We start from the raw sequence: 56638 nt of genomic DNA, 5'->3' as shown, positions 1-56638 counted from the left end.
ACGCCCGCCGCGTTCGCGCGGCTCGGCGGCGACCTGGTGTCCGGGTGCTTCACCGCCGCCGTCCGCCCCCTTCCGGAGAACTCGGGGGACCGTCCCGTCGTGGGGGAGCAGTGCGCTCTCTCCGGAGCCTCGAAGGGGGCGGCGTCATGGTGACGGCGTTCCAGAACACGCAGGTGCTGCTGCTGGCTTCGGTGCTGCTCGCCGCGTGCCTGGCGAAACTGGCGGTGCGGGAGCCGGTGGCGAACACGTCCCACCGTGTCCACGGTGTGCCGGTGCCGGCGGGGCTCGCCCGGCTGACGGCGCTTCGCGGCAGCCGCCGGATGGCGGTCGGGCTCGGGCTCGGCGAGGGGGTCCTCGGGCTGGCGCTGCTGATGACGTCGCATCTGTCAGTGCGGCTGGCGACGACGGTGGCGTTCGCCGCCGCCACCTGGCTGGTCGGTGAGCTGCGGGTTCACCGTCCCGACGCCGGCTGCGGCTGCTTCGGCGGCCTGTCCGCCAGGAGGGTCGAGCGGCGGAGCGTCCTGCGGGCGATGCTGTTCACCGCGGCGGCGGTCGCCGCGCTCGGCGCGCCGCTGGCGGGGTTGGACGTGCTGCGGGACGTGCAGGCGCAGGTGTGGCTGGTGTTCGCGGTGGAGTTGGCACTGTTCGCGGCGCTGTCCCCCGAACTGCCCGCGCTGCTGGAAAGGAGTTCGCTGCCGCGCTGCCCGGGGCGCGCGTCGACGCCGTGCGAGCGGCGGCGCAGCCCGATCGAGGAGACGTACGCGACGCTGCGCGGCAGCGCCGCGTGGGCGGAGCACGAGAACGTGATCGTGAGCGCGGTTCCGCTGGACGTGTGGCGGGAGGGCTGCTGGCGTTTCGTGGTGTTCCCGGCCCGTAGGGACGGGCGGGACATGGAGGTCGTGTTCGCCGTGTCGACCGCCGAACGCGACCGGACCGTCCGGGCGGCCCTCACGGCGGACACGAAGGACCTCTCTGCCGTTCTCTAACCCTTTCTTGGACACGTCCAAGAAAGGGTTAGAGAACGATGAGATGCCGTCACCGGCCGCGTTCGGTGTCGTCCTCCGGCAGGTCGCTCTCGGGGCCTGCGAACTCGTCTTCCGGGCGGCCGCCCCCGCCCATGTCGGACGGGTAGTCGTACTGGCCGTAATACTCCTGTTCCGGTGCGCCCGGGTCCTGCTGGATGTCGGCTTCGTCGTAGCCGCCCATGGAGGTGGACAGGTCGTCTTGGGAGTGGTCGCGGTCCGGATCCTGGTGACGGAACCGATCGTCGTTCATGTCTTCCGTTCCCCCGATTTCGGTTTCGCGCCCTGCGGACGGGCGCGCTCCTACGGGGGGTGCCATACCCAGGCGACTCCGTGCCTCTCCTGCCTCACCCCTTCACCTGTCTACATCCCTCTAGAGAAAATCGTAGAGAAGCATAGAAAGAACCAGAGGGAAGGCGAGAAGAATCTACGGCTTTCTACGACTGAAGCTAGAGAGCCGAAGATTTAGCGGACGACACGAATCCATGCGGCGCTCTACCGATCTCTAGCCTTCGTGCTAGAGATCGCTATGAAGCCGAAGGGTTCAGGCGGGCTGGGAGCGGAGGAACTTGCCGAAGTGCGGGACGGTGAACGCGACCATGCCGCGTTCGGCGCTGTAGATGAGTCCCTTCTTGATGAGGCCGTCGCGGGCGGGCGACAGGCTGGACGGTTTGCGGCCGAGCTCGTCCGCGACGGACGCGGTCGGCACCGGATCGTCGCCGAGCATGGCCATGGCGCGCATGTAGTCGCGCTCGGCGGGGGTGGCGCGTTCGTAGCGGCTGCCGAAGAAGCCGACCGCGAGTTCGCTCTCCGCCTCCGGCGCGGCGACCTTGATGTCGTCGGCGGTGATCGGGGTGTCGGGCGCGACGTCCCAGACGACCTTGGCATAGGCCTGGACGAAGTACGGATAGCCGTCGGCCGCGCCGTACAGCGCGTCGAGGGCGTCCTTGGTGAACGTGACCTCCTCCCGCTCGGCGGGGGCCAGCAGGGCGTGGTCGGCGGACTCGCGGTCGAGGCGGTCGATGCGGGCGTAGCGGAACAGCCGCTCGGAGTAGGACTTGCTCGCCGACAGTACGGCCGGCAGATGCGGAAGCCCGGCACCGACCACGATCAGCGGCCCGCCGACCTGCGACAGCTCATGGCAGGCGGCGCACAGCGCGGACACGTCGTCGGCGGGGATGTCCTGCATCTCGTCGACGAACAGGGCGATCCCGACGCCGACGTCGGTGGCCACGGACGCGGCGTCCACGAACAGCTCGGTGAGGTCGATCTCCAGATCTCCGGAGTCGGCACGTCCCCGGGAGGCGGGCACGTCGATGCCGGGCTGCCACCGGTGCGCCCGCGCCTTCTCCTTGCCGGACGGTTCCGGACCCGACTGCGCGAAGGCCTTGAGCACGCCCAGGAAGTCTTCGATGCGGTCGGGCGCCCGGTGCCGGGGCGCGAGCTCCCGGACGGCCCGGTGCAGCGCCGAGGCGACCGGCCGCCGGATCGACTGGTCGGGACGGGCCTCGATCTTCCCGGTGCCCCACAGCCTTTGGATGGCCATCGACCGGAACGCGTTGAGCAGCACGGTCTTGCCCACCCCACGCAGCCCGGTGACGATCATGCTGCGCTCGGGGCGCCCCCGGGCCACCCGTTCGAGGACCACCTCGAACTGCTTGAGCTCACGGTCGCGACCGGCCAGCTCCGGAGGGCGCTGCCCGGCGCCCGGGGCATAGGGATTGCGCACGGGGTCCACGCTGTCGGACTCTATGAGGCGATATAGCTGAGGCCGTAGATTTGCGTAGAAACCGCTGCGGCGTGTCGCGTGCTCGCGCCGCCGTCCGCAGCGCGCCGGGCCGTCCGGCCCCCGCGTGGCCACCGTCGCCACCATGCCGCCTCCCCGGCGAGCGCGCCCACCAACGAACCCGTCGAACCTTTGTTCGACTATTCGAACACACTAGCGCACGCGGCCCCCGCCCGTCACCCGGACCCGAGAACTTCCGGGCCAAGGTCTTGCTAACGTGAAGGTAAGGCGTATTAGTTGAATCTTCAATCATGACGTATACTGGACATCATGAGTGAACCTCGCTGGCTCGATGCCGCCCAGCAGCGCGATTGGCGAGCGTACGTCGACGGCAGCGTCCGGCTCACCGAGATCATGGATCGTGATCTGAAGACGCGGCACGGGCTGTCGGTCTCGGAGTACGAAATCCTCGTCCGGCTGTCGGAGGCTCCCGATCGGCGGCTGCGCATGGCGGAACTCGCCGAGAACGCCAGCCAGTCCCGCAGCCGACTGTCGCACACCTGCTCCCGCCTGGAGTCGAAGGGCCTCGTCAAACGGGACAACTGCCCGAACGACAAACGCGGCGTGTACGCCCACCTGACCGACGAGGGCTTCGCCGCGCTCGACCGGGCCGCCCGCGACCACGTCGAGACCGTCCGGAACTACTTCATCGACATCATCGACCCGCACGACCTCGAAGCCATCGGCCGCGCCTTCTCCCTCGTCCTCAAGAACCTGTCGTCCTGACCCCTACAGGGGGACGGTGATGCCGGTGAGGAAACCGACGGACATCAACGTCAGGAACACCCAGGCCAGCATCATCCCGAACCCGAACGTCCGCCACCGCCCCCCGACCTTCCACACCAGCAGCCCCCCGAGCCCGAACGCCAGGACCAGCAACGTCACGAACTGTGGCAGCAGACTCGGCCTGCGGCTCGTCATCAGCGGCGCGTACATCATCACGGCGTCAACGAGAACAAAGATGCCGAAGCCGGCCCCCAACGCCTTGACGTCGCGTCCGAGGAAGGCCCACGCACGCTCCACGAACACCTGGGCCCGGTCCGTCCGCAGCCGTGGACTGACCGTCTCCTCGACCTCCACGCTGTGCGCCACGGCGAAGATCTCGTCTTCGAGGCTGGGGAAGTCCCGCTCCCGAGAATCCGCCATCCCGGCTCCCCCCTGGGCCGCACACCGCCGGCGACCTGCCCGGCGGACGAATGAGTTCACGACCCGTCCGTTCCGGCCCCTTTCCCACGTACGCGCCGTCAAACGCACCGTAGCGAATCCCCGGTGGCACGTGCAGGCCACCGGACATGCCATGCTGGAAGAATGCCAGGTAGAGGGCACCTTCGCAGCGCGGCTCTCCTCGCCGCGGTGATCATGACGGCGCTGGCCGGTTGCGGCGGCGGCTCCGACGACACGGGCGAGACCGCCCCACCCGCGACCCCGCCAACCGCGCCCGGCACCACCACGACCCCACCCGCCACGCCCGCGTCCTTCCAATCACAGATCAAGAAGGTCACCGCCGCCGACCTGAAGCACTCATGGCGCAGAGGCTGCCCGGTGCCGCCGTCCGGCCTACGGATGATCGAGATGACCTACTGGGGCATGGACGACCGCCCGCACACCGGTGGACGACTCGTCGTCAACGCCGGGGAGGCCAAGGACCTGGTCGGCGTCTTCAAGAAGCTGTACGACATGCGCTACCCCATCGACCGCATGGAACCGGTCGACAAGTACAAGGGAAGCGACTTCCAGTCGATCGAGGCCAACAACACCTCGGCCTTCAACTGCCGCACCGCGACCGGATCGAGCTCCTTCTCCCAGCACGCCTACGGCCTGGCGATCGACATCAACCCCTGCCAGAACCCGTACGTCTACGCGAACGGCCGCATCGCCCACAAGGACTGCACGAAGTACAGGAACCGCAAGAACGACGACCCGGGCGTCATCCACGTCGGCGACAAGGTCGTCCAGGCCTTCGACTCGATCGGCTGGGGCTGGGGCGGCGAGTGGAGCGGCGCCAAGGACTACCAACACTTCTCCAAGTCAGGCCGCTGACCCCACCCAAACCCCCAGCCGCAGCGCCCACACCACAGCCCATGTAGGAGGCCGGGTCCGGCGACCCGCACGGGCCTCCTCTGACCGACGGCCTTAGCCCGCACGGGAACCCCGTAGCGACCTCAGGGTTTGCGATCGCGTCCGAAGGCAGGTGCGAGCGAAGCGAGAACCTGATCGCGCAGCGAGCCGCCAGGCGAGCCGAAGCGATGCAGCGATCGCATCGCGGTTCACGGTGTTGGAGGCGCGCCGGGTCCGACCGCCCAAAGGACCCTCTTCTGACCGACGGCCTCAGCCCGCACGGGAACCCCGCAGTGACCTCAGGGGTTGCGATCGCGTCTGAAGGCAGGTGCGAGCGAAGCGAGAACCTGATCGCGCAGCGAGCCGCCAGGCGAGCCGAAGCGATGCAGCGATCGCACCGCAGTTCACGACGATGGAGGCCCGCCAGGGCCGAAGGAGGAGTGAACTGCAATTAAACACAGCGGAGAGTGTGGGATTCGAACCCACGAGGACTGTCCCCAGCCCTGGGCGCTTTCAAGGCGCCTGCACTAGTCCACTATGCGAACTCTCCAGGTGGCCAACGTCAACGATAGCGGCCAGGGGGCACTGTCTTCGACCGCATATCGCCAGTCACATCAACGCGATGTCGGCGCGCGAGTAGTTGCAGCCGCAGGGTTCTCCCTGGTGGACGTACGTCATGGTCGCCTCTCCTTGCCGTTGTTCTTTCCTCGTTGAGGCCGTGACGCGTACTGGTAGGTCAGCGACCTTCCGCGCGTCCTTCTGGGCGAGCGTGAGGTGCAGCATGCGTGTACTGCCCGTCTCGTCCAGGGAACAGGCCACCGACCCACAGGACACCGTTTCGTCGCGGCGCGTGAGGCGGAAGCTCGTGCAGGGCATCTCGCCGACGCAAAGGTGCATCCGTACACCTTCGGCGGTCACCTGGTCGAGCCCTGAGACGGTGACCGTCACGGGCATCGGGCAGGGCCCGCAGATCGCCTGGCCGTTGGACGACGATGAGGAGCAGCCCACGCACAGGGCCAGCAGCGCGGCGGCCAACACCGGTCGTGCTCCACCGATCATGGCGCTGGGACGCGGCCCGCGCCCTCACGGTTCCCCGGCTACTGCGGACGCTGGTACGCGAAGCCGTCACCGACCACGGCCGCGAGCATCAGGTATGCCTCGCGTGTGCCGGGAGCGAGTTGGTCCAGCTCCACCTCGGCGCCCTCCTCCAGGTGGTCGTCGTACGGGATGCGGACGACGGCGCGGCAGCGGCTCTCGAAGTGGGCTTGGAGCTTGTCCAGGTCGACCTGGCTGCGGGTGCGGGTGCGGACCATCGACAGCACGACCACACCGTTGCGCACCAGATGGCCGTGGTTGTGGGCCTCCAGCCAGTCCAGCGTCGCGCTCGCGGAGCGGGCACCGTCCACCGACGGGGAGCTCACGAGGACGAGTTGGTCGGCCAGGCTCAGCACGCCCGCCATCGCCGAGTGCAGCAGCCCGGTCCCGCAGTCGGTGATACAGATCGAGTAGAACTGTTCCAGGACGACGGCCACGGCGGCGTAGTCCTCGGCGCTGAACGCCTCGCTCACCGCCGGGTCGCGGTCGGACGCCAGGACTTCGAGCCGCGCGTTGTTCTGCGACGTGAACGCCCGGACGTCGGCGTACCGATGGATCTTGTCGCGGTTGTTCAGCAGGTCCCGGACGGTCGCGGCCGTCTCCAGCTTGACCTTGTCCGACAGCGTCCCGCGGTCGGGGTTGGCGTCCACCGCGATGACGGTGTCGCCGCGCAGTTGGCCCAGCATCGAGCCGAGCCCGGTCGTAGTGGTCGTCTTGCCGACGCCGCCCTTCAGCGACATGACGGCGACCCGGTGATGCCCGCCCGCCACCGGGGTCCGCGCCCGCGCGATCAGGTCCTTGCGGCGCAGGTCGCCCTGCGACTCCCCCGGGTGGATGCTGCCCGCGGTCGCCTTGTAGACGGCGCGCCGCCAGCCGGAGGACGGCGCGATACGACGCTCGCCGAGCAGGTTCTCGGAACTGAGACTGTCGGCGTTCTGTGGCTGGTGGTGCTGGGGGTACTGCGCGGGATGGCCTGGAGGCGGTTGCACCGGCTGGCCCGGCCCCTGCGGATATCCGGACGGGTCGTGCGGCGATCCGCCGGGGTATCCGTATCCCGCCACGGGTTGTCCGGTGTTCGGATCGACCGGGTACTGCTGCCCCGCGACGTTCGGGTCGGCTGGGGGGTACGGCTGTGCGGCGGCGTTGGGGTCCTGCGCGTAGGGCTGCCCTGTGTTCGGGTCCACTGGGGGGTACGGCTGCCCCGCGGTCGGGTCTACCGGCGTATACGGCTGTCCTGAAGCGTTCGGATCCTGTGCATATGGCTGACCCGTGGTCGGGTCCACCGGTGGGTACGGCTGTGCGCCGGCGTTCGGGTTCTGCGTGTAGGGCTGGCCCGTGTTGGGATCGACCGGCGGGTACTGCTGCGCGGCGGCGTTCGCGTCCTGCGCGTACGGCTGGCCCGTGGTCGGATCCACCTGGGGGTACGGCTGAGCCGCGGCGTTCGGGTCCTGGGCGTAGGGCTGGACTCCGTTGACATCCCTTGGCGGGTACTGCTGGCCCGTGGCATTCGGACTTTGCGCGTAGGGCTGGCCTGTGTTGGGGTCGACCGGCGGGTACGGCTGTACGGCGGCGTTCGGGTCCTGTGTGTAGGGCTGGGCTGTGTTCGGGTCCGGCGGGGGGTATTGCTGGACGGACGCGTTGGGGTCCTGGGCCGGGAGTTGGTCGGACGGGTAAGGCGGCAGTTCTTCGAAGGGTGGCGCGGAGTTGCCGTTGGCCTCGTACGGCGACGGCTGCGACGGATGGGGAGCCTTGGACGGGTCGTTGTCGGGGGTCGCGTACGGGGGCGGGAGCATGCCGCCGTCGAACGGCTGTGGCATGGGGCCGCCGTCGTAGGGCGGCGGCTGCGGCGGTCCGGAGGGCTCCGGCGGGTACTGCTCGAAGGGCTGCTGGAACGTGGGGGGCGGCGGTGGCGGGGGCGCGGCGAGCCAGGGGTTGGCGTTGGGGTCGAACTGGTCGTTCTCGGGCTGGGCGGTCGTCTCCGGTGGAGCGTTCTCCTGCTCCGCGGGAGGCTGCTGGTTGGAGTCCCCGCTCAACGCGTCAAGAGAGGCCAGCCGCTCCTCCAGGGAACGCCCGTCGTGCTCGTTCCTCGCCACCGTTCTTCCCCCTCGTGCACGCCTCTGATGATCAACACGGTGCAGGTGGGCAAACTGGCCCCCACGCAGGATACCCGTGCGTCAATGGCGTGTACGCCCCGTGGAGATCGAGGTTGGCGCGGTGTCGACCTGGTCCGGGTGAGACGCGTCCGTGCCCGGTAGCGTGGCCGGTATGCATGCGATCGTGATCCGCGAACCGGGGGACGCGGACGTCCTGGAATGGGAGCCGGTGCCGGATCCGGCGCCGAAGCCGGGCGAGGTCCTGATCGACGTGGTGGCGAGCGCGGTCAACCGCGCGGACGTCATGCAGCGCAGGGGCCTTTACCCGCCGCCGGACGGCGCCCCGCCGTACCCGGGCCTGGAGGTGTCGGGCCGGGTCGCCGAGCTCGGCCCCGAGGTGACCGGCCTCCGGGTCGGGGACGAGGTGTGCGCGCTGCTGAACGGCGGCGGGTACGCCGAACGGGTCGCGGTGCCCGCGTCGCAGGTGCTTCCGGTGCCGCGCGGTGTGGACGTCGTCGACGCGGCCGGGCTGCCCGAGGTGGCGTGCACGGTGTGGTCGAACGTCTTCATGCTCGGTGGGCTCCGCGCCGGGGAGACCCTGCTGGTCCACGGGGGCGGCAGCGGCATCGGGACGTTCGCGATCCAGCTCGCCAAGGCGCGTGGCGCGCGGGTGGTGACGACGGTGGGCAGCGCGGAGAAGGCGGCCCGCTGCCGGGAACTCGGCGCGGACGTGACCGTCAACTATCGTGAGGACGATTTCGTCCGGCATGGGCCGTACGACGTGATCCTGGACCTGATCGGCGCCAAGTACCTGGCGAGGAACGTGGACGCCCTCGCCGTCGGTGGACGGTTGATGGTGATCGGGTTGCAGGGTGGCGCGCGGGCGGAGCTGGACATCGGAAAGTTGCTCGGCAAGCGGGCGCTGGTGCACGGGACGACGCTGCGGGCCCGTCCGTTGGAGGAGAAGGCGGAGATCGTGGCGGACGTCCTGGAGAATGTGTGGCCGCTGCTGGAGTCGGGCGCCGTCCGGACGGTCGTGGACCGCCGGATCCCGATGCGGGACGCGTCGACGGCGCACCGGCTGCTCGAAGACAGCGGTCATGTCGGAAAGATCCTGCTGACCGTGTGAGGATGAATGGATTATGAGCGAGCCTTCGAACAAGCATTCTGAACAGGATCCGCAGGTGCTCGTGGTCGGCCCGAACGGCATCGCCGTCGAGGGCGGCGGTGGCGGTGACTCCGAGGGCAAGTCGGTCACCGACATGGTCGAGCAGCCCGCGAAGGTGATGCGGATCGGCGGGATGATCCGGCAACTGCTGGAGGAGGTCAAGTCCGCGCCGCTGGACGAGGCGAGCCGGGCGCGGCTCCGGGAGATCCACAAGTCGTCCATCAAGGAGCTGGAGGACGGTCTCGCGCCGGAGCTGGTGGAGGAGTTGGAGCGGCTGTCGCTGCCGTTCACGGACGGCACGGTGCCGAGCGAGTCGGAGCTGCGGATCGCGCAGGCGCAGCTCGTCGGCTGGCTGGAGGGCCTGTTCCACGGCATCCAGACGACGCTGTTCGCCCAGCAGATGGCGGCGCGCGCCCAGCTGGAGCAGATGCGGCGCGCCCTGCCCGCGGGCATGATGCCGCCCGGCGCCGAAGAGGACCACACCCCCGGTTCCCGCTCGTCCGGCCCCTACCTGTAAGCCCCCTGGCGGACACGGCCGCGCCCCCCACGCGGGCGCGGCCGTCGCTATGGGAAGAGGCGTTCGAGGACCTCCGCGACACCGTCGTCGTCGTTGCGGGACGTGGTGTGCGTGGTGGCCGCCAGCACGAGCGGATGCGCGTTGGCGACGGCGTAGGAGGTTCCCGCCCAGGTGAGCATCGCCAGGTCGTTGGGCATGTCACCGAACGCGGTGACGTCGGCGGAGGTGACGCCGTGCTCGACGCACAGCGCGGCGAGGGCGGTGGCCTTGGTGACGCCGAGCGCGCTCATCTCCAGCAGCCCCCGCCCGGACGAGTGGGTGACGGTGACGAGGTCGCCGACGGCCTGTTCCGCCTTCTCCGCGAGCGTGTCGGGGTCTGCGTCGGGCTGGAACGCGAGCAGTTTCGTACCGCTGCGGTTGACGAGGTCGTCGCCCTCCACGGGACGTCCACCGAAGGCTTCGAGGTCCCAGCGTTCCAGGCCGTACGAGGCCTCGAACACGAACCCGGTCGTGTGCTCCACGGCGAACCGCAGTTCGGGGGAGACACCGCGGAGCCGACCGACCGCCTCGGCGATCACGTCCGGGGGCATCTCCCGGGTCTGGAGGACGGTCTCGGTGTGCAGGTCGTACACGACGGCGCCGTTGGCGCAGATCGCGACCCCGTGGTGGCCGACGGCCTCGGCGACCTCCGTCATCCAGCGCGGCGGCCGCCCGGTCACCATGACGAGCATCGCCCCGGCCCGTTCCACGCGGGCCAGGGCGGCGACCGTCCGGTCTGAGATCGTTCCATCGGAGCGCACGACCGTTCCGTCGAGGTCCGTGGCGATCACACGCGGCGAGGATGTGCTCATGTCACCTTCCAGGGCAGATTAGACAAACCCTAAGTGACGCGTACGACGGACCTCGCGGCGGGCTTCAGCGCTTGATCGGCTCCAGGACGTCCTGGCCCAGGTACTTCCGGAGGGCCTCCGGGACGTGGACCGTCCCGTCCGCCCGCTGGTGGTTCTCCAGGATCGCGACCATCCACCGCGTCGTCGCGAGGGTCCCGTTCAGGGTCGCGACCGGGCGGCTCTTACCGTCGCCGTCCTTGAACCGCACCGCGAGGCGCCGCGCCTGGAACTCGGTGCAGTTCGACGTGGACGTGACCTCCCGGTACGTGTTCTGCGTCGGCACCCACGCCTCGCAGTCGTACTTGCGCGCCGCGCTGGACCCGAGGTCGCCCGCCGCCACGTCGATCACCCGGTACGGGATCTCGACCTTGGCGAGCATCTCCTTCTCCCACTCCAGCAGCCGCAGATGCTCGGCGTGCGCGTCGGCGGGATCGCAGTAGGAGAACATCTCCACCTTGTCGAACTGGTGGACGCGGATGATGCCGCGCGTGTCCTTCCCGTACGACCCGGCCTCGCGGCGGAAGCACGAGGACCACGCCGCGTACCGCCGCGGCAGCCCGTCGATGATCTCGTTCATGTGGTAGGCGGCGAGCGGGACTTCCGACGTCCCCACCAGGTACAGCTCGTCCTGCGGAAGGTGGTACACCTCCGCGGCGTGCGCGCCGAGGAACCCGGTGCCCTCCATCGCCTCCGGCTTCACCAGCACCGGCGGGTACATCGGGACGAACCCGGCCGCGACGGCCTGTTCCATGGCGAGGTTGAGCAGCGCGTACTGGAGCCGCGCGCCGACGCCCGTCAGGTAGTAGAACCGGGCTCCCGACACCTTCGCGCCGCGTTCCATGTCGATGGCGCCGAGGCTCTCCCCCAGCTCCAGATGATCTTTCGGCTCGAAGTCGAACTTCGGCGGCTCGCCGACGTGTTCCAGGACGACGAAGTCCTGCTCGCCGCCGGGCGGGGCGCCGTCCTCGATCAGGTTCGGGACGCCCCGCAGCACCGCGTCGAGTTCCTCGCCGAGCCGGTCGGCGTCGGCCTCGGCCTCCTTGACCTGCTGCGCCAGTTCCTTGGCGCGGCTCAGCAGCCGCTGCCGCTCCTCGCCCTGCGCCTTGGATACCGACTTGCCGAAACTCTTCTGTTCCGCCCGCAGCCGCTCGAACGACGTCAGCGCCGCGCGGCGCCTCTCGTCCAGGTCGAGCAGCCGGTCGACGACGCCGTCATCCTCCCCGCGGGCGCGCTGGGAGGCGCGCAGCCGGTCGGGGTCCTCTCGAAGAGCTCGCAGGTCGATCACAGACCCGAGGCTACCGGCCGAACCCCCCGGACCGCGCGCAAGTATCGCCGGTTCAGCGGACGCCGCTCGCGAGGAGCGCGTGCGCCGGAAGCTCGATCGCGCCGTCCGCCGTCGCGTACCCGGAGACGATCTCGTCGTAGGCGTCCTTGATCCGCGCGACGGTCGGGGCGTCCTGCCGTCCGACGATGACGCCGTTGCTGCCGACCTCGGACAGCGCGCCGAGCCGCCACCACTCCTCGGGGTCGACGGCGTGCCTCCAGGTCACCTCCTGGACGGCCACGTCACGGAGCCCGGCCTCCGCCACCAGCCGCCGGAACGCCCCCGCCTCGCCGTACCGCGCGAACGGCGACTCGGGGATGTCCTCGGGCCACGGCACCCCCACCCGCTCGATCGCCTCCCGGACGACGCCGAGTGCCCCGCTACCGGGCATCACCCAACAACTCAACGCAAGCCGCCCGCCGGGCCTCAACACCCGCCGCAATGCGGCGATGGCCACGTCCGGGGCGCCCACATGGTTGATGACGAAGTTCCCGGCGACGGCGTCGAACGTCCCGTCCGCGAACGGCACCTCGGGCAGGACGGCGACCCGCACGTCCAACCCGGCAACGTTCCGCCGCGCGGCCTCCACCATCCCCGGTTCAGCGTCCAGCGCCGACACCACGGCCCCCCGCCGCACCGCCTCCGCCGACACGAACCCGGGCCCCGCCCCCACATCAAGAAACCGCGTGCCGTCCCCAACGCCCACGGCATCCAACAGCGGCCCGACCATATACCGCGTAAGCCGCGCAAACCCCCGCTCATAAGCAGGCGCCCGCCCCGCCCACAACTCCCGCTCAAAAAGATCAAAGTCCTCGACCACGCCCGCACCCTACGCTGTGTTCATTGCAGTGCACTTCTCCTTCGGCCCTAGAGGGCCTCCATCGTCGTGAACTGCGTGCGATCGCTGGCATCGCTGCGGCTCGCTGCGCGATCAGGTTCTCGCTTCGCTTGAACCTGGATTCGAACGTGATCGCAACGGTTGGGGTTGCTGTGCGGGGTGGTGCGGTCGTTAACGCAGTCCGGTTCGGATTGAGTGGAGCCAGGCGGCGGCTTCGGTGAAGTCGTTGTCGTGGGTGCCGCGGCGGATTTCGGGGCGGACGCGGTCGGCGCGGGGGTAGGAGCCGACGAAGCGGACGTCGGCGCAGATGCGGCGCAGGGCCATCAGGGCCTCGGCGACGCGGGCGTCGGCGACGTGGCCCTCGAAGTCCATCCAGAAGAGGTAGGAGCCGAGTCCGGCGCCGGTGGGGCGGGACTGGATGAGGGTGAGGTTGATGCCGCGGACGGAGAACTCGGTGAGGATCTCCAGGAGGGCGCCCGGGTGGTCTTCGCCGATGAAGGCGACGATGGTCGTCCGGTCCATGCCGGTGGGGGTGGGCGGCGGGCAGGGGCGGTGCAGGACGACGAAGCGGGTGACGGCGTCGGCGACGTCGTGGATGTCGTCGGCGAGGACGGTCAGGCCGTAGCGGGCCGCGGCGAACGAGCCCGCGAGGGCGGCGTCGTAGTGGCCGTCGGCGACGTGCTGGGCGGCCTCGGCGTTGGACGTGGCGGCGCGCCATTCGGCGTCGGGGACGTTGCCGAGGAGCCAGTGGCGGCACTGGGGCTGCGCGATGGGGTGGGACGCGACGGTCTTGATGTCGGCGAGCGTGGTGCCGGGACGGACGAGCAGCGCGAACGAGACCGGCAGGTGGATCTCGCCGACGATGTGGAGGGGTTCGCCGGTGGCGAGTTCGTCGAGGGTGGTGGGGACGGAGCCTTCGACGGAGTTCTCCAGGGCGACGACGGCGGTGTCGGCCTCGCCGAGGCGGAGCGCCTCCAGGACGGCGGGGACGGTCGCGAGCGGGAGGTGTTCGGCCTCCGCGGCGCCCGGCAGGGTCAGCAGCGCGGCCTCGGTGAACGTGCCCCGCGGACCCAGGTAGGCATAGCGATGCGGCCTGTCGTCTGCGGTCACGGGGTCTCCCGGGGCATGGGTCACTGGTGTGACTTCGAGTCTACTGTCCCGGGAGGGGCCTCAGCTGCGGGCGGAGGTGCGGTGGCCGTTGCCGAAGTCGGGCAGGGGGTCGTCCATGGAGACGACGGGGCCCTTGCCGAGGCGGGCGGCGCGCAGGGCCTGGTCCTCCTCGGGGGAGAGCACCTCGACGGACTGTCCGGCCCGGATGGCCTTGGCGTAGGTCCGGGTCTCGGTGCGCCCGTTGATGGAGCTGATGACGATCCCGTCCCCGACCGCGTTGATCAGTGCGAGGGAGAAGGACCGGTGCCCGGACATCTCCTTCAGGGCGTCGTAGTGGACGATGGCGAGGTCGCGCATGGCGCGCTCGTCCGCCGAGCCACTGGCGACCTGGAGTTGGCGCCTGAGCATTTCCCCGCACTCGTCGACGACCTGGTTCACCCGGTTGTGCGCGACCACGGCGATGGACAGCCCCGCAACCCCGGCGACCAGGCCCGCGACGGCCACCGCGACAAGCATCACGGGGTGAGCGTACCCATCCTGACCTCGCGTTGCGAAGGATCTTCGGCGGCGATCCGTGATTCGAGGCGTTTGACCAGCCACGTTCCCAGTAGGACGATCGCCGCGAGCGCGGCGATACCGAACAGATCGCGGACGACGTGTCCTGCGAAGACGGAGACGGCGGAGTGGTCCGGGCCGATCAGCGCCCGCCCCCACCAGGGGATCGGGAAGAGGAACAGCAGCCACAGGCCGAAGGCGGCCAGGCACCGTCGAACGTCGCGGCCGTCGCCCACGAGGGCGCCGAACACGGCGATCATCCAGACCAGGTGGTGGATCCAGCCGACCGGTGAGAGCACGACCGACAGGAGCCCCACGATCGCGACGGACGCGAGTAGGAGGCTGGAGGAGTCGGTTCCGGTCTGGTGTTCGGCGGCGTCGGAGGCGCGTCGCGCCCAGGAGAAGCCGTAGTACGCGACGATCGCGGCCAGGCCGAGCCACACCAGCGTTCGGGCGGGCCCCTCGTCCAGGATGCGGGCCACGATCCCCTGGACGGCCTGGTTGGTGGTGCCGTCGACCGCGCCCGTCCGGTCGCCGCCCTGCAACAGCGCCCCGAACCAGTAGTCGGACGAGTCGGACGGCAGCAACGCGAACGCCCCGAGGGTGGCGGCACCGGCGGTGAACAGCGCGTTCGCCAGGGCGTCCCGGCGTCCGGTGATCAGGAAGTAGATCAGGAAGACGCCCGGCACCAGCTTGATCGCGATGGCGAGGCCGACGAGGGCGCCGCGCGGCCACCGGGCGGTGCGGGTGCAGCAGTCGGCGAGGCACAGGGCGAGGAGGAACAGCCCGACCTGGCCGAAGCGGAACTGGTCGCGGACGGGGTCGAGCCACGCCATCGCCGCGACGAGGATCCCGGCGGCGAGCGGCGCCCAGCGTCCGGCGCGGTGGAGGAGGTCGCGGAAGGCGTACAGGACGCAGACGACGAGCGCGACGCAGATGAGGCCCGTCCACACCAGTTGCGCGGCCCGCCACGGGATGACGGTGAACGGCACGGCGAGGACGGCGGCGAACGGCGGGTACGTGAACGGCAGCAGCTGCGGCGGCTGGGTGAGGACCTCGTACAGCGGCGCCCCGCGCAGGATGGCGGCGCCGCCGTCGCGGTAGACCTCCAGGTCGACGAGCCGCTGGTCGGGTTCGTTGCCGAGCCAGCGGGTGACGATGGGGGAGACCGCGACCACGGCGACGGTGACGCCCGCGAGGACGATCAGCAGATCGACGACCGTCCACCGCCGCCCGCCCGCCCGCTGCCTGGGTTCGTCCACAGCCCGCAGGATAAGGCCCCTTCGCGGTCATCGCCCTCTTGTACCCTGAGCGCCATGACTTCGCGGGGGGCCGGGATCGGTGCGTTTCTCGCCATCTTGGGCACCGCGCTCATGGCGTTGCTGCTCGTGCCGTCGGGCCGGGCCGAGGCGGAGACGGCGGCCCCGATCAGCGGCCGGGTCGTGATCGTCGGGGTTCCCGGGTTGATGTGGAGCGACATCGACCGGACGACGACGCCCGCGCTGTGGGGGTTGACGAAGGACGGCTCCGCCGCGGCTCTCAGCGTCCGGACGACGCGGACCAACACCTGCCCGACGGACGGCTGGCTGACGGTGTCGGCGGGGCAGCGGTCCCGGCTCCAGCACGCGAACTGCGCGCTTCCCGCCGCGCCGATCCTGCCCGGCGAGCGCTCCCCCACCGGCCCGCCGCCGCGGGACGGCGCCGTCGCGCCCGGCTGGCCCGCGATGAAGAGCGACAACGCCGACACGAACTACCACGCCCGGATCGGGCTGCTCGGCGACGCCGTGAAGGCGGCGGGCGGCTGCACGATGGCGGTCGGGCCCGGCGCGGTGTTCGGCGCCGGTGACGGCGGCGGGCGCGTCGACCGTTACGTCGCGGCGCCCGACCAGGTGTCCGCCGCCGACTGGGCGCGCTGCCCCCTCACCGCCGTGGACGTTGACGACCTGTTCCGCGCCTACATCGACGCGGGCGTCGACGCGGAGGGCGACCAGATCCTGCTGTCGCCGCGCAAGCGGGCCGCCGCAGCTGCCGCCGCGGACCGCCGGGTCGCCCAGGCCATGGCCGGTGTCCCGGACGGGACGACGGTGCTGCTCGCCGGGCTGTCCGACGTCGGCCCCGACCCGCATCTGAGGGTCGCGCTCGCGCTGAGCAAGACCGGCGACGGCGCGCGCCGGTACGGGCCCGGGTACATGACGTCCGGCGCCACCCGCCAGGACGGTCTCGTCACGCTCACCGACCTCACCGCGACGACGCTGAACCTGCTGGGGTTGAAGCAGCCGGAGGCGGCCGTCGGGTCGGTGTGGGGGCCGCAGCCGTCGAAGGCGTCGACGCAGGAGCGGGTCGAGGCGCTGGAGGACGAGAACGTCGCGGCGCAGGCGATCCGCAGCGTCCAGACGTCGTTCTACTGGGTGCTGTTCGCGGCGCAGCTCGTCCTGTACGGGATCGCGGCGCTGGCGTTGCGGCGGCTCGGCGACGACCGCAGTTCCCGGGCGCGGATCCTCGGCGGCACCCGGGTGATAGCGCTGCTCGGCGGCGCGGCGCCCGGGGCGTCGTTCCTCGCCGGGCTGCTGCCGTGGTGGCGGGCGGGCAACGCGACGCCCATCCTGATCTGCACGGTGCTGGGGTTCGCCGGGCTGCTGACGGGGGTGGCGCTGGCCGGGCCGTGGCGGCGTTCCGCGTTCGCGCCCGGCCTGGTGATCACGCTGGTGACGGCGGTGGTCCTCGCGGTGGACGTGATGACCGGGTCGCACCTCCAGATGAACACGCTGATGGGGTACACGGCCCTCGTCGCGGGACGGTTCTACGGCTTCGGCAACCAGGCGTTCTCGCTGTTCGCCGTCGCGGCGATCCTGACGGCGGCGTGGCTGACGGAGTATCCGCTGCGCGCGGGACGCAGAAGGCTCGCGCTCGGGATCGTCGTGGCGATCGGCGCGTTCGCGGTCGCCGTGGACGGGCTCCCGGCGTGGGGCAGCGACTTCGGCGGTGTGCTGGCGATGGTCCCCGCGTTCGCGGTGCTCGCCCTGATGGTCACGGGGCAGCGGGTGTCGCCGCTGCGGCTCGGGCTGTTCTGCGTGGCCGGGGCGGTCCTGGTGCTGTTCATCTCGTACCTGAACTCCAAGAGCGACAACCCGACGCATCTCGGCCGCTTCTGGCTGGACGTCATGGACGGCGACGCGTGGGGCGTCATCGGCCGCAAGTTCGACGCCATGCTGAACAGCGTCGGCTACTGGCATCTGACGCTGCCGCTCGCCGCCGCGATCGCGTTCCTGTTCTTCGTGCTGGCGCGTCCGACCCGGTGGCGGGTGTCGCTGTTGCAGCGGGCGTACGAGCACAGCGTGACGATGCGCCCGGCGCTGCTGTGCGCGCTGACGGTCGGTGTCATCGGGACTCTGGTGAACGACTCCGGCACGGTGATCCTGTCGGTGTCGTTCAGCCTGGCGACTCCGCTGATGCTCGCCGCGGGTGTCCGGGCGCTTGAGATCGACCTGTGGAACGAAGACTCTGAACCACCAGCGCCACGAGAATCAGCAGCAGGGTCCAGGGAACCACGGTCGGCCGAACAAAGGTGAACAGCCACGACAGGTCGTCGGGCAGTCTGATGCGGGCGGGCGCGCGGGCCGGGAGGTAGGCGAGGCTGAGGGCCGTGGTGTGGGCGAGCAGGATCCAGTCGACCCGCGTCCAGGGCAGCAGGGCCAGTACCGCCCAGCCGAACCCGTCGTACCAGGGCAGCGCGTAGGGCGCGGCGAGGAGCCAGGCGAGGATGAACGCGGCGGCGACCCGCCGGTTCTCCTCGTCCCGGGACACCGGCCCGCCCGGCGGGCCGGTCCCGTCCCCGCCGTGCGCGGGCAGGACGCGGACGAGCAGCGCGAACAGCACCAGCCCGAGCAGCAGCGCGCCGGTCTTGATGATGGTGCGCTGCGAGCCGCGGCCGAGGGCCTCGTCGAGGAGATGCCAGGGCGTGGCGAACGAGACCATGTCGCTCGCCTCCCGCACCCGGTCGAGGGCGTGCGGCCCGGCGAGCGCGTAGGCGATCACCGTGACGGCCCCGGCGCCGCCGAACAGCGCGGCGAGACCGCCGACCGACCGCCAGCGGCGCTCGGTCCACGCTTCGCGGAGCAGCGTCCACGCGGGGCCACCGCCGACGAGCGCGGCGGGCGCCTTGATCGCCGCGCCGGCTCCGGCGAGGGCGCCCGCGCCGAGCGCCCGCAGCCAGCCGGGGTGGACGCGTCCCCCGAACACGGCGAGCGCCGCGACCATCGGCGCGACGGCGATGACGTCATTGTGCGCGCCCGCGACCAGGTGGAACAGCACCAGCGGGTTGCACGTCCACAGCAGCGCGGTGCGGAGCCGCCGTTCCTCGTTCTTCGACGTCCGGTACAGGATCAGCGCCGTGACCACGAACGCGAGCGTGTTGATGACGGACAGGACGAACACGGTCAGCCGCACCGATCCGCTGCCGATCCACGCGGCGAACGCCTGCTCGCCCGTCGCGATCGGTCCGTACACGGACGGTGTGGTGCGCCATTCCTCGGGCGCCCCGGCGACCGGGTCCTGCGGCAGGTCGACGGCGCGGGTGGCGTACGGGTCGTGGCCGGTCGCCGCCATCCGCCCGTACGACGCGTAGTTGAGATGGTCGGTGGACCCGACCGGCGGCATCGCCATGAACGCGACCGCCGCCAGCAGCCCGGCGATCACCAGCGGCCGCGCCGCTACGCGCCAGCCCCTCCGGACGGCGACGAAGCACAGCCCGAGCCCGGTCGAGCCCGCGACGACGCCCGCGACGACGAGCCCGATCACCAGGTAGGGCGACGGGTCGACGCGCAGCGAGAACGGCGGCTCGCCGGAACGTCCCTCCAGCACGGGCTGGAACACCGACGGGCCGAGAAACGCGGTGACGAAGAAACACGCCAGGCTGAACCCGATGCAGCACAGCCCGACCCTTCCGAGTCGGGTCACGGGCGGCTGCCGCGCGGGCCGTCGAGACGGCGGGCCACCCGCCGGGTCAGCCGGGCCGCCGCGGGCTCGCGGACGGCGAGCGCTCGCGCGACGTCCCGGAACTGCCGGGCGCGATGCAGTTGGGAGCGCCAGTCGGTGCCGGTCGCGCGGTGCGCGAGCGGCACCTCGACCTCCGTCACGCGGAAGCCCTGGCGGATCAGGTCGATGGTGAGCGCGGTCTCGACGCCGAACCCGGCGGCGAGGGGCAGCGCGGCGTCGAACGCGGCGCGGGTCAGGCAGCGTTGCCCGTTGAGCGGCGCGGTCGCCTCCCAGCCGGTGGCGCGGCGGATCCCGTCGCGGGACAGCCGGACGACGAACCCGTGCCCGCCGAGTTTCACGGTGGTGGTGAACACGGCGATCGTCATGTCGGCGTCGCCGGATCGGACGGGTTCGGTGAGCGGCGCCGCCTCCCGGGCGGTGTCGGCGAGATCGGCGTCCAGGAACAGCAGGTGGCGGGGTCGGTCGCGGCCGTCGTCGAGGAGCCGGACGGCTTCGGCGCCGGTCTCCATCGCGGCGCCCTTGCCCCGGTTGCGGCTGTGCCGGACGACCCGGGCGCCGGCCTCGCGGGCGACGCGTCCCGTGCCGTCGGACGAGCCGTCGTCGACGACGACGACGAGGTCGGCGCCGGGAAGCTCGGAGGCGGCCTTGACCGTGGCCGCGATGCGGTCGGCTTCGTCCTTGGCCGGGATGATCACCGCTACGTCCTGCATATCGGCGATCGTAGTCCGGGACGGCGGTGCGGCGGGCCGGTGCGGTCTGGATCGATCGATCCCGTCACCCGCGCGAATGGTCGACGTCCCCCGGCGTTCACTCCGGGGGCACTGGTCGGCGGGATGGGTCGGTGGTTCTGGCGGAGGGTCAGCCCGCGTCCAGGGCGGGCACGGCGTCGTTCACGGTGAAGACGGTGTCGAGCCCGGTGACCTGCAGGATGCGTCGCACGGCCGGGCGCGGGGCGGCGAGGTCGAGCGAGCCGCCCTGTTCCTTGAGTCGCTTCATGGCGGCGAGCAGCACGTTCATGCCGGTCGAGTCGCAGAACTCGACGCCGCTGAGATCGACCGTGATGCGGTCGATCTGCTCGCGCAGCAGCCCCGCGAGGGCCGCCTGCAGCCTGGGCGCGGTGTAGAGGTCGAGCTCACCGGTCGCCGTGACGACGGCGTGACCCTCCTGAGACGCGGTCGAAACGTTTAGCTCCACGTCCGGCACACTATCTCGGGAACGGCCCGTGAGCCAGACAGTTCGCCAAGTCCCCTGTGACGCGGGCGTGTCGTCGCGTGGGCAGTCCCGTACGCTTTGAGAACTACGCTCCGTAATGTAATGATTTCGCCCTCGGTCGGCCGCCCGGGCGCCCGGGCGATCTCAGCGGTTCCCCTCTCGCGGAGGCTCGGATTAGGAGAGGCTGAGCACGTGCAACAGCGGAGGTGGTGTGCCGCACATGGAGGCTGACCCGAGAGAGACCCGGCTGCGCGAACGTCTGGAGATGATTCGCACGCGTTCGGCGAAGTCCAGTTCGTGGCGGACGTCCACCCGTTACCTGAGCCGCCTGATGAACCGGAACGGCTTCGTCCCCATCAAGACGCAGCTGTCCCGTGAGGACCTCGCGTTCCTGTCCGGTGCCCGCGAGGAGGTCCTGACGTTCGCCGATCTCGGCGTCCGGCTGCTCGACCTGCATCGTCCGCAGGAGGCCGGGGGCATCTCCAGCGATCCCGGCAACCCCATCCGCCGGTGCCGCGCCTGCATGTCCCGGTGGCCCTGCCCCACGTTCCGCGCGATGGCCGAGACCCTCGACCCCTGACGCTCCCGCGGCGCCGGCTCAGACGGTCAGCGGCAGGCGGACCTCGAACCGGCAGCCGGGGCCGTCGTTGGCGACGCCGATCTCGCCCGCGTGCGCCTCCACGATGCCGCGGGCGATGGCGAGGCCGAGGCCCGCGCCGCCGCCCGGCGTCCGGGCCGCCTCACCGCGGAACGCGACGTCGAACACGCGCGGCAGGTCCTCCTCGGGGATGCCGCCGCAGGCGTCCGCCACCGTCACCCGCGCCTCCCCGCCCCGCACCTCGCCGATGATCTCGACGGCGCCGTCGCTCGGCGTGTGCCTGATCGCGTTGACGACCAGGTTGCGGAGCGCGCGGCCGAGCTCGCCGCTGTCGACCTCGACGGGCAGGCCCGCCCGGACGTCGCCGTGCAGCCGGACGCCCTTCGCGCGGGCCAGCGCCTCCGTGCCCGCGACCGCGTCGGCGACCAGGTCCGCGAGGCCGACGCACTGCCGCGACAGCCGCAGCGCCCCGGCGTGGATGCGGGACAGCTCGAACAGGTCGTCCACCATCTCGGTGAGCCGCTCCACCTCCACGCGGATGCGGCCGTGGTACCGCCGGACGGTGCCCTCGTCGGCGACCACCTCGTCCTCCAACGCCTCCGCCATCGCCCGCAGCCCGGCCAGCGGCGTGCGCAGGTCGTGGCTCACCCAGGCGACCAGCTCCCGGCGGCTCGCCTCCAGGGCCTGCTCGCGTGCGTGGGACGCGGCGAGCCGGTCGTAGGCGGCCTCCAGTTCGCCGGACAGCTCCGCCAGCTCGGCGGGCAGCGTCGCGGACGGCGCCCGGAACCGGTCGGCGCGGACCGCCTCCACCAGCGTCCGGTTCGCGGCCACGAGGCGACGCCCGAGCAGGACCGACACCGCCATTCCGACCAGGCCCGCCGACACCACCACCGCGAGGACGACCGAACGGTCATGGTCGTTCAGCAGCATCAGGAACGAGATCACCAGAATGCCGGAGATCGTCGCCAGCACGGTCGCCCCGCACACCACGACCAACTGCACGGCGACCGACCGGCTCCGCAGCGCGAACAGGACGCCGAGCGCGACGGCGGCGACGACGGACGCGGCGAGGGCCGCGTAGGACACCACCAGGACAAGGTCCGGGAACGGGATCATGAGGCGGCCCCGGTGCCGTCGGGTTCGGTGGGCTCGTACCGGTAGCCGACGCCCCAGACGGTGACGATGCGGCGCGGCGCGGTCGGATCGTCCTCGATCTTCTCGCGCAGCCGCCGGACGTGCACGGTGACGGTGGACGAGTCACCGAACGTCCAGCCCCACACCCGTTCGAGGAGCCGCTCCCGCGTGAACGCCTGCCGGGGGTGACGGAGCAGGAACGCCAGCAGGTCGAACTCCCGGGACGTGAGCGACAGCAGTTCGCCGCGCAGAGCGACCTCGTGCGCGCTGACGTCCACGGCGAGGTCACCGTCGCGCAGCGGACCCACGGGCCCGGTCGGGGTGAGCGCGCCCCTCGCCCGCCGCAGCACCGATCGGACCCGCAACGCCAGCTCACGCGGACTGAACGGTTTCGTCACATAGTCGTCGGCGCCGGTCTCCAGGCCGACGAGCCGGTCGGTCTCCGTGCCGAGCGCCGTCAGCATCACGATCGGGACGGTGGAGGTCTCGCGGAGCCGCCGGCACACCTCAAGGCCGTCCATTCCGGGCAGCATCAGGTCGAGGACGACAAGGTCCGGCGGATCGTCCACGGCCGCGCGCAGCGCCGCCGGACCGTCCGCGACACAGGCCACGTCGTGCCCGTCGCGAGTCAGGTAGCGGGCGACGACGTCCGCGACCGTCGGGTCGTCGTCGACCACCAGGACGCGGCCGGGAGGGTTCACCGAGTTCACGACCTCACGTTACGGCCATCGGCGACCCGTCCACCTCGGCCGTCATCACCTCGTAAGACATGATCACGACACACCCCGGCGGCCTTAGCGATCCCGGATGATCGCCGATTTAATGGCCCGATGGTTCGCTCCCGTACCACCACCCCTCTGGCCGGTGTCCTCGCGCTCATCCTCCTCGGCGGCGCGGTCGCCACCGCCCTCGGCGCGATCATGACGTTCGTCGGCCTGTACGAGACGACCCTGCTGGTGGCCTTCCGGCACTCCACCGCCTACTACGCGATCCAGTGCGTCTTCGTCGGCCTCGTCACGGCGGCGGGCATCATGCTCACCCGTCCGCGCGGGCCGGTCGCGCCGATCGTCGCGGCGATCTGCGCGTACATCGCCCTGTACGTCGCCACCCGGACCGGGCTGCTGAGCTACCTGTTCAGCCGCGGCGCGGTGCCCACCGACTTCGTCGTCCAGGCGCTGAAGCCGCGCTTCTACGGCTGGGACCTGCTGGCGCCCCTCGCTGCCGCGGCGGTCGGCGGCCTGCGCGTCCTCATGGTCGCGGGCGCCTCGACACCCGGCCCGCAGCCCTTCACGCCGCCTGGCCAACCCTTCGCCGCGCCCGGCGCGCAACCGCCGTACCAGCCTCCCGTTCCCGGGCCGCCGATGCCGCCTCCGTCCTACCAGCCGCCTCCCGCCCCAGGTCAGGGTGCGGCCCCGGGGTGGTCTCAGGGTGGCCCTCCGCCGAACGTCGGGGGATGGGCCGGGCAGGGTCGTCCCCCAGAGTGATGACCTTGACCCGACGAGCGCCTACGGTGGTGCCCATGGGTAAGACGATCCTGACCGTCCTCGGTGTCATTCTCGCGGTGTGGCTCGCGATGACCGCCATCGGCGCGATCCTGTCGATGCTGAAGCTCTTCTTCTTCGTCGGCTTCATCGCCGTCCTGGTGGTCCTCGCCGTGACGGTCGTGTCCAAGATGTCGAAGAGCCACTAGCTAGCGATAACGCACCACGGCCGACAGCGGCCGGTGGTCGGACGCCTTGACGCGCTCCGCCGGGACGCTGCACGACACCGCCGCCGACCTGGTGATGAACAGGTAGTCCGTCTTCGCCACCGCGGCGCCCGTCCAGTCCTGGCGGGTGCTCGCCCCGGACCGGGACGTCCCGGACTGGTCGCACTCCGCGTACGACTGGTACAGCGGGTCGAGGGCCGGGCTCTCCGGTGTGTCGCCGAGGTCGCCGCCGAACAGCACCCGGCCACCGCCCGCCAGTTCGGCGAGCGCGGCGGCCTGCTTACGGCGCCCCTCGGCGCCCCCCGCCTCGAACCGGGTCACGCACACCCGGGTCGCCCAGGACGGCACCTCCCCGCACAACGCGATCTGCTCCCGTCCGGGCAGCCCGGTCGGCTGCGCGTCGACGAGCGGCGCCTCGGTCCCGATCGCGACCCCCCGGCGGCCCTGCCCGTTCGAGCAGGACGAGCCCTTGGGCGGCGCGGCGAACGCCCACGTCCAGGTGGACAGCCGCTCGACCTTCTTGAACGCGCGCACGTGCCCTTCGCAGACCTCCTGCAACAGGACGGCGTTCGTCGTGACCTTGCGTCCGCCGACCTCGGTCTCCCGCATCCGCTGGGCGATCTCCTTCGTGAGCCGGGTCGGAGCGGCGCCGAGCGGGCAGCCGGGCTTGGCGTCCCCGCACACGTTCCACGTCATCGCCTTGATCGTGACGGCGTCGGGGCTGGTCGCCGCGCCGTCGGCGAGCGCGGATCCACCGCCGCCCGGCAGGCCCTCGATGCTGGCGCCGGTGGCGGCCGCGGTGACGACCGCGGCGGCGGCACAGATCGAGAGAAGGGGGATCAGGGCGCGGGGAGATCGCACGCATTCTCCAAAAGGGGGGTCAACCGGGGACGATGTCGAAATCCCACCACATCAAGATCGCACCCGCCAGTGATTCGCCCCCGAAGTGCGCTCCCTCTCCCGATTCCGTCCCGCCGAACCCCGCGAGAGCCCGCTTACGAACCCGTTTCCAGCGCGTCGACCGGCTTCTCCGCAGTGGGGGCGCGCAGGAGAAGCAGCCCGACGAGCGCCCCGCCCACCTGGAACGCCGCGATCGCCAGCACCAGCCCGACCGCGCCGATCGCGTCGGCGGACGCGGCGGTCAGCGCGGCCCCGACCGCCGAAGCGCCGATCTTGAGGCTGCCCGCGGTCGTGTTGACCTGGCCGAGCCGGTCGGGCGGGGCCTCCCGCTGCCGGAGCATCAGCGTCGCCGCGAACACCGGCCCTTCGCAGACACCCGCGGCGACGAACGCGACCGTCGCCCATGTCAGCGACGGCGCGACGGCCAGCGCGGCGAGCGAGACGCCGAACGCGACGAGCCCGACGAGCATGACGGGTTCGGCGTGCCGGGCCTTCAGCCACCTGCTGGACGCGAGCGACCCGATCAGCGACCCGACCGCCAGCGCGACGAGAAGCCGCCCGCCCGCGCTCGGCGGTGCGCCGATGTGCTCGGCGAGCAGCACCGCCATCACCGCGACCCCGCCGAACCCCGTCCACGCGAGCGTCGTCGCCGCGGTCAGCGCCCGCAGCACCCGCCCTTCGACGAGCACCACCAGCCCGCCCGTGATCACCGACTTCACCCCCGCCCCGGGAACGACGTCCACCTGCGGGCCGGGAAGGCGCAGCAGCGGAAGCGTGAGCAGGCCGACGAACCCCACCGCGACGACGGCGACCCCGGCGTACTGACCGCCCGCCAGGGCGGCGAGGCCCGCGGCGAGACCGGGCCCCGCGATGGCGGCCACGTTGTAGCTGGACGCCTCCAACCCGTACGCGCGAGCAAGCCCCTTCTCGGGGACGAACCGGGGCAGCAGGCTGGTCAACGCCACCACGATCGGCTCGGTACAGCCGATCACCGCCGCGACGAGCAGCGCGAGGACCAGCGGCGACCGTCCGGCCGTGGCCAGCAGCAGCGCGGTCGCGACGGCGTATCCGGCGGCCAGCGCCACGGCGATTCCGCGCGGCCGTGCCACCCGGTCCAACGCGTTCCCGATCAGTGGGCCGCTCAGCACGTAGGGAAGCGTCATCGCGGTCTGGAGGTATCCGGCGGTGGCGGCGTTCCCGGTGCGCGCCTCGACGGTCAGGACCAGCGCCGTCGCGACCCCTTCGGCGGACACCCGCAGCAGCGTCGCCGACGTGAGGTGCGACGGCAGCGCGGCCGTTTTGATCATTTCGGCATGGTGGCACAGGGAATCCGGTGAAGATCCACGGCCTAGACTGCGAAGGGTGAGGGAGTATCGGGTCACCAGCGAGGTGGGACGGCTCCGTACCGTCCTCCTGCACCGTCCCGGCGCGGAACTGAAGCGGCTGACCCCGCGCAACAGCGACAAGCTGCTGTTCGACGCGATCCCGTGGGTGGGCCGGGCGCAGGAGGAGCACGACGCCTTCGCGGAGGCGTTGCGGTCACGCGGTGTGGAGGTCCTCTACGTCACCGAGCTTCTCCAGGACGCCCTGGAGTACGACTCGGCGCGCGAGCAGGCCATCGCGGACGCCGTCGTCGACCTGCGCCTGGGCGACCAGCTCCGCCGCGTCGTCGAGGCCTACCTGCGGGACCTCGATCCCGAGAACCTCGCGCACACGCTCATCGCGGGCCTGGCGCACGAGGAGCTGAAGGCGGGCCACGGCCTCGTCTACCGCCTCATGGACCGCCTGGACTTCATCATCGACCCCCTGCCCGGCCTGCTGTTCACCCGCGACAACAGCACGTGGATCGGCGACCGGGTGGCGGTGACGAGCCTGGCGATGGAGGCCCGCCGCCGCGAGTCCGCGCTCACGGGCCTGATCTACGCCCACCATCCGCGTTTCGCCGGCGTCCTCCCCGTGTACACGCCGTCCCTCGAACACCTCGAAGGCGGGGACGTCCTGCTCCTCGCCCCCGGCGTGCTCGCCGTCGGCACCGGCGAACGCACGACCCCCGCGGGCGTCGAACGCCTGGCCCGCCAGGTGATCGGCGCGGGCCTCGCGCACACCGTCCTCGCCGTCCCGATCGCCCAGGAACGCGCCACCATGCACCTGGACACGGTCTGCACCATGGTCGACGTCGACACCGTCGTCATGTACCCGCCCGTGGCGCACTCGCTGACCGCCTACAAGGTCACCCTCACCAACGGCGACCTCCACATCGCCGAGCCCCGCCCATTCCTCCAAGCAGCCGCCGACGCGATGGGCCTGGACCGTCTCAAGCTGATCGACACCGGCCTCGACCCCGTCACCGCCGAACGCGAACAGTGGGACGACGGCAACAACACCCTCGCCGTCGCTCCCCGCGTCTGCGTGGCCTACGAACGCAACATGGAAACGAACGCCCAGCTAGAGGCGTCCGGCATAGAGGTCATCCGAATAACGGGCAGCGAACTGGGCAGCGGCCGAGGCGGCCCCCGCTGCATGTCCTGCCCCCTCCTCCGCGACGACCCCCCACGCCCCTAACGCGTTCCCCAAGCACCATCAAGGCCCTCGGCGGCTCACGGCTGTCCACGAGTTCGACGTCACTTCGAGGGATTACAACCAGCCGTTGCGGCGGAAGCCTCGGTACAAGGAGAGACAGGCGAGGGTGATGACGCCGAGGATCATGGGGTAGCCGTAGCGCCATTGGGTCTCCGGCATGAAGTCGAAGTTCATGCCGTAGACGCCCGCTATGGCGGTCGGGACCATGAAGATGGCGCCCCAGGCGGAGATCTTCCGCATGTCGCGGTTGTCGGCGACGGTGACCTGGGTCATGTGGGCCTGGAGGATGGGGTTGAGGAGTTCGTCGTACGCCTCGACCTGTTCGCGGACGCGGGTGAGGTGGTCCTCGACGTCGCGGAGGTACTCCTTGATCTCGGCGGGGACGAAGCGGCGTCCGGAGAGGTTGCGCAGCGGACCGGCGAGGGGGCCGACGGCGCGCTTGAGCTGGATGACCTCGCGCTTGAGGCGGTAGATGCGGCGGGACTCGTCGGTGCGTTCCGGGGAGAAGACCGCCTCTTCTACCTCGTCGATGTCCTCCATGACGGCGTCGGCGACACAGACGTAGCCGTCGACGACGCGGTCGGCGACGGCGTGCAGGACGGCGGCGGGGCCGAGCGCGAGGCGGGCCGGGTCCTTTTCGAGGTCGCGGCGGACGGGGCCGAGGGCGCCGTGGGCGCCGTGCCGGACGGTCACGACGAAGTCGGGACCGCAGAAGATCATGATCTCGCCGGTCTCGACGACCTCGGTGCCGCCGGGGTCGGTGGCGACGTAGCCGACGGTCTTCATGACGACGAAGTGCACGTCGTCGTAGCGCTCCAGCTTGGGACGCTGGTGGGCGTGGATGGCGTCCTCGACGGCGAGGGGGTGAAGGCCGAAGACCTCGGCGAGTTCGGTGAGTTCGGTGGCGGACGGCTCATGGAGACCGACCCAGACGAACCCGGCGCTGTCGCCGTCGGCGGTGAGGCGGCCGTCGCGGATGAGGCGGACGGCGTCGGCGACGGTCTCGGTCGAGGCCCGGTGCCCGTCGATGTAGGCGGCCCAGTCGATCACGGCGGAGTCGCGTCGCGGCGCCGGGACGCCGTTCGGGCGGCCACGCGTCTTGAACAGCACGCGACCGGGGCGAACTCGTGTCATGGCCATGAGGTGCTCCTAACCCGCCGGCCACGCGCGGAGCGCGCGCTCGACCCGGGGGTTAGAGAGGGGAGCGCGCTGGAGGCGTGGCCGGACGCCAGAGAGAGGCGGACGGTCGGACAGTCCTGCTCGGACTGTGAGGGTTTTCCGGCGAACCGCAAGGATCACCAGGACTCATCCCGACCACCTCCTTTCACGCGTCCCGACAGCGGGCAGCCAAGCCCGTGGAAGCTTACCAGCCGACATTTAGGACGCCGTCCGGAACGGAGAGGTTCACACGGCGGGGTGTGACGGTCGCCTCAGCCCCTTACCGGTGGGCCGGGCCCAGTAAGCTCGCGTCACGTGCGAGTACTCGTCCTTGGATCGGGTGGCCGCGAGCATGCGCTCGCCCGCGCCCTGCATCGCGACCCCGTCGTCACCGCTCTGCACTGTGCTCCGGGCAACCCGGGCACGGCGGAGATCGCGGAGAATCATTGGCTCGACCCGACGGATCCCGTGGCGGTGACGGAGCTGGCGGGACGGCTGCGGGTGGAGCTCGTGGTGGTCGGGCCGGAGGCGGTGCTGGTCGCCGGTGTCGGCGACGCGCTGCGCAGGGTCGGCATCCCGTGTTTCGGGCCCGACCGGGAGGCCGCCCGGATCGAGGCGTCGAAGGCCTTCGCGAAGGAGGTCATGGCGGAGGCGGGGGTCCCGACCGCCACCGCGCGGGTGTGCGAGACGTCCGCGCAGGTGGAGGAGGCGCTGGACGCGTTCGGCCCGCCGTACGTGGTGAAGGACGACGGGCTCGCGGCGGGGAAGGGCGTCGTCGTCACCGAGGACCGGGCGGTCGCGTCCCGGCACGCCGCCGGCTGCGAGCGGGTGGTGATCGAGGAGTTCCTGGACGGTCCCGAGGTCTCCCTGTTCGCGTTGTGCGACGGTCAGCACGCCGTCCCGCTGCTGCCCGCGCAGGACTTCAAGCGCGCCTACGACGGTGACGAGGGCCCGAACACGGGCGGGATGGGCGCGTACACGCCGCTGCCGTGGGCGCCGCCCGAACTGGTGGACGAGGTCATGTCCACGGTCGTCCAGCCCGCCGTGGACGAGTTGCGCCGCCGCGAGACCCCGTACGTGGGGGTCCTGTACGCGGGGTTGGCGTTGACGTCCGGGGGCGTGCGGGTCGTGGAGTTCAACGCGCGTTTCGGTGACCCGGAGACGCAGGTCGTCCTGGACAGGCTGGCGACTCCGATCGGGAAGCTCCTCCAGGCGTGCGCGCTGGGTGGCCTCGACCCGGCGTTCCGGCCGGAGTGGCGTCCCGGGGCGGCGGTGACGGTGGTCGTGGCCGCCGAGGGGTATCCGTCCGCGCCGGTGAAGGGCGACGAGATCACCGGACTGGACGAGGCGGCCGCGGTGGACGGCGCGTACGTCCTGCACGCGGGTACGGCCCTGAACGAGGATGGACGTCTCGTGTCCTCGGGTGGGCGCGTCCTGAACGTCGTGGGCACCGGCTCCGACCTGGCGGCGGCCCGGAAGGCCGCCTACGCGGCCGTTTCGAAGATCGGTCTGCGGGGTTCGCATCACCGCACCGACATCGCGTTGCGCGCGGTGAACGACGCGTGACGACCCGCCCGGCAGGCGGGCCGCGCGACCTGGGACAATCGTCGGGTGATCGAACGGTACACGCTTCCGGAGATGGGACGCGTCTGGAGCGACGCGCACAAGTACGAGCTGTGGTGCCAGGTCGAGACCCTGGTGGTCGAGGCCCACGCCGAGGCCGGCACGATCCCGCCGGAGGTGGTGGAACCGGTCCGCGCGGCGCCGCCGCCGACGCCGGAGGCGGTGCACGCGATCGAGGCGGTCACACAGCATGACGTGATCGCGTTCCTGTCGGCGTGGGCGGACAACACCGAGCCGCGCGAGGCGGCCCGGTATGTCCATTTCGGCATGACGTCGTCCGATCTGCTCGACACGGCGCTGGCGATCCAGCTGGTCGAGGCGACCGACATCCTGTTGGCCAAGGCGGACACGCTCGTCGCGACGCTGCGCGACCACGCGCTGGCGCACAAGGCGACGCTGCGGGTCGGGCGGACGCACGGCATCCACGGCGAACCGGACGTCTGGGGCCACCGGGTCGCCGACTTCGCGTTCGCCATGGCCCGGTCCCGGGATCGGCTGCGGCGGGCCCGCGAGGCCGTCGGCGTGATGGCGATCTCCGGTGCCGTCGGGACGTACTCCAACATCGACCCGGCCGTCGAGCTGCACGTGGCGCGGAAGCTCGGCCTCCGGCCCGCGGACGTGTCGACGCAGGTCGTCCTGCGGGACGGCATCAGCGAGTGGGTGTCGACGCTGGCGATCATGGCGACGGTGTGCGAGGCGATCGCGCTGGAGGTGCGGCACGGCCAGCGCACGGAGGTCCGCGAGCTGTGGGAGCCGTTCGGGAAGGGCCAGAAGGGCTCGTCGGCGATGCCGCACAAGAAGAACCCGATCATCTCCGAGAGGCTGGCGGGGATGGCGCGGATCGTGCGGGCGCAGATCGTCCCGGTCCTGGAGGGGATTCCGCTCTGGCACGAGCGTGACATCTCGCACTCGTCGACGGAGCGGATCGCGTTGCCGGACGCGTCCATCGCGCTCGACTACATGCTGAACCTGACGAACCGCCTCATGTCCGGACTTGTCGTCGATGAGGCGCGGATGCGGGCCAATCTCGAATCGACCGGCGGCCTCATCTACACCTCGACCGTGCTGCTTGAGCTGGTGGAGGCGGGGATGTCGCGCGACGACGAGGCGTACCCGCTCGTCCAGCAGGCGGCGATGGACACCTGGGAGACCGGCACGCCGTTCCGCGAGACGCTCCGCAGGCACGCCGCCGAGAAGGGCCTCAAGCTGGACGAGGCGCGCCTGGACGAGGTCTGCCGTCCCGAGCGGTTCGTCGAGCGGCTCGGCCCCGTCTTCGCCCGGCTGACCGCGCTTCAGTAACGACACGCGACCGGAGGCACATTGACGGCGACATTGACGGCGACATTGACGGCGACATTGACGGCGACATTGACGGCGACACTCACCGAAATCAACGCCTACCCGCTCAAAGGCGCCCGTGGCACCGCCCTGCACAGCGCGGAGCTGACCGCCAGGGGCGTGCCGTTCGACCGCGAGTTCATGCTCGTCACTCCGACCGGGCGATTCATGTCCCAGCGGGATCTCTCGCGGATGGCGTTGCTGCGCCCGTCGTACGACGGCGAGGTCCTCACGGTGAACGGTGTGGGCGCGGCGGCACCACTCGTCCACAAGGCCGTGGACGACGGCGACGTCCTGGACGTGACCGTCCACCGGACGGAGTGCCAGGGCGTCGACCAGGGCGATGAGGCGGCGGCGTGGTTCACGTCCTTCCTCGACCAGGACTGCCGCCTGGTGCGTTTCACGGGAAACCGCTCCACCTCACGCGGTCAGGGTGAGCTGATGTTCGCCGACGGGTACCCGCTGCTGGTCATCTCCGCCGAGTCGCTCGCCGACCTGAACTCCCGGCTGGACGAGCCGCTCCCGATGAACCGGTTCCGGCCCAGCCTCGTCGTCGAGGGGCTCGGCGCGTTCGGCGAGGACGACGTCCGCCTGCTGCGCATCGGCGAGACCGTCATCGAGATGATCAAACCGTGCGGCCGTTGCGTCGTCACGACCACCGACCAGGACACCGGTGAACGAGGCTGCGAACCACTGCGGACGCTCGCCACGTACCGCACCCGCGACCGTGGAATCCGGTTCGGCCAGAACTGCGTGCCCCGCACCCTCGGTCGTCTCGCCCTTGGCGATCCGGTGGAAGTCTTGGAACACCGTCGCCCGTCAGAACGGCATTCCTGAACATGATCCGGGTAGTTCGCTTGCGACCGCGAACTTTCTCTGTTCGGCGGGCATCCCAACGGACAGACTGATGCCCACAGGACGGCGGGCCGGATCTCACACTCCCGGCCCGATGGTTTACTGGGGTCGCGTTGGCGCAGAGGGGGGACCGTTCGGCGCGCTCGGCCCTCGTGCTCCCACTGGCAGGCACGTTTCCCGCACCGAAAAGGAGTAAGGCAGTATGGGCCACGAGGTTCGCTACCGCGTGCGCGGCGGTCGTCAACTGCACGGCACCGTCTTCGTCCAGGGAGCCAAGAACGCGGTCCTGCCGATGATCGGCGCCTCGCTGATGGCGAGCACGGGACGCACCGTTCTGCGCAACGTACCGATCATCGAGGACGTCCGGCGCGCGGTGGAACTCGCGCGGGCCATCGGCGCCAAGGCCGAACTGCACGAGACCGAACGCACGCTGGTGATCGACGCCTCGTCGCTGAGCAGCCCGGTGCTGCCCGCCGACATCGCGTCCCGGTTCCGCGGCTCGTTCCTGTTCGTCCCGGCCCTGCTGCACCGGCTCGGCGAGGCGGTCATCGAGGGCGTCGGCGGCTGCAACCTCGGCAGCCGCAACCTGGACTTCCACTACAACGGCTTCAAACGGATGGGCGCCACGGTCACCGAGCAGGTGGCCGACAACGGCGACGGCATCATCCACATCAAGGCCGGCGACCTGCGCGGCGGGACGCTCTACTGCGACACCCCCTCCCACACCGGCACCGAGAACCTGATCATGGCGGCGGCCCTCGCCCGCGGCACCACGCTGATCAAGAACGCGGCGCTGGAGCCCGAGGTGCTGGACAACATCGCGATCCTCCAGGCGATGGGCGCCAAGATCAGCGGCGGTGGGACCGGGTTCATCACCGTCGAGGGCGTGGACGAGCTGACGGCCGTCGAGCACACGGTGATGCCCGACCGGATCGACACCGGCGTGTTCGTGATGGCCGCCGCGATCACCGGCGGTGACCTGAACCTCGTCGGCGCCACGCTGGAGCACCTCGGCGTCGCCGCCGACAAGCTGGAGCAGATGGGCGTCGACTTCCACCAGCAGGGCGCGGTCCTCCAGGTCCGGCGGAACCGGACGCTGCGTCCCATCAACGTCATCACCGACGAGTACCCGGGCTTCGCCACCGACCTCCAGTCGCCGATCATGGCGCTGTCCTGCCTCGCCGAGGGCCCCTCCTACATCTATGAGCGGATCTTCGACGGCCGGTTCAAGCTGGCCGACGAGCTGACCAAGATGGGCGCGGACATCGAGGTGGACGGCAATCGCGCCAAGGTGAACGGCCCGCGCGGCCTGCGCGGCGCCGAGGTCGAGGCCCACGACCTGCGCTGCGGCAGCGCCCTCGTCCTCGCCGGGCTCGCCGCCGAGGGCGAGACGACGATCACCTCCGCCTACTACCTGGACCGCGGGCACGCCCACACCGCCGAACGCCTCTCCCAGCTCGGCGCGGAGATCGTCCGCGAGGTCGGCTGACCGTCCTCCGGCGCGGCGTCGTTCCGTACGACGCCGCGCTGACGGCCTCAATCGGCCGAATGTGGCCCCGTCCTGACCAACTCGGGTGCCGTTCCTGACGACCCGAGTAACCTCGGGCGCGGAAAATGTTCAGCGTTGTGTGATGCTCCGGCTACTCATGGCTTGCGTCCAACGTGCTCTCCTGTCGACGCATACCGCGCTGAACTGGGAAGAAACCCCTGGAACGGTCCGGTACGGACGGGCCGAAACCCGGTAGAAAATCACCGGTCTCCCTGAAGGCCCAGTTCCAACGGATCACTCGTCTTTCGGTCCATGGCGTCATCAGGACGGACGGGTTTCGGTCCCACACGCCTCGAACGGGCATCATGGAAGTCGCCTCGGAGCGCAACTGCGCCAGAAGCACCCTTCCCGGTAGATTTCGGGTCTTGTTTTTCAACTTCGGACGACCGAAGATGCAGGATCAAGACTGGCCGAATGGTGACAAATTACTGACTAGGGGGTCCCGTAGGTTACTTTTTCGCCGCACCCTTGATTCGATTTCGCGTCTGAGCGTCACACACCGTGGCCCCGACCCGATCTGCCCGCTAAGGGGCTCCCATCCCTTCCGGGGCGGTCGGCGGCCGAGGCCGCACGGCTGGGGGGCCTGAACGGAGGCGAATACCGAACGAGGACCGCGGTGCTGGGTCAGAAGGCAGGGGCGAAAGCCATGAGACAACCGTTGGGCGGATCGTGCGCGAACGCGTGGTCGGGGCCGGACCCCCGCCGAGAGGATGGACCGGAAGCGAGCGATCATCGATGACGGCCGCACGAACGGGGTCGGTCACCCCCGACCTCACGATCGGCGTCGTGGGCCCGCATGACCTGGTCGAAAGAGTCATGCTGATGGGCCACGGCCCCACGCCGGTACCGAGCCGGCTGGTGGCCGCCGCATACAGAGACGAGCAGGAGGCCGCCGACAAAGTAGTACGGCTGGGATCGGGCGTGGACGTGTGCCTGTTCGCCAGCCCCGTCCCGTACGACTTCGCCCGCAAGGCGGGCGTGCTCACGATGCCCGCCACCTACGTGCCGCTGAACGGCGCGGCACTCCAGGGCGCGTTACTACGCGCCTCACTCGACGACCGATTCGACCCGGCCAGGGTGAGCATCGACGTGCTCGGCCGTGCCGAGGTCGAGGAGGCGTACTCCGAGATCAGTCTGGGCACCGAGCAGGTGCATCTGCGTGAGGAGTCCGCGGGCCCCGGCACGCTCGCCGCCTTCCACGAACGGCTGTGGCGCCGCGGCGCCACGACGGTCGCGATGACGTGCGTGCACGCCACCGCGGAACGGATGGAGATGGCCGGGGTGCCGACCATCCGCGTCCGTCCCACCGGCGCGGCCATCCGCAGCTCCCTGCAGACCGCCGCGCTGCTCGGCGCCCACCACCGCCTGGAAGAGTCCCAGCTGGTCGTCGTCCTGGTGGACGTCCCGACCCTGCGCGAGACACCCCGCCGCGTCACCCCTCGCTACTGGCGCGACGAGCTGAAACTCGCCCTGCACCGCGTCCTCCTCCAGGAGGCGCACCGGATGAACGCCTCCGTCTGGCCGCTGGACGACCACAGCTACCTCGTCATCGCGACGCGCGGCTCGGTCACCGCGTCCACCGAAGGCTTCCGGACGCCGCCGTTCGTCGAACGCGTCCGCGAGGAACTCGGCCTCGCCATCGAGGTCGGCATCGGCATGGGCCGCACCGCCCACGAGGCGGAGAACCACGCCCGCGCCGCCCTCGCCCGCTCCCAGAGCTCCCAGCGCGCCCAGGGCTTCGCCCTGGACCGCGACGGCCGCGCCCTCGTCCCCGCGCCCCGAACACCGCCACGCACCCAACCCCAGGCCAAGCCCAAAGGCCTCGAAATCCTAGCCCGCCTCGCAGACAAGCTCGGCGACCAGGAACAGCCGCTGATCGTGGACGCGGAGAACGCCGGAAAGATGCTCGGTGTCACCCCGCGCACGGCCCGCCGCCTCCTGCGCACCCTCGTCGAAGAGGGGCTCGCCTGGCCGCTCCCCCCGAACCGCACCCCGCAGCCCGGCCGCCCCCGCCAGCTCTACCGCCTCATCGTCGAGAAACTGGGTCCCACCAAGACCCCCTGACGCACACCGAAGCCCCGGGCCCAGCCCGGGGCTTCACCCTGCTCCCCCCACGTCCCAACGCCCCGAAGGTACGCTGACTTAGTACCGAGAATCTGTACCGACCCGGAGGCGTCCCGAGCCATGCAAGCGCTGACTCTGCCCCTGCCGTCCGGTGACACCTGGACGCGAGCGGAGTTCGAGGCGCTGCCCGAAGACCTCCCGGCTCGTGTCAGCCTCATCCACGGAGAACTCGTCGTGAGCCCACGGCCTCGCCCGATCCACCAACGCATCGCGCGGCGCCTGGCGACCCGCATCGAGGACACGGCCCCCGCCGCCTGGCAGGTCGACACCGACGTGGACGTTCTCCTGGACGACGACGAGAACGAGCCGGTCGAGATCGCCCCCGACATCGTCGTGTACTCCGCCGACCACGACCCTTACGAGCGTCCCATCCCTGCGGAGCTCGTCACCCTCGTCGCCGAGGTGGTGTCGCCGTCCACCAAGCGCAAGGACCGGCGGACGCACCCGGAACTGTACGCGGAGGCGGAAATCCGGCACTACTGGCGGGTGGAGACGGACCAGACCGCACCGGCGTTCGCGATCTACACCTATGAGCTCGACGACGCCACCGGACGATACGTCTCCACCGGCATCCACCACGACCGGATCGCCTTCACCTCGCCGTTCGACCTCGACATCCCACTCAAGGACGTTCGCGGGCGCTGACGCGGAGGCGGGGCGGTCCGGTCGCCGGGGGTTAGTTGCGGTGGGGGAAGGCAGTGGCTACGGCGAGGAAGGCGTCGTTTTCGTCGGAGGAGCCGATGGAGACTCTTGCGCCTTCTCCGGGGAACGGGCGGACGCTGATGCCCTGGGCGTCGCAGGCGTCGGAGAACTCCATCGTGCGGTCGCCCAGGCGTAGCCAGACGAAGTTGGCCTCGGTCGGGGGGACCTTCCAGCCGTCCGCGAGGAGGGCGTCGCGGACGCGGTCGCGTTCCTTGACCGTTCCCTCGACGCGTTCCAGAAGTTCGTCGGTCGCCGCCAGGGACGCGACGCCCGCCGCCTGCGCGACCGAGTTCACGCTGAACGGCAGGAACGTCTTGCGGATCGCCCCGGCGACCAGCGGGTGCGCGACGAGGAAGCCGATGCGGAGGCCGGCGAGGCCGTAGGCCTTGGAGAACGTGCGGAGGACCGCCAGGTTCGGGCGGTCGCCGTAGAGGGTGAGGCCGTCCGGGACCTCGTCGTCGCGGACGTACTCGCGGTACGCCTCGTCCAGGACGACCAGGCAGTCGGACGGGACACGGTCGAGGAACGCCTCGATCTCCGCGCGCCGGACGATCGTTCCCGTCGGGTTGTTCGGGTTGCAGAGGAAGATCAGGCGGGTCCGGTCGGTGATGGCGTCGGCCATCGCGGTCAGGTCGTGGGTCTCGTCCCGCAGCGGCACCTGGACGGGCGTCGCGCCCGACAGCGACACCAGCAGCGGGTACGCCTCGAACGACCGCCACGCGTACACGACCTCCGCGCCCGGCTCCGCGACGGCCTCCAGCAGCATCTGTGTCATGCCCACCGAGCCGCAGCCGACCGCGACATGGTCGGCGGGGACGCCGTAGTGCGCGGCGATCGCCTCCGTCAGCGCGGTCGCGTTGTTGTCGGGGTACCGGTTGACGTTCTTCGCCGCCTCGCCGATCGCGTCCACGACCGACGGGAGCGGCCCGTGCGGCGACTCGTTGGACGACAGCTTGAACGAGCGGCCCTCGGGTGACATGGCGACCTTGCCGGGCTTGTAAGCCACGAACCGGTCGAGGACGGAGCGGAAGCGCGGAGTCGTTGCCTCGGACACCGATGTCCTCCAGTTAGCACAGGGGTGATGAGTCCCCAGCCTACGCAGCGTCCCTCATCATCCAGCAAAGGGCCACGATGCGGACGAACTCCCAGTCGCGGGTGTTGTCCGGCCACCAGCCCCGGTTGAACGCGTCCTCGGCGAAATCCCGCAGGTACCCCATCAGATCGTCCTCGCCGGGCGGCTCACCCGGCGGGCCGAGCTCCTCCGTGAGGCCCGCGACATGCTGGTCGACGGCCGCGGCCAGCCCCGGCGACCCGGCCATCTCCGCGACGCCGGCCTCCCCGATGTCCCGGACGAGCAGGCTGAGCATTTCGGGCGACTCACCGTTCATAGGCAGCGAAAATAGCAACCGTCCCTGGATGACCGTGACGTCACCCCAGGTCACGGCCCCGGGGCCGCAACATCGGCGGACGCAGCTGCTCGGCGTCCCCGCGCCGGTACAGGCGGGCGGGTCGGCCACCGTCCCGGGTCGTCGTCCGCTCGGTCGGTATGAGAAATCTGTCCGCTCCGGTGACCTTCCGATGGAAGTTCCGTGGGTCGAGGCTCGTGCCCCAGACGATCTCGTAGACGCGGCGGAGTTCCGCGACGGTGAACTCCGGTGGGCAGAACGCGGCGGCCAGCGACGTGTACTCCAGCTTCGCCCGCGCCCGTTCCATCCCGTCGCACAGGATGCGCCGGTGGTCGAACGCGGCCCTGTCGCGGTGCAGCAGGTCGTCCACGGCCGTCCACAGCACCTGCGCGCGGCTGGACGCGGGCAGATCCGGCGCCAGCCCCAGGTACGCGACGCTGACCACCCGCTGCCGAGGGTCACGGTCCGGATACCCGTACGTGGCGAGCTGCTCCAGGTGGATCCGGACGTCCGCGAGTCCGGCCCGTTCGGCCATCAGCCGCGACGCGGCGGCCGGAAGGTCCTCGTCGAGCTGGATGAACCCGCCCGGCAGGGACCAGGCCCCCAGATAGGGCTCACGGTCCCGTCGCCACCGCAGCGCGCACAACCGGTGCTCCCGCACGGTGAGCACGACGAGATCGACGGACACGGCAAGGCGCGGGACGGGCATGCTCGAAATCCTAGGGGGAGGACGTCTCCGATCCACCGGTGTGAACGGACCCGGTCTGAACGGAGAAGGCCCGGGCGCGGGCCCGGGCCTTCGGGAGAGGGGACGTCAGTCGTCGTCCTTCGGGGGGTCGGTCGGGACCGTGGCGGGGACGGCGGGGGTGGCGCCGTTGTGGGCGTGCACGGCCTTCTGGGCGCCGTTCTGGACTTCGAGGTTGCCGAGGAGCTGGCGGGCGAGGCCGAGGCCGGTGCCGCCGAGCGTAAGCGCCTTGGCGAGCATGTCCTCGATGCCCTGGGCGCCGTTGAGCACGACCATGTTGTCGACGTTGCCGAACACGCCCGCGCCCGCCTCGACGATCTGCGGCCACTGCTCGGCGAGCTGCTGCGCGATGACGGCGTCGGTGTTCTCGGCCAGCGCCTCCGCCCTGGCCTTGATCGCCTCGGCCTCGGCGAGACCCTTCTGCCGGGTCGCGTGGGCCTCGGCCTCACCGCGCAGCCGGGTGGCCTCCGCCTCCCGCGCCGCCCGCAGCTGGATCTCGGTCGCCGCGGCCTGGGCCTGCGCGATCTTCTCCTCGCGCTCCGCCTCGGCCAGCTTGACCTGCTCGTACGCGCGTGCGTCCGCGGGCTTGCGGATCTCGCTCTCCAGCCGCTTCTCGGTGCGCTCGGCCTCCAGTTCGGCGTTGCGGGTCTCCTTGAGGATGACCTCCTGGCGGGCCTGCTGCGCCGCCTGCTTCACCTGGCCGTCGTACTCGGCCTTCTTGATCTCGGTGTCGCGGATGACGGCCGCGTTCTCCCGCTCGGTCTCCTGCTCGCGGACGGTCGCCTCCTGGTTGCGCTCGGCCTCCGCGATCCGGGCCGCGGCGGCGACCCGGGCCGCGTGCGGACGGCCGAGGTTCCTGATGTAGCCGGTCTCGTCGTCGATCTCCTGTATCTGCAACGAGTCCACGACCAGGCCGAGCTTGCTCATCTCGTCGGCCGCGGATCCGCGGGTCTCGGACGTGAGCCGCTCGCGGTTGAGGATGAGGTCCTCGACGGTGAGATTGCCGATGATCGACCGAAGGTGGCCGGTGAACAGTTCGTGGATCGCCCCGTCCATCGACTTCTGCTGTTCCAGGAAGCGGCGCGCGGCGTTGGCGATCGAGACGAAGTCGTCGCCGACCTTGTAGATGACCACGCCGCGGACCTTCACCGGGATGCCCTGCTGCGTCACGCAGTTCACTTCGAGGTTGGAGGCGCGGCTGTCGAGCCGCAGCCGCCGGGACGTCTGAAAGCCGGGCAGGACCGCGGTGCCCTTACCGGTGACGATCTTGAATCCGAGGCTGTCCACACCGGTGGTGGACTTGGACCTGGCCCCCAGCCCAGAGATGATCAGCGCCTCGTTCGGCTCCGCGACGCGCCAGACCATCTTGAAAAGAACGATCAACACGATGAGGGCGACGACGGCTGCGATCGCCACCACGAGCACGGGCATAGGGCCCCTCCTCTTCTGTTGTGGGCGGACCTGCCCCCGGGTCAGGCTTGATTGCGTTCACCCATAGACGCAGCGGCCACTTGATTGGTTCGCCTTAGATGTACCTCATTGTGCGGGAACGTTCCGTGTCGTTTTCCACGCTTGCCGGGGCCGGGGACCGGGCCGGGGGACGGTGCGGGAGGCGGGGTCTTACGGATAGCGTTCGCTTAACGTCTGCGCGGAGAACGGCTCCGGGCGTGTCGCACCACCGGGGGTTTCCCTTTGATCGGTAGGGAGGGCCGGGTGACCGGCAGAGTCGGTCCGGGCACGGTCGGGGAGGTGATGATCCCGATTCGGGGCGGGGTCGAGGCGTTCTACGCGCACCCCGTCGATCCCCGTGAGGAGCTCGGCGTCGGGACGATCGTCGTCGTGGTGGAGTTCTACCCGCCGCGCACGGTGTACGTGGCGCAGGCCCTGGCCCACTGAGCGGTCAGAGGACGCGTCCCGCCTGCTCCACGGCGGCTCGGGCCAGGTCCTCGGCGTCGGCGCGCGTCGCGGACGGGCCGTGGACGGTGATCGTGGCGAGGTAGTGGCGGCCCCGGACGACGACGTACCAGGTCCGGGTGCGGACGGCGCCCCTGGCCGTGGTGCTTCGCGTGCCTCTCGCGGCGCCGGCTTCCGTGCCGCTCACAGCACCGCTCACCGTGCCGGTCACCGTGGACACGCCGACGGTGCGGGAGCCTTCGCCGATGTCGCCCTTCGGGGCCTCGACGACGCGGTGCTCGGCCCAGCGGCCGGTGCCGAGCCTGGTGCGGAACCGCAGGCAGTCGGCGGGGACACGGGCGTTGACCTGCTTCTCGGCGTCGGCGGCGGACATGCCCATCAGGGTCTCGGTGACGGTCAGGCCCTCCCTGGTGAACGTGGTGAGCGCGGCCGGGGCGTCGACGGGCACGGCGGCGCCGGGACGGCTCGTCCCGCAGGCGCGCCTGTCGGTCTCGGTCTCCCGCTGGAGCCTGGCGGCGTTCTGGATCGCGGTGAGGGTGCCGTACTCCCCGTAGTCGGGCTCGCCGACACGGCGGTGACCGGGAAGGTGGTCGAGGAGCGCCTGGGCGAGCTGCGCGGAGGTGTAGCCGACACCGGCGACGTCGGCCGGGGCGGTGCCGTGGACCGGACGGGCGCGTTCGGCGCCGCCGCCGCACGCGGTGATCGCGGCGGCCGAGGACAGCAGGATGATTCCGAAGAGCCTGTGCGCCATGGCCGCGACCCTAGGCGGACCGGGGGCGGGAGACGGCGGAAGACACGCCTTCCGGACGAAATCACTTTCCGACGAAAGCGAACTTTCCGGATCAGCCCTCTTCAGCGCGGTCGTTGTACTCGGCGGCGTACTCCTGCCCGGACATCTTCTGGATCGTTTCGAGGATCTCGTCGGCGATGGCGCGGCGCGCCTTGCCGGGCGGCAGGTCGCGGTAGTGGGAGAAGTCCATCGGGGGCCCGATCCGCACGGTGGGCCGGGGGCCGAACACGCGCGGCATGGACGCGCCGATCGGCTGGATCTTCTCGGTGCCCTCCAGCGCCACGGGCAGGACCCGGGCCCCGGTCTCCAGGACGAGCCATCCCACGCCGGTGCGGCCGCGGTAGAGCCGTCCGTCGGGGGAGCGGCTGCCCTCGGGGTAGATGGCGAACGCACCCGCGTTCTGAAGGACCTCCGCGCCCTGTTCGAGCGCGCCCATCGCGGCCCGCCGGGCGCCGCGCCGCACGGGCACGTGCCCGAGGTTGGTCAGGAACCAGCGGACGAAGCCCCTCTTGAACCCGCTGCCCTCGAAGTAGGCGGCCTTGGCGATGTAGGTGACCGGCCGCGGGACGGCGAGCGGGATGATGAAGCTGTCGATGAACGACAGGTGGTTGCTCGCCACGATGAGCGGACCGTAGTGAGGCACGTGCTCACCGCCGATGACGCGGGGTCGAAATAGCAGCCAGAGGATCGGACGCACCACGCGCGTCATGAACGTGTAGAACACCCAGCCTCCCGAATTCGCCACAGCCACTGTAACGTCTGCGCCGATCCGGCCCCGGGTCAGCGTCGGTCTTTGCCCGTGCGGAGCGAGTCAGGAATTGCCCAACTCCAGGTCAAGCTGGGTGCAGCACCACCTTATCGACCATTCCTTACTATATAGTAAGTTTCTCGACAGTAAGTTATTGGCGGCGATTCCCGGCGTTGCCGGATGGCCACGTCAGGTAGGGTCACAGGTAGTACCGGGCAGGCCGTCCGGGTGTGTCACGGCCTGGGAGGCGACGGGCGACCTGGTCGTTCTCCGAGGAACCCCTTGGATTGCGGGGACCGGTGCGCGATCCTGTGGAGTCACCCGAGAGAGGCCGGTACCACCGGAGTGGGGCGAGGTGACATGGACTTCGACATCAACCTGATGCGCGACGACCGCTGCACCCTCGTACGCGTGCAGGGCGACATCGACGTGTTGTCCCGTGAACGCTTCGAGGAGGCGATGTTCAAGGTCGTCGAGTCCGGCGAACCCTTGGTCGTCGACATGCGCGAGGTCACGTTCTGCGACTCCACGGGCCTGAACGCGATCGTCGCCGCCAACCGCCGCGCCACCGAGCACGGTACCTCCATCGCGCTGGTCGCCCTGCCGCCCCGCGTCCAGCGGGTCTTCCACATCACCGGCGTCGACAAGTTCATCCCCGTCTACGAGACCCTCCGCGAGGCCCTCGGCGCCCTTCCGTCCACCTCACGCCCCTGACCTTCAGTTACAGCCCTCGAACTGGGGGACGCTCGTGGTCAGTTTGAGGCCCGAGCCGCCGAACCACTTGAGGAGGAGCCGCCCGGCCGTGCCGTCCTGGTACATGGCGGTGATGGCGCGGTTGACCTCCTCGCAGCCCTTCAGGTCGCCCTTCTTGAGGCCGACGCCGTACTTCTCGTCCGTGAACGGCGCGTTGATCATCCGTCCGGGGCGTCCGGCGGCGAACCCGGCGAGGATCAGGTCGTCGGTGGACACGGCGTCCAGGCGCCCGGCGGCCAGCGCGTCCATGCAGGCGCCGTAGGTGTTCACGGTGACCGGTGTCGCGGCGACCTTGCGTTCCTCGATGACGCGGCGCCAGGAGTTGGAGCCGGTCACCTCGCAGATCCGCTTGCCCTTCAGGTCCCGCACGTCGTTGATCGCGGTGGCGTCGGCGCGGACGAAGGTGTCCTGGTGGGCGACGTAGTACGGCCCGGCGAACGTGACCTTCGTCTTGCGCCCGGCCGTGATCGAGTACGTTGCGACGATCATGTCGACGGTGCCGCTCGCCAGCGCGTCCTCCCGGACGGACGAGTTCGTCGTCCGGAACGTGAGGCGGCTGCGCGGAATCCCCAGTTTGCCCGCGATATAGACGGCGACGTCGACGTCGAAGCCCTCGTAGGTGCCGTCCGGGCGTTTGACGCCGAGGGCGGGCTGGTCCTCCTTGACCCCGATGACGAGGGAGTCCTTGCCCGCCATGCTCTCCTCCTCCGAGCCGCCGAGGCCACAGGCCGTCAACCCCGCCGCCGCGACGACGACGGCCGCGGCGGCCCGGACACCGGCACCTGCGCCGGCACGGGAGGTGGCACGGGAGGTGGCGCGCATTCTCGTCTCCCTTCAGCGGAACTCGGCCAGCCGGGGCCGGGCCCCGGCGAGGATCAGCAGCGCGATGGCGGCCGCTCCGGCGGCCGGGACCGCCGTCCAGCCCCGCAACCCGTCGTTCGCGTCGTCGATCGCCTCGTCGAAGGCGTCCTGGTGGACGTCCGTCAGCGTGCCGAGCGCCTGGTCGTAGGCGCCGAAGTCGTGGATCGCCATCGCCGTTCGGTACCGCACGTCGATGGCGCCCGCCCGGTTCCCCGCCGCCACGTACCGCCGCATCAAGGCGTCGTTGCGCTGGACGGCCCGGTACGCGTCGAGCGTCCTGGCGAGCGCGTCCGCCGCGCGGCCCTTCTCCATCCTGCGGGCCTCGTCCCCGAGGAACCCGAGGAACGGGACGTCCTCGCGCCCCGGCTCGTAGGCGCGGACCTTCTGTTCGAGGCCGATGTGGTAGTTCTCCAGGTTCACCGGCTTGTCGCCCATGTCCGGGTAGACCACCGACAGGGACTTGTCGAGGTAGGTCTGCTCGTAGGTGTCGGCGCGTCCCGGGTCGAGGAGGTAACGGCTCTCGTCGCCGAACGCGCTGTGGCTGATCGCGCGGGCCCGGGACAGTTGCAGCACCGAGTCGAAGCCGTCCTCCTTCGCCGTTCTGATGTGGCCCACGTGGGCCGTCAGGAGGCCCGCGGCGACGGCGGTGAGCGCGAGCGTCCCGAGCGTCGCGAGGACCAGCGCGGGGTTGAGGACGCGGCGGAACGTCCGCGCCAGGTAGAGCTGCGTCGCGACCAGGAACAGCAGGGCGATCGCACCGGTCACGGCGACCCAGGTGCGTCCCGCGAGGACGGCGGAGCGTTCCGTCTCGTACGACTGCCGAACCCGCGCCCCCGTGTCGAGTGTGATGTTGTACGCCTTCGGCAGGATCTGGAGCCTCATCAGGTCGGTGGCCTCGCGGTAGGCCTCGACGACGTCCGGCGGCAGTCGGCCCGGTTCGTGGGCGGCCTGCTCGTCCAGCTTCATGGCCTGCCCGACGAGCCGCTCGTACTTCCCGAGCCCGTCCAGCACGTCCTGGACGGTCCGGCGGAGCGCCGGGTCGCGTCCGGCGAGCTGCGCGGCCATCACCGCCGCCGCGTCGGCCTCCGCGCGGCGCCGCTCGTACAGGCGCAGCGACTCGTCGTACCCGAGGCCGAGGCGGTGCTCGCGGCCGATGAGCAGGATGTTCGCCACCTGCGCGTCCATGTCGCTGAGCGCGAAGTAGAGCGTGCCGGTCGCGACGACCTGCGGCCCCGCGTCCCGCCCGATCGTCTCGACGGAGTCCCGCGCGTTCCCGACCGTCACGGTCAGGACGCCCAGCAACGCGCCGATGGCGGCCAGGCACAGCGCGACGTGCGTGCCGATGCGGCCGGGGATCGTCCGGAGCCACTCCCCCCGGACGAACGTCGCCGGACGGCCTTCGCGCCGCGACGCCGTGCCCGCGGGCGACCGTGACGCGGACGTGCTCGTGCCGACCGTCGGACGGTGCGACGGAGTGCGCGTCATCGAAGGCCTTCCAGCAAGGACGGCGGGTGGTCGGGGAACCTGTCGGCGAACCTACCGGCGGCGGACCCGGCCGTGCGCCCGTCCCGGCGGACCGGCATGACTTCAGCCTCCCCCCGGCCCGCCGTGGCGCGTCCGGACCGTCCGGACGGAACGGGTGTCGAGCGACATCTCGTCCGCCTTGGACACCTCGCGTTTCAGCCGGACCGTGCCGCGCGCCGGGTCGACGACGTCCACCACCCGGTCCAGCAGGTCGGAGATCTGGTCGTTGCCGACCTCCCGTGCCAGCACCAGCGCCCGCCCGAGCCGGGCCGTCGCCGTGCCCTCGTCGCCGTTGCGGCGCGCCTCAAGGCCCTCCTGGACGGCGTCGGCCAGCTCCGACTGCCCGGTGTGGTGCGCGACCCGCCCGTTGACGGACGTCGATCTGGACTCGTCGTCCGTCCATTCGGCGAGGACGTTGTCCGACGCGCGGACCTCGCCGTCCGCGAGCAGCTCCACCCGAGCCGCCCGCATCCGACGTCCCACGGCGGCGGGTTCGTCGATCTCGACGCACAGGTGGTACTCGCGTTCCTCGGCGCCCCACGCGCCCAGCGGATAGTCGCCGGTCTGCGTTCCCGACTCGACCCGCCTGCCGGTGAGTTCCGCGACGGTCGGGATCATCTGCTTGACGAACCGGGGCCGTGCCTGCCGGGGCGTCCACACGCGCAGGGTCACGTCCGCGACCTGCTTGTTCATCGCGTCCCTGGTCATCGCCAGGAAGTCGGCCTCCAGATCGGCGGGGTCGGGGACGTCGAGGAACCCGCCCAGCAACGTGGACGTGATAGTGCGGAGTTCGGCGACGTCCCAGTCGGTGCCGACGCCGCGTGCGTCGCACAGGAAGCGGCCCGAGCACGCCCGCAACGCCGCGTCCAACTCGTCCGCGGACTCGTGCTGGTTCTTGCCGTCCGTCAGCAGGATCGCGTGCCGGACGACGTCCTCGTAGCCGATGAACAGCCGCTCGGCGAGCCGCAGCCATGACCCGATCGCCGTGCCGCCCGCCGCGTCGAGCCGCCCGATCGCGGTCACCGCGCGGCGCCGGGACGTCTCGCTCGCCCCGACGAGCCGCTCCCCCTGCGGGTAGATCATCCGGGGCCGGTTGGCGCCCGCGACCACGGCGAAGTGCACGCCGTCACGCAGCGCGTTGACCGCCGCCCGCGCCGCCCGCTTCGCCGCGGCCATCTTGCCCCCGTACGACATCGACCCCGACGTGTCGATGAGGATGATCTGCGCGGCCGGCGCGCGCCTCGCGTCCTTCGAAGCCGCGGCGCCGGGGGAGCGCGCCTCGACGGTCACGATCGCGTGCATCTCCCGCCCACCGGCCGGAAGGTAGGGGTTCTGGTCCACGCGGATCGTGAACTCGGGGACGTCGCTCATCTGCCCGGCTCCCTGCATGGTCAGAACAACGTCCTCGGACGCACGGCGTTGGCCCGCCTCACCATCGTGTGCCGGTGCCCGGAGCCGTCGGCGAGTTTGGCGAGGACGCGGTAGGTCTCCTCCAGCTTCGCGCGCAGGGACGGCTCGTCAAGGCGGGTGCCGAGGACCTGGTGCCGGATCCCGGCGGGCAGCGTCCGCCCGGCGCGGACCCACGTCAGCGCCGCCTCCAGCACCTCGGCGGTGAACGCGGCCCTCCGTTCGGTGTCGAGTCGCAGGGACGACAGCCGCCTGCCCGCCTGCACCAGCGCGGGCGCGTCCAGCTCACCGGGACGACGGCCGCGGACGGCGACGGCGACGGCCGCGAGCTGCGCCGCGAGATAGTGGCTGGACACCCGCGGCACCGAGTCGAGGACACGCAGGGCGGAGCGCCGGTCGTCGACCGCGAGCCGGGTGCGGGCGAGGCCGAACGCGGCGCTCACATGCGTCGGGTCGGTGCGCCACACGATCTGGTAGAACCGGTCGGCCTCCGCCAGGGCGCCCGTCAATTCGTGGCAGAAGGCGAGCGCCAGCTTGGGCGCCTGCTCACCCGGCGCGAGGTCGTACAGGTCGTTGAAGACGGCCGCGGCGTCCCCACCGCGCCCGTCCGCGAGCGCGCGGACGCCCCGGTACCAGTCGACGCGCCAGTCGTCGGGGTCCTCGACGGCGAGTTGCTCCAGGAGCCGGTCCGCGCCGCCGAGATCGTCCAACTCGATCCTCGCGCGGGCCAGCGCCAGCCTGACCTCCCGGGACGCGAACGGCGCGGCACTGAGCGCCGCCGCCAGGTCCCCCGGGTCGCGGGCGGTGAGCCCGGCGAGGAACGCCGCCGCCGGATCCGCGCCGGACACCAACGGAACCGGCAGCGCCGCGGCCGCCGCCGAGGGCTCCAACGGCACCAGGATCGGCGCGGTCGCGGCGCCGTCCAGTCCGACGATCTCGGCGCCCGCCGTGTTCTGCTCCGGCCCGAACAGCGGCGACGGCGCGGGCCTCGGGCGTCCGTCCTCGGTGGACAGCACCTCCCGAAGGACGCCGGTGAGCTGCTCGGCCATCTCGGCGGCGCTCTGGAACCGGCGGGCCGGATCCGGGTGCGTCGCGCGACGCAGCAGCCGGTGATACGACTCGTGCCGCTGGAACAGCGGCACCTCCTCCTTGGGCGGGAGGCTGCGCAGATGCCGTCGCGTGTACCCGCGGAAGGGGAGGCTCAGAACCGCGAGTGTCCGTCCCACGGTGTACAGGTCGGACATGACCGACGGTCCCCGGGAGCCGATCTCGGGGGCCTGGTAGCCGGTCGTGCCGAAGATCGGGCTGTCGACGTCGAACGCCCGCCGCACCCCGCCGAGATCGATCAGCTTGAGCTGCTCCTCCGACTGGATCGCGTTGTCGGGCTTGAAATCGCAGTACAGCAGCCCGACACCGTGCAGGTACCCGAGCGCGCTCAACACCTCAAGCCCGTACGCGATCACCTGGCCGAGAGGCAGTGACGTGTCGTCACCGTGCTCACTCCGATGACTCAGCAGAATGTCTTTGAGGGACCTCCCACCGACGTACTCCATCACGATGTACCCGGAGTCGCCGTGCCGGACGAAGTTATAGATCTTGACGATGTTCGGATGCTCGACCTCGGCGAGGAACGCCCGCTCGGCCGTCGCCGCGGCCAGCGAGTCGGCGTCGCCCGTGTCGAGCAGCCCCTTGAGAACGACCCACCGCTCGCTGACATTGTGGTCACGGGCCAGGTACACCCACCCCATGCCACCGTGCGCCAGGCACCCGAGCACCTCGTACTGGCCGCCGAGCATCTCCCCCGGCCGGAGCTTCGGCGTGAACGAGAACGGATGCCCGCAGTTCCGGCAGAACCCCTCGGTGCGTCCGGGCCGCCCGCCCCGGCTACGCCCGACCTTCTCGTCGCACCGGCTACAGAACCGCCGGTTCTCCGGCACCTCCGGCTTCTCCATGATCGCCGAAGCGGGATCGCGGGTCGGCACCGGCGGCACCTCGACCAGCCCGGCCCCGAGCATCCCGCGCCTGGCCGAACCACTGGCCCCCGAGGAACCGCCCCGCGACGCCGTCCGCCCCGACCCGACACTCCGCGACCCCCGACTCCCCACACCACCAGACACCGACCGTCCACCCGCCCCCTGCCCACCCACCCCGCCTCGCTCGGCCTGCCCGGGGCGCCCGGTCTGTGCGGCCTGCTCGGGTTGAGCCTTCTGTGTCTTCTGCTCGGTTTGGGGTGCTTGAGGTGGTTGTGGGGAGTGGGGGTGTGGGGTTTGGGTGGGAGGGGGCGGGGCGAGTGGTGCCAAGCCGCAGATGTTGCAGAAGCCGTCCGGTTCGATCTCGCCCGTGCAGCCCGGTTGGGCGCATCGGTTCATCGCCGGGTCCTCGTCTCGTTTTCGCACGCTCTGAGCGCCCGCTGGAACTCCGTGAGCACCGTGGTGGCTCTTCGCAGGTCGCAGGGCGCCGTCCACAGCACGTCGTGGGCCTGCCCGTACAGCTCGGTGAGCCGCTCGTCCTCGATCAGGCCGAGCCGTGCGGCCTTGGCCCGGTACGCCTCCAGGCGTCCCCGCAACTCGCCTCGCCGGTCGAGCAGACCGGCACTGAGACGCAGGTCACCGCGGACCCGTTCCAGGGCCTCGTCGGCGGCGCGTTCCAACTCGGCGAAACGGCCCGCCATCTCGACCCAGCGGCCCGCCTCGCGGAGCCGTTCCAGGGCGGCGAGGCGGTCGCGGAGCGCGGTGCCGAGGCCCCGGGACGGCGCGGGCAGATTCGGCGTGTGGATCTTGGCCAGGGCCGTCGCGTGGGCTTCCCGGGCACGCCGCTCGGTGCTCTCGATCTCCTCGATGGACGCCAGGACGCGGGCGACGAGTTCGTCGTACTCGTCGCGCATCCGGGCGACGCCCGCCAGTTCGTCGCCCAGCGAGGTCAGCGCGGCGCGGACCCGGTCGAGCCGGGTCGTGTCGGGACGGCCGTCCCGGACGAGCGACAGCGGGTCGGTACGGACGACCCGGCCGAGCGAGGTCAGTTCGCGGCCGACGCGGTCCAGTTCAGGGTGGCGGGTGCCGTCCAGGGAGTGTGCCAGTCGCGCCGTCTCCCGCCAGCACCCCTCGACCTCCTCCAGGGGGAGCAGCAGTGCCGTCCAGGCCGAGTCGGCGGCGGCGATCTCGCCCGCGACGAACTCGTAGGCGTCCGACATCATCGCGACCGCCTCGTCCAGCGTCACCCGTCGCTCGCTCGGGCCGAGGAGCGTGCGGTCCTGGAGGGGGATCTCCCCGTCGGGAAGCTCGACCGACCGGCCCGCGAGCAGGCCGGAGAGTTCGATCAGCGTGGCGGCGTCCGGGCGGGGCGACCGTTCCCGCAGCTCCGTCGCGGTGTCCAGGACGGTCTGGTAGACGTCGAACAGCGCCCACAGCGTCGTCATCCTGGACTTCGCGTCCTCCCAGCGACGCCATGTCTCGCCGGTGAGCCTGGCGCCCTCCAGCAGGCGGCTGCCCTGGTGCCCGTCGAGGTCGAGGAGCGACGCCGAGATGCGGTCGCGGTCCTCGCGGAGCTTGCGCAGGGCATGGTCGATGCCCTCCCGGCTCATGGGCGCGGCGGCCCCTGCCCCGCTTTGATCCAACGTCAGCCCCGCGATCGCTGTCCGACCATCCCCCCGAGCATGTCCTGAAACGGGCGGTCTGGGAGCACGGACCAGCCCAGTCTCGGACGTACGCTCACTTATAAGTGTGATCCGTGACACTGAACGAAGACAAGCGTCCGGGGAAACCGAGTTGATCTCGCGTACCCGGGGCCGTTCGGGGAACGCCCCCCGCGCCACCGTCGTCCCGCGCCCGTACCCTGTGCCTGGGGAACCTCGTTGTCCCAGGTGACGTTACGAGTGTTAGTAGCGATACGAGAGGAGTGGTGAGTCCGCGGTGTCGGACCCCAGTCATAGACCCGGTGCCTCATGGTGAGCGCGGTACTGGGTGTTCTGGCGGTATTCGTTCTGACCGCCGCCACCGGTTACTTCGTCGCCCAGGAATTCGCCTACGTCGCCGCAGACCGCGCGACGCTCCAACAGGCAGCCGACCGCGGTGACACGTCCGCCCGGCGGGCCGTCAAGGTCATCGGCAGGCTGTCGTTCATGTTGTCGGGGGCGCAGCTCGGCATCACGATGACGACCCTGGTCGTCGGATTCATCGCCAAACCCGCTCTCGCGGAGCTGATCCGGCCCGTCCTTGAGGTCGTGGGCGTGCCGACCGGCGCGACCGGTGCGATCGCCCTCGCCACCGGGTTCGTCCTGGCGACGCTCGTTCAGATGGTGCTCGGGGAACTGTTCCCCAAGAACCTCGCGCTCGCCCGCGCCGAGTCGCTGGCGCGTGCGCTGTCCGCGTCCACCCTCCTGTACCTGACGGTGGCGGGGCCGCTGATCCGGCTGTTCGACCGCGCCGCGGAACGGCTGCTCCGCGCGGTGGGGGTCGAGCCCGTCGAGGAACTGCACGGTGGCGCGACGCTCGAAGAGCTCGGCGACATCATCGGCAAGTCGCACAGCTCCGGGCATCTGCCCGCCGACCTGTCCGGCCTGCTGGAGCGGGCCGTGTCGTTCGGTGATCTGACGGCCGACGAGGTCATGGTGCCCCGGCCGCAGGTCAGGACCCTGCCCACGACCGCGCCCGTCGCCGACCTCGTCGCGCTGATCAGGGAGACGGGGCACAGCGCGTATCCCGTCTACGGGGAGGACACCGACGACGTCGTCGGTGTCGCGGGCGTCCGCGAGGTCGCCGATGACGCGCTCGACCAGACGACGCCGATCGGTCAGGTCGCCCGGCCCGCGCTGCTCGTCCCCGGCAGCCAGCCGCTGTACGGGGTGATCGAGCGCATGCGCGACTCCGGTGAGGAGTTCGCCTGCGTCGTGGACGAGTACGGCGGCCTCGCCGGGATCCTCACCTTCGAGGACGTCGCCGAGGAACTCGTCGGGGAGATCGCCGACGAGACCGACCGGGAGGACACCCCGACGTCCGGCCCCGACGGGTCCTGGCTCGTCGACGCGGGCCTGCGCATCGACGAGGTCGGCCGCCTCACCGGCCTCGACCTGCCGGAGGGCGACGCCTACGACACCCTCGGCGGGCTCGTCATGGCGGGGCTGCGGCGGCTGCCGCGCCCGGGTGACCGGCTGACCGTCAAGCTGGACGCCGGGCCCGTCGACCTGGAGGTCGTCAGCGTGGCCCGCCGGGTCGCCGAGAAGATCATGATCAGGACGGCGCCGGCGGAGGAGCGGGCGCCCAGCCAGGTGCCCGCCCAGGCCGCCTCCGGTGACGGGACGGGGGAGAAGTCATGGACCCGCTGACCATGCTGCTGATCACCGTCCTGCTGCTGTTCGGCAACGGGTTCTTCGTGGCGGCCGAGTTCGCCCTGGTCGCCGCCAACCGGCCGCAGCTCGAACGCGCCGCCGCGAAGGGCAGCCGTCCCGCCGTGGCCGCCGTCGCGGGCGTCCGCGAACTGTCGTTGATGCTCGCGGGCGCGCAGTTCGGCATCACGATGTGCTCGCTGGGCCTCGCGATCGTCACCGAACCGGCGTTCGAGCACTTCCTCGAACCGCCGCTGCACGCGCTCGGCGTCCCGGAGGCCGGGGCCAAGGCCATCGCGTTCGGCTGCGCCCTCGCCGTCATCACGTTCCTGCACATGGTCGTCGGGGAGATGGCGCCGAAGTCGTGGGCGATCGCGCATCCGGAACGCTCGGCGCTGATCCTCGCCCTGCCGTTCCGCGCGTTCGCGAAGGTGTCCCGGCCGATCCTGTCGGCGCTGAACGAGACGACCAACGCCCTGCTGCGGCTCTTCCGCGTCACCCCGAAGGACGAGCTGGACGACCACACCGACCCGGCGCGGCTCAGCCATCTGGTCGGCGAGTCGCGGCGCCTGGGCCTCATCGGCCGCCGCGACCACGAACTGCTCCGCCGGGCCATCTCCGCGCGGGAGGCCACGGTCGGCGACCTCGTCGTGCCCGCCACGTCGGTCACCACGATCGGCGCGGACGCGACCGCCGCGCAGATCAGGCAGACCGCGACCGCCAGCGGCCACAACCGGATGCTGGTCCGCGACGGCGACGGCGCGATGACGGGGATCGTCCACGTCCGGGCGGCCATCACCGAACCGGACGGCGACCGCCGCGCCGGTGAACTGGCCCACCCCGCGCCCGTCCTCACGGCTGAGACGACCGTCCTGGACGCGGTCAGCCGGATGCGCCGCGCCCGCGCCCAACTGGCCGTGGTGAACGGTGAGGGCGACGAGTTCACGGGCATCGTCACCCTGGACGATCTACTCGCGGAGCTACTGGCCACAAACCCGCACTGACAAATACCGCTCAATTGCGGCAATGGCGCAATTGTCGATGTGTTGCAACGGGCTTTTCGGGTCATTGTTGTAAATATGAGCGGACACGGGCATGGTCATGGTCGGTCGTTCAGAGGCCGGGTCTCGCACGTCCTGAGGCCCCACTCGCATGAGGCGGCCGACAAGGTGGACTCGGCGATGGAGGCCAACGCGCAGGGCATGCGCGCCCTGTGGATCTCCCTGGCGGGTCTGGGCGCCACCACCGTCCTCCAAGCGGTGGTGGTCATGTTCACCGGCTCGGTGGCGTTGCTGGGCGACACGCTTCACAACGCCGCCGACGCCCTCACCGCCGTCCCGCTGGGCATCGCGTTCATCCTCGGCAGGCGCCCCCCGACCCGCCGCTACACCTACGGCTACGGACGGGCCGAGGACCTCGCGGGCGTCGTCATCGTCCTCGCCATCGCCGCCTCGGCCGCGGCCGCCGGATACGCGGCCGTCCAGCGGCTCGCCCATCCACAGCCTGTGGAGCACGTGGCCGCCGTGGCGGGGGCCGCCCTCGTCGGCTTCGTCGGCAACGAACTCGTCGCCCGCTACCGCATCCGCGTGGGCCGCCGCATCGGCTCCGCCGCCCTCGTCGCCGACGGCATGCACGCCCGAACGGACGGGTTCGCGTCCCTGGCCGTGCTGCTGGGCGCGGGCGGCATCGCCCTCGGCGCCCCCTGGGCCGACCCCGTCGTCGGACTCCTGATCACCTTCGCGATCCTGACCGTCCTGTGGCAGACGGCCCGCGAGGTCTGGCGCCGCCTGATGGACGCCGTCGACCCCGCGCTCGTCGACCGCGCCGAGGCCGCCCTGTCCGCGACCCCGGGCGTCCTCGCCGTCGGCGACGTCCGCCTCCGCTGGATCGGCCACCGCCTCCGCGCCGAATGCGACGTCGTCGTCGACCCCGACTCCACCGTCGTCCGCGCCCACCAGATCGCCGTCGACGCCGAACACAGCCTGCTGCACGCCCTGCCCCGGCTGTCGGGCGCGCTCGTCCATCCGGACCCCGAAGCCCGCGACGGTGAGGATCACCACGCGGCATTGGCCGGTCACCGCTGAGCCCCTGACCTGTGAGACGTTAGTCCCGGGCCGAAGGGGATATACGGCCCCGGGGCGGTCGATCTGGGACGGGATGACGTCGGTGAAACAGCCAGCAGAGAACAAGGGACCGGACAAAACCTCACAGCCTCCTGGACACGGGCGGCCCGAACCCGTCCCCGACTCCGAGGAACGCAACGTCACCGTCCCGCTTCCCGTCCAGGAAGCGCCGGAGGACGGACCCGCGACAAGCGCGGAAACCGTCCCTGACCCTGCGGTGGTCGAAGCCGCGGCCGCCAAGGCCGCGGCTGAGGCGCCTGTGGAGGACGTGACGGGCGTTTCGGCCGTCGAAGGCGTGGCAGTGGAGCCTGAACCCATGCCCTCCTTGGATGCCACCGGCGAGGACGTGTCGGATGTCGAGGTCACGGCTGAGGTGCCCGTGGGCGACTGGACGGACGTCCCAACCGCCGAAGGCATCGCCCCAGGCCTCGAACCTGCACGCCCCTCGGACGCCTCCGGCGACGACATATCGGGTGTCGAAGACATTGTCGCCGAGACCGCACATGAGGTGCCCCTGGGCGTCTCGGCCGATGAGGGCGTCATCGGCGAGCCCGGACCTGCACCTTCTGCGAACGCCTCCGGCGAGGCCGCGACTCAGGCGCCTGTAGGCGACGTGGCAGACGTTTCAGCCGCCGCAGACCTCGAACCTCCATCCACCTCTGCCCCCTCCGGCAAGGACATGTCGGGTGTCGAAGACGTGGTGCTCGATGCGCGGTCGGAGTTCGGCACCATGCCCATCCCGACGGTCGGGGGAACGCCGCCGCTAGGAACGGAGGCCGTTGACGAGGAGTGGGGCGGACGTGAACTCGTAGAAGGCGTCTACGGGCCACTGTCGGAGTTCTATGAGGGGCTCGACGCCCGCCTGAGGGAAGTCCCCGAAGACGTGCCGCCGGTCGGGTGGGCGCCGCACATCGCCGCCCTGCGGGTCCTGCGCGAGGAGCGGGTCACGGGCGACTGGCAGGTCCTGGCCCGGTTCCTGACGGCACCCGGTTCGCTGGGGAAAACAGACCTGCTCCGCCTCGTCCAGACCGAGGACGTCGACGACGTCGTCCGCGGAATCGTCAAGGAAGTCACCGCGGCCGACGGACGGGCGTTGCTGCTCGCGCCGACACCGGAACGGGCAGCCGACCTGCTGCGGACGCTGGAGGACGACCCCGAGGTCTTCTCCCTGATGATCGAGACGCAGCCCGCCACGGCGGAGTCGCCCTCGGTGGAGACGCAGGCCCTGCCGCCCGTACTCGACGAGGTTGCCGAACCGGCGCCCGTCCGGGAGTTCGGCGCGAACGGGACGGTCGAGTTCAAGCCCATGGTCGGGCAGCCCGCCGACGAGGCGAACGAGACACCGGCGGTCACGCGGGTCGAGCCGCTCCCCGCGATGCCGATGCCCACGACGGAACCCGCCGTCCCGGCGGAGGGGCCGTCAGCTCCGGAGACGAGGGTACGGACGGCGGCGCTGCGCCCCATCGGAGAGGCGTGGCGGGTGTCCTGGGAGACGGAGACGCAGCTGCTGCGGCGCGGTCTGATGTGGCTGGAGCAGTGGCCACGGGACGCGGCCACGCTACGGGCCGTCGAGGCCGAGAACCTGCGGCGACGCGAGGCCCTGGACGCGGCGAGGGCGACGCTCACCGCGACGATCGAGGAGTCCCGGAACGCGGCCGCCAACGCCGAGAACGCCGCCGTCGAGGCCGAGGCGGAGGCGGAACGGCTCGCCGCCGTCCAGACGGAGGCGGAGGCCGAGCTGGAGGGCCCACGCGCGGAAGCGGAACGGCTCCGAGCGATCGCGGAGGAAGCGGCGGCCGAGGCGAACGCGCTGACCCGGACCGCCGACGCCGCGTACGCCCGATGCGCCCAACTCGACGAGCGCGCCAGAACAGCGCAGACGGAGTTGCAGGAAGCGCGCCAGACGGAGGCGTCCCTGAAGGACGAGCTGGCACGCGCACAGGAGGCGCTGCCCGCGGCCGCGGAGGAGGCGCACCGACTGGCGGCGGAGGACGCGGACGCGGCGGCGGAAGGCCACGCCGCCTACTACCGGCTCGTGTCGGCGGAGTCGGCACTGTCGGCGCTGCGCCGGAAGATGACGCTCGGGCAGCGCCTGCACGTGGCGTCGCCGCCGTC

Annotated in this window: 52 protein-coding genes, 1 tRNA gene and 1 pseudogene (2 of these 54 running past the window's edge); 23 read left to right on the top strand and 31 right to left on the bottom strand. The window is 71.0% G+C overall.

Annotated elements, in window-relative coordinates; translation table 11 throughout:
• On the top strand, positions 1 to 153 hold the end of the coding sequence (locus D0T12_RS00815; protein ID WP_199487219.1) for a hypothetical protein. Its footprint begins 936 nt before the window's first position; only the last 153 of its 1089 coding nucleotides appear in the window; the start codon falls outside the window, past its left edge; its stop codon occupies positions 151 to 153.
• Positions 147 to 986, top strand: coding sequence for a MauE/DoxX family redox-associated membrane protein (locus D0T12_RS00810; RefSeq protein ID WP_117397307.1), 840 nt, complete (start codon positions 147 to 149; stop codon positions 984 to 986). The genes D0T12_RS00815 and D0T12_RS00810 overlap by 7 nt, the downstream gene beginning before the upstream one ends.
• A 49-nt stretch (positions 987 to 1035) precedes the next feature.
• On the opposite strand, the gene D0T12_RS00805 is transcribed toward D0T12_RS00810, so the two are convergent.
• Both D0T12_RS00805 and D0T12_RS00800 read right to left on the bottom strand, forming a co-directional pair.
• Positions 1036 to 1275: a hypothetical protein gene (locus tag D0T12_RS00805; RefSeq protein ID WP_117397306.1), complete on the bottom strand. Its 240-nt coding sequence runs from the start codon at positions 1273 to 1275 to the stop codon at positions 1036 to 1038.
• A gap of 291 nt (positions 1276 to 1566) precedes the next feature.
• Positions 1567 to 2751 (bottom strand): ATP-binding protein, encoded by a 1185-nt coding sequence (locus D0T12_RS00800; RefSeq protein WP_233525776.1) that lies wholly within the window; start codon positions 2749 to 2751, stop codon positions 1567 to 1569.
• Positions 2752 to 3078: 327 nt separating this feature from the next.
• Here D0T12_RS00800 and D0T12_RS00795 point away from each other — a divergent pair, with 327 nt between their 5' ends.
• Positions 3079 to 3534, top strand: a complete 456-nt coding sequence (locus D0T12_RS00795; RefSeq protein ID WP_117397304.1) for a MarR family winged helix-turn-helix transcriptional regulator — start codon at positions 3079 to 3081, stop codon at positions 3532 to 3534.
• Between the two features lie 3 nt (positions 3535 to 3537).
• On the opposite strand, the gene D0T12_RS00790 is transcribed toward D0T12_RS00795, so the two are convergent.
• Positions 3538 to 3954 carry a hypothetical protein gene (locus D0T12_RS00790; protein ID WP_117397303.1) on the bottom strand — a complete coding sequence of 139 codons (417 nt, stop codon included), beginning with the start codon at positions 3952 to 3954 and terminating at the stop codon, positions 3538 to 3540.
• Positions 3955 to 4116: 162 nt separating this feature from the next.
• Between D0T12_RS00790 and D0T12_RS00785 the strand changes: the two genes are divergently transcribed.
• Positions 4117 to 4848: a M15 family metallopeptidase gene (locus tag D0T12_RS00785; RefSeq protein ID WP_117397302.1), complete on the top strand. Its 732-nt coding sequence runs from the start codon at positions 4117 to 4119 to the stop codon at positions 4846 to 4848.
• A gap of 479 nt (positions 4849 to 5327) precedes the next feature.
• On the opposite strand, the gene D0T12_RS00780 is transcribed toward D0T12_RS00785, so the two are convergent.
• The 3 genes from D0T12_RS00780 to D0T12_RS36285 form a co-directional block, all read right to left on the bottom strand.
• Positions 5328 to 5416, bottom strand: a tRNA-Ser gene (locus tag D0T12_RS00780).
• A 59-nt stretch (positions 5417 to 5475) separates the two neighbouring features.
• Positions 5476 to 5904, bottom strand: a complete 429-nt coding sequence (locus D0T12_RS00775; protein WP_117397301.1) for a hypothetical protein — start codon at positions 5902 to 5904, stop codon at positions 5476 to 5478.
• Positions 5905 to 5963: 59 nt separating this feature from the next.
• A complete protein-coding gene (locus D0T12_RS36285) occupies positions 5964 to 8054 on the bottom strand; it encodes a MinD/ParA family ATP-binding protein (protein ID WP_233525775.1) in 2091 nt (696 codons plus the stop codon).
• A 172-nt stretch (positions 8055 to 8226) separates the two neighbouring features.
• Between D0T12_RS36285 and D0T12_RS00765 the strand changes: the two genes are divergently transcribed.
• Together D0T12_RS00765 and D0T12_RS00760 are read left to right on the top strand one after the other, a co-directional pair.
• Positions 8227 to 9183, top strand: coding sequence for an NAD(P)H-quinone oxidoreductase (locus D0T12_RS00765; RefSeq protein WP_117397300.1), 957 nt, complete (start codon positions 8227 to 8229; stop codon positions 9181 to 9183).
• A gap of 13 nt (positions 9184 to 9196) precedes the next feature.
• Entirely contained in the window at positions 9197 to 9739 is a 543-nt protein-coding gene (locus tag D0T12_RS00760; RefSeq protein WP_117397299.1) for a bacterial proteasome activator family protein, read from the top strand.
• 47 nt (positions 9740 to 9786) lie between these two features.
• On the opposite strand, the gene D0T12_RS00755 is transcribed toward D0T12_RS00760, so the two are convergent.
• From D0T12_RS00755 to D0T12_RS00730, 6 genes are all read right to left on the bottom strand, one after another.
• Positions 9787 to 10590 (bottom strand): HAD family hydrolase, encoded by an 804-nt coding sequence (locus D0T12_RS00755; RefSeq protein WP_117397298.1) that lies wholly within the window; start codon positions 10588 to 10590, stop codon positions 9787 to 9789.
• Positions 10591 to 10654: 64 nt separating this feature from the next.
• Positions 10655 to 11914, bottom strand: coding sequence for a serine--tRNA ligase (gene serS / locus D0T12_RS00750; protein ID WP_117397297.1), 1260 nt, complete (start codon positions 11912 to 11914; stop codon positions 10655 to 10657).
• Positions 11915 to 11966: 52 nt separating this feature from the next.
• Positions 11967 to 12683, bottom strand: coding sequence for a class I SAM-dependent methyltransferase (locus tag D0T12_RS00745; protein ID WP_147339326.1), 717 nt, complete (start codon positions 12681 to 12683; stop codon positions 11967 to 11969).
• 279 nt (positions 12684 to 12962) lie between these two features.
• Entirely contained in the window at positions 12963 to 13901 is a 939-nt protein-coding gene (gene pheA, locus D0T12_RS00740) for a prephenate dehydratase (protein WP_117397295.1), read from the bottom strand.
• A 60-nt stretch (positions 13902 to 13961) separates the two neighbouring features.
• Entirely contained in the window at positions 13962 to 14417 is a 456-nt protein-coding gene (locus D0T12_RS00735) for a DUF4446 family protein (RefSeq protein WP_117397294.1), read from the bottom strand.
• Positions 14417 to 15718 (bottom strand): glycosyltransferase 87 family protein, encoded by a 1302-nt coding sequence (locus D0T12_RS00730; RefSeq protein ID WP_233525774.1) that lies wholly within the window; start codon positions 15716 to 15718, stop codon positions 14417 to 14419. The genes D0T12_RS00735 and D0T12_RS00730 overlap by 1 nt, the downstream gene beginning before the upstream one ends.
• Positions 15719 to 15772: 54 nt before the next feature.
• On the opposite strand from D0T12_RS00730, the gene D0T12_RS36280 reads away from it, so the two are divergent.
• Positions 15773 to 18025 (top strand): hypothetical protein, encoded by a 2253-nt coding sequence (locus tag D0T12_RS36280; RefSeq protein ID WP_158581358.1) that lies wholly within the window; start codon positions 15773 to 15775, stop codon positions 18023 to 18025.
• A gap of 682 nt (positions 18026 to 18707) precedes the next feature.
• On the opposite strand, the pseudogene mptB reads toward D0T12_RS36280, so the two are convergent.
• The 3 genes and pseudogenes from mptB to D0T12_RS00695 all read right to left on the bottom strand — a co-directional run.
• Positions 18708 to 19112: pseudogene (gene mptB / locus D0T12_RS36275) on the bottom strand (polyprenol phosphomannose-dependent alpha 1,6 mannosyltransferase MptB); the annotation flags it as partial.
• 296 nt (positions 19113 to 19408) lie between these two features.
• Positions 19409 to 20161 carry a glycosyltransferase family 2 protein gene (locus tag D0T12_RS00700; protein ID WP_117397288.1) on the bottom strand — a complete coding sequence of 251 codons (753 nt, stop codon included), beginning with the start codon at positions 20159 to 20161 and terminating at the stop codon, positions 19409 to 19411.
• A gap of 148 nt (positions 20162 to 20309) precedes the next feature.
• Positions 20310 to 20645: an STAS domain-containing protein gene (locus tag D0T12_RS00695; protein WP_117397974.1), complete on the bottom strand. Its 336-nt coding sequence runs from the start codon at positions 20643 to 20645 to the stop codon at positions 20310 to 20312.
• A 238-nt stretch (positions 20646 to 20883) separates the two neighbouring features.
• Here D0T12_RS00695 and D0T12_RS00690 point away from each other — a divergent pair, with 238 nt between their 5' ends.
• Positions 20884 to 21243 carry a hypothetical protein gene (locus tag D0T12_RS00690; RefSeq protein WP_117397287.1) on the top strand — a complete coding sequence of 120 codons (360 nt, stop codon included), beginning with the start codon at positions 20884 to 20886 and terminating at the stop codon, positions 21241 to 21243.
• An 18-nt stretch (positions 21244 to 21261) separates the two neighbouring features.
• On the opposite strand, the gene D0T12_RS00685 is transcribed toward D0T12_RS00690, so the two are convergent.
• Entirely contained in the window at positions 21262 to 22377 is a 1116-nt protein-coding gene (locus tag D0T12_RS00685) for a sensor histidine kinase (RefSeq protein ID WP_117397286.1), read from the bottom strand.
• Positions 22374 to 23105: a response regulator transcription factor gene (locus tag D0T12_RS00680; protein ID WP_117397285.1), complete on the bottom strand. Its 732-nt coding sequence runs from the start codon at positions 23103 to 23105 to the stop codon at positions 22374 to 22376. The genes D0T12_RS00685 and D0T12_RS00680 overlap by 4 nt, the downstream gene beginning before the upstream one ends.
• Positions 23106 to 23225: 120 nt before the next feature.
• Between D0T12_RS00680 and D0T12_RS00675 the strand changes: the two genes are divergently transcribed.
• Positions 23226 to 23879, top strand: coding sequence for a hypothetical protein (locus D0T12_RS00675; RefSeq protein WP_117397284.1), 654 nt, complete (start codon positions 23226 to 23228; stop codon positions 23877 to 23879).
• A 35-nt stretch (positions 23880 to 23914) separates the two neighbouring features.
• Positions 23915 to 24085: a hypothetical protein gene (locus tag D0T12_RS35710; protein WP_199487218.1), complete on the top strand. Its 171-nt coding sequence runs from the start codon at positions 23915 to 23917 to the stop codon at positions 24083 to 24085.
• Here the strand turns inward: D0T12_RS35710 and D0T12_RS00670 are convergent, their stop codons facing one another.
• Both D0T12_RS00670 and D0T12_RS00665 read right to left on the bottom strand, forming a co-directional pair.
• A complete protein-coding gene (locus D0T12_RS00670) occupies positions 24086 to 24964 on the bottom strand; it encodes an endonuclease/exonuclease/phosphatase family protein (RefSeq protein WP_117397283.1) in 879 nt (292 codons plus the stop codon).
• A gap of 134 nt (positions 24965 to 25098) precedes the next feature.
• Positions 25099 to 26310: an MFS transporter gene (locus tag D0T12_RS00665; RefSeq protein WP_117397282.1), complete on the bottom strand. Its 1212-nt coding sequence runs from the start codon at positions 26308 to 26310 to the stop codon at positions 25099 to 25101.
• A gap of 55 nt (positions 26311 to 26365) precedes the next feature.
• Here D0T12_RS00665 and D0T12_RS00660 point away from each other — a divergent pair, with 55 nt between their 5' ends.
• Entirely contained in the window at positions 26366 to 27565 is a 1200-nt protein-coding gene (locus D0T12_RS00660; RefSeq protein ID WP_117397281.1) for an arginine deiminase, read from the top strand.
• Positions 27566 to 27637: 72 nt separating this feature from the next.
• Here the strand turns inward: D0T12_RS00660 and D0T12_RS00655 are convergent, their stop codons facing one another.
• Positions 27638 to 28723: a magnesium and cobalt transport protein CorA gene (locus tag D0T12_RS00655; protein WP_117397280.1), complete on the bottom strand. Its 1086-nt coding sequence runs from the start codon at positions 28721 to 28723 to the stop codon at positions 27638 to 27640.
• A gap of 333 nt (positions 28724 to 29056) precedes the next feature.
• Between D0T12_RS00655 and purD the strand changes: the two genes are divergently transcribed.
• The 6 genes from purD to D0T12_RS00625 all read left to right on the top strand — a co-directional run bounded on the left by purD (position 29057) and on the right by D0T12_RS00625 (position 36875).
• Positions 29057 to 30307, top strand: coding sequence for a phosphoribosylamine--glycine ligase (purD, locus tag D0T12_RS00650; RefSeq protein WP_117397279.1), 1251 nt, complete (start codon positions 29057 to 29059; stop codon positions 30305 to 30307).
• A gap of 45 nt (positions 30308 to 30352) precedes the next feature.
• The gene (gene purB / locus D0T12_RS00645; RefSeq protein WP_117397278.1) at positions 30353 to 31663 is read left to right on the top strand and encodes an adenylosuccinate lyase; all 1311 of its coding nucleotides are present in this window, start codon (positions 30353 to 30355) and stop codon (positions 31661 to 31663) included.
• A gap of 57 nt (positions 31664 to 31720) precedes the next feature.
• Entirely contained in the window at positions 31721 to 32539 is an 819-nt protein-coding gene (locus D0T12_RS00640) for an MOSC domain-containing protein (RefSeq protein ID WP_233525772.1), read from the top strand.
• A gap of 220 nt (positions 32540 to 32759) precedes the next feature.
• Positions 32760 to 34046 (top strand): UDP-N-acetylglucosamine 1-carboxyvinyltransferase, encoded by a 1287-nt coding sequence (gene murA, locus D0T12_RS00635; RefSeq protein ID WP_117397276.1) that lies wholly within the window; start codon positions 32760 to 32762, stop codon positions 34044 to 34046.
• A gap of 795 nt (positions 34047 to 34841) precedes the next feature.
• Positions 34842 to 36170 (top strand): transcriptional regulator, encoded by a 1329-nt coding sequence (locus tag D0T12_RS00630; RefSeq protein WP_117397275.1) that lies wholly within the window; start codon positions 34842 to 34844, stop codon positions 36168 to 36170.
• A gap of 120 nt (positions 36171 to 36290) precedes the next feature.
• Positions 36291 to 36875: a Uma2 family endonuclease gene (locus D0T12_RS00625; protein ID WP_117397274.1), complete on the top strand. Its 585-nt coding sequence runs from the start codon at positions 36291 to 36293 to the stop codon at positions 36873 to 36875.
• Positions 36876 to 36906: 31 nt separating this feature from the next.
• Here the strand turns inward: D0T12_RS00625 and hisC are convergent, their stop codons facing one another.
• From hisC to D0T12_RS00605, 4 genes are all read right to left on the bottom strand, one after another.
• Positions 36907 to 37986 carry a histidinol-phosphate transaminase gene (gene hisC / locus D0T12_RS00620; protein ID WP_117397273.1) on the bottom strand — a complete coding sequence of 360 codons (1080 nt, stop codon included), beginning with the start codon at positions 37984 to 37986 and terminating at the stop codon, positions 36907 to 36909.
• 40 nt (positions 37987 to 38026) lie between these two features.
• Positions 38027 to 38320 carry a DUF6401 family natural product biosynthesis protein gene (locus tag D0T12_RS00615; RefSeq protein ID WP_147339325.1) on the bottom strand — a complete coding sequence of 98 codons (294 nt, stop codon included), beginning with the start codon at positions 38318 to 38320 and terminating at the stop codon, positions 38027 to 38029.
• A gap of 40 nt (positions 38321 to 38360) precedes the next feature.
• Entirely contained in the window at positions 38361 to 39047 is a 687-nt protein-coding gene (locus D0T12_RS00610) for an NUDIX hydrolase (protein ID WP_117397271.1), read from the bottom strand.
• Between the two features lie 105 nt (positions 39048 to 39152).
• Entirely contained in the window at positions 39153 to 40514 is a 1362-nt protein-coding gene (locus D0T12_RS00605) for a flotillin family protein (RefSeq protein WP_117397270.1), read from the bottom strand.
• A 282-nt stretch (positions 40515 to 40796) separates the two neighbouring features.
• On the opposite strand from D0T12_RS00605, the gene D0T12_RS00600 reads away from it, so the two are divergent.
• Positions 40797 to 40979: a hypothetical protein gene (locus tag D0T12_RS00600; protein ID WP_117397269.1), complete on the top strand. Its 183-nt coding sequence runs from the start codon at positions 40797 to 40799 to the stop codon at positions 40977 to 40979.
• A 4-nt stretch (positions 40980 to 40983) separates the two neighbouring features.
• Here the strand turns inward: D0T12_RS00600 and D0T12_RS00595 are convergent, their stop codons facing one another.
• Positions 40984 to 41748: a hypothetical protein gene (locus tag D0T12_RS00595; protein WP_117397268.1), complete on the bottom strand. Its 765-nt coding sequence runs from the start codon at positions 41746 to 41748 to the stop codon at positions 40984 to 40986.
• Between the two features lie 91 nt (positions 41749 to 41839).
• Positions 41840 to 42511, bottom strand: coding sequence for a lysophospholipid acyltransferase family protein (locus tag D0T12_RS00590; protein ID WP_233525771.1), 672 nt, complete (start codon positions 42509 to 42511; stop codon positions 41840 to 41842).
• 384 nt (positions 42512 to 42895) lie between these two features.
• Between D0T12_RS00590 and D0T12_RS00585 the strand changes: the two genes are divergently transcribed.
• Entirely contained in the window at positions 42896 to 43249 is a 354-nt protein-coding gene (locus tag D0T12_RS00585; protein WP_117397267.1) for an STAS domain-containing protein, read from the top strand.
• Between the two features lie 3 nt (positions 43250 to 43252).
• On the opposite strand, the gene D0T12_RS00580 is transcribed toward D0T12_RS00585, so the two are convergent.
• The 5 genes from D0T12_RS00580 to D0T12_RS00560 form a co-directional block, all read right to left on the bottom strand.
• Positions 43253 to 44110, bottom strand: a complete 858-nt coding sequence (locus D0T12_RS00580; protein WP_117397266.1) for a glutamate ABC transporter substrate-binding protein — start codon at positions 44108 to 44110, stop codon at positions 43253 to 43255.
• A 12-nt stretch (positions 44111 to 44122) separates the two neighbouring features.
• The gene (locus D0T12_RS00575) at positions 44123 to 45634 is read right to left on the bottom strand and encodes a hypothetical protein (protein ID WP_199487216.1); all 1512 of its coding nucleotides are present in this window, start codon (positions 45632 to 45634) and stop codon (positions 44123 to 44125) included.
• A 102-nt stretch (positions 45635 to 45736) separates the two neighbouring features.
• Positions 45737 to 47044 carry a VWA domain-containing protein gene (locus D0T12_RS00570; protein WP_117397972.1) on the bottom strand — a complete coding sequence of 436 codons (1308 nt, stop codon included), beginning with the start codon at positions 47042 to 47044 and terminating at the stop codon, positions 45737 to 45739.
• 20 nt (positions 47045 to 47064) lie between these two features.
• Positions 47065 to 49095 (bottom strand): serine/threonine-protein kinase, encoded by a 2031-nt coding sequence (locus D0T12_RS00565; protein ID WP_233525770.1) that lies wholly within the window; start codon positions 49093 to 49095, stop codon positions 47065 to 47067.
• A gap of 350 nt (positions 49096 to 49445) precedes the next feature.
• Positions 49446 to 50660 carry a hypothetical protein gene (locus D0T12_RS00560; protein WP_117397264.1) on the bottom strand — a complete coding sequence of 405 codons (1215 nt, stop codon included), beginning with the start codon at positions 50658 to 50660 and terminating at the stop codon, positions 49446 to 49448.
• A 360-nt stretch (positions 50661 to 51020) separates the two neighbouring features.
• Here D0T12_RS00560 and D0T12_RS00555 point away from each other — a divergent pair, with 360 nt between their 5' ends.
• The 4 genes from D0T12_RS00555 to D0T12_RS00535 all read left to right on the top strand — a co-directional run.
• Complete coding sequence (locus D0T12_RS00555; RefSeq protein ID WP_117397263.1) at positions 51021 to 52400, top strand: hemolysin family protein; 1380 nt, start codon at positions 51021 to 51023, stop codon at positions 52398 to 52400.
• Positions 52388 to 53404, top strand: a complete 1017-nt coding sequence (locus tag D0T12_RS00550; protein WP_117397262.1) for a hemolysin family protein — start codon at positions 52388 to 52390, stop codon at positions 53402 to 53404. Before D0T12_RS00555 ends, D0T12_RS00550 begins: the two co-directional genes overlap by 13 nt.
• Positions 53405 to 53581: 177 nt before the next feature.
• Complete coding sequence (locus D0T12_RS00545; RefSeq protein ID WP_233525769.1) at positions 53582 to 54484, top strand: cation diffusion facilitator family transporter; 903 nt, start codon at positions 53582 to 53584, stop codon at positions 54482 to 54484.
• A 718-nt stretch (positions 54485 to 55202) separates the two neighbouring features.
• Positions 55203 to 56638 carry the 5' portion of a coiled-coil domain-containing protein gene (locus D0T12_RS00535; protein WP_117397259.1) on the top strand. 955 nt of this gene lie beyond the right edge of the window, so the window shows 1436 of its 2391 coding nt (coding positions 1–1436); the start codon lies at positions 55203 to 55205; the stop codon falls past the right edge of the window.

It is taken from the genome of Actinomadura spongiicola (genome assembly GCF_003432485.1).
GTDB lineage: Bacteria > Actinomycetota > Actinomycetes > Streptosporangiales > Streptosporangiaceae > Spirillospora > Spirillospora spongiicola.
This window is presented reverse-complemented; position numbering and strand designations above follow the sequence as displayed.

Excerpts from the sequence above, each read along its gene's own strand:
- D0T12_RS00555 (WP_117397263.1), top strand. The coding sequence starts at position 51,021 with ATGGTGAGCGCGGTACTGGGTGTTCTGGCGGTATTCGTTCTGACCGCC.
- D0T12_RS00625 (WP_117397274.1), top strand. The coding sequence starts at position 36,291 with ATGCAAGCGCTGACTCTGCCCCTGCCGTCCGGTGACACCTGGACGCGA.
- D0T12_RS00785 (WP_117397302.1), top strand. The coding sequence starts at position 4,117 with ATGCCAGGTAGAGGGCACCTTCGCAGCGCGGCTCTCCTCGCCGCGGTG.
- D0T12_RS00690 (WP_117397287.1), top strand. The coding sequence starts at position 20,884 with ATGGAGGCTGACCCGAGAGAGACCCGGCTGCGCGAACGTCTGGAGATG.
- D0T12_RS00685 (WP_117397286.1), bottom strand. The coding sequence starts at position 22,377 with ATGATCCCGTTCCCGGACCTTGTCCTGGTGGTGTCCTACGCGGCCCTC.
- D0T12_RS00605 (WP_117397270.1), bottom strand. The coding sequence starts at position 40,514 with ATGCCCGTGCTCGTGGTGGCGATCGCAGCCGTCGTCGCCCTCATCGTG.
- murA (WP_117397276.1), top strand. The coding sequence starts at position 32,760 with ATGGGCCACGAGGTTCGCTACCGCGTGCGCGGCGGTCGTCAACTGCAC.
- D0T12_RS00790 (WP_117397303.1), bottom strand. The coding sequence starts at position 3,954 with ATGGCGGATTCTCGGGAGCGGGACTTCCCCAGCCTCGAAGACGAGATC.
- D0T12_RS00665 (WP_117397282.1), bottom strand. The coding sequence starts at position 26,310 with ATGATCAAAACGGCCGCGCTGCCGTCGCACCTCACGTCGGCGACGCTG.
- D0T12_RS00580 (WP_117397266.1), bottom strand. The coding sequence starts at position 44,110 with ATGCGCGCCACCTCCCGTGCCACCTCCCGTGCCGGCGCAGGTGCCGGT.
- D0T12_RS00550 (WP_117397262.1), top strand. The coding sequence starts at position 52,388 with ATGGACCCGCTGACCATGCTGCTGATCACCGTCCTGCTGCTGTTCGGC.
- D0T12_RS00655 (WP_117397280.1), bottom strand. The coding sequence starts at position 28,723 with ATGGCCATGACACGAGTTCGCCCCGGTCGCGTGCTGTTCAAGACGCGT.
- D0T12_RS00755 (WP_117397298.1), bottom strand. The coding sequence starts at position 10,590 with ATGAGCACATCCTCGCCGCGTGTGATCGCCACGGACCTCGACGGAACG.
- D0T12_RS00595 (WP_117397268.1), bottom strand. The coding sequence starts at position 41,748 with ATGGCGCACAGGCTCTTCGGAATCATCCTGCTGTCCTCGGCCGCCGCG.
- D0T12_RS00570 (WP_117397972.1), bottom strand. The coding sequence starts at position 47,044 with ATGAGCGACGTCCCCGAGTTCACGATCCGCGTGGACCAGAACCCCTAC.
- D0T12_RS00810 (WP_117397307.1), top strand. The coding sequence starts at position 147 with ATGGTGACGGCGTTCCAGAACACGCAGGTGCTGCTGCTGGCTTCGGTG.
- D0T12_RS00675 (WP_117397284.1), top strand. The coding sequence starts at position 23,226 with ATGGTTCGCTCCCGTACCACCACCCCTCTGGCCGGTGTCCTCGCGCTC.
- D0T12_RS00560 (WP_117397264.1), bottom strand. The coding sequence starts at position 50,660 with ATGAGCCGGGAGGGCATCGACCATGCCCTGCGCAAGCTCCGCGAGGAC.
- D0T12_RS00575 (WP_199487216.1), bottom strand. The coding sequence starts at position 45,634 with ATGACGCGCACTCCGTCGCACCGTCCGACGGTCGGCACGAGCACGTCC.
- D0T12_RS00545 (WP_233525769.1), top strand. The coding sequence starts at position 53,582 with ATGGAGGCCAACGCGCAGGGCATGCGCGCCCTGTGGATCTCCCTGGCG.
- D0T12_RS00700 (WP_117397288.1), bottom strand. The coding sequence starts at position 20,161 with ATGCAGGACGTAGCGGTGATCATCCCGGCCAAGGACGAAGCCGACCGC.
- D0T12_RS00795 (WP_117397304.1), top strand. The coding sequence starts at position 3,079 with ATGAGTGAACCTCGCTGGCTCGATGCCGCCCAGCAGCGCGATTGGCGA.
- D0T12_RS00585 (WP_117397267.1), top strand. The coding sequence starts at position 42,896 with ATGGACTTCGACATCAACCTGATGCGCGACGACCGCTGCACCCTCGTA.
- D0T12_RS00805 (WP_117397306.1), bottom strand. The coding sequence starts at position 1,275 with ATGAACGACGATCGGTTCCGTCACCAGGATCCGGACCGCGACCACTCC.
- D0T12_RS00565 (WP_233525770.1), bottom strand. The coding sequence starts at position 49,095 with ATGCTCGGGGCCGGGCTGGTCGAGGTGCCGCCGGTGCCGACCCGCGAT.
- D0T12_RS00630 (WP_117397275.1), top strand. The coding sequence starts at position 34,842 with ATGACGGCCGCACGAACGGGGTCGGTCACCCCCGACCTCACGATCGGC.
- D0T12_RS00735 (WP_117397294.1), bottom strand. The coding sequence starts at position 14,417 with ATGCTTGTCGCGGTGGCCGTCGCGGGCCTGGTCGCCGGGGTTGCGGGG.
- D0T12_RS35710 (WP_199487218.1), top strand. The coding sequence starts at position 23,915 with ATGGGTAAGACGATCCTGACCGTCCTCGGTGTCATTCTCGCGGTGTGG.
- D0T12_RS00760 (WP_117397299.1), top strand. The coding sequence starts at position 9,197 with ATGAGCGAGCCTTCGAACAAGCATTCTGAACAGGATCCGCAGGTGCTC.
- D0T12_RS00610 (WP_117397271.1), bottom strand. The coding sequence starts at position 39,047 with ATGCCCGTCCCGCGCCTTGCCGTGTCCGTCGATCTCGTCGTGCTCACC.
- D0T12_RS36280 (WP_158581358.1), top strand. The coding sequence starts at position 15,773 with ATGACTTCGCGGGGGGCCGGGATCGGTGCGTTTCTCGCCATCTTGGGC.
- D0T12_RS00615 (WP_147339325.1), bottom strand. The coding sequence starts at position 38,320 with ATGAACGGTGAGTCGCCCGAAATGCTCAGCCTGCTCGTCCGGGACATC.
- D0T12_RS00745 (WP_147339326.1), bottom strand. The coding sequence starts at position 12,683 with ATGGTCGGGCCGCTGTTGGATGCCGTGGGCGTTGGGGACGGCACGCGG.
- D0T12_RS00765 (WP_117397300.1), top strand. The coding sequence starts at position 8,227 with ATGCATGCGATCGTGATCCGCGAACCGGGGGACGCGGACGTCCTGGAA.